The organism is Polaromonas sp. JS666 (assembly GCF_900103405.1).
Classification (GTDB): Bacteria; Pseudomonadota; Gammaproteobacteria; order Burkholderiales; family Burkholderiaceae_C; genus Polaromonas.
Genome location: NZ_FNHX01000008.1, coordinates 56,736 through 113,874, shown reverse-complemented (window position 1 = coordinate 113,874; position 57,139 = coordinate 56,736). Strand labels below are relative to the sequence as shown.

Below are 57,139 nucleotides of genomic sequence, written 5' to 3'. Positions count from 1 at the left end.
AGCGGCTGGTTCATGCGCGCTGCGAGCTGGCCGGCCTCCGGCCCGGTGCCGGCGAAATAGTCGGCCCGCACCGCGCCCACGATGGCGCTGCCGGTGTCCTGGGCCAGCACCAGTTTTTGCAGGCTGCCGGCCCCGCCGCGCGAGGCCAGCCACACCGGCGTGCCGTAGGGAATGCTGCCCGGGTCGACGGCGATGGAGCGTCCCGGCGTGAGCGCCACGCCCTGCGCGCCCTTGGGGCCGAAGGCGGCGTCGAGCTCGCTCAGGGGCTGCTCCTGGAAAAAGGTGTAGCGCGGATTGCTCCAGAGCATTTGCTGCACGCGTTGGGGAGAGCTTTTTGCGGCCCAGGCCTTGGTGGATTCGACCCAGGGCGCCGTCATGCGGCCTTCGCCCTGGTCCACCAGCCATTGGGTGACGCTGCGAAAGGGCTGCTCGTTCGAGCCGGCATAGGCCACGCGCACCATGCGCTGCGAGCCGTCGGCCTCGGTCAGGCTGAGCCGGCCCGAGCCCTGGATGTGCAACGACATCGCCTCGACCGGGTCGGCCAGCCAGGCGATCTCGCGGCCGCGCAGGGCGGCCCGGGCTTCAGGCAGGGTGTCGATTTCCTGGCGCGAGTACCAGGGCTTGCGGCTGGCCAGCGAGGCCGGCGGGCGGTACAGCGGCACCTCGTAGCCGGCGCCGGCCTGGCGGCTGGCTTTGAGCACGGGCTCGTAATAACTGGTCAGCAGCCCGTCGGCCGTGCCCTGCAGGCTCTCGACCCGGTAGGGCTGCAGCCGGCTCACCATCCAGTTGCGTTGCGCTTCGGCCGAGGCAATGCTCAGGCGCCGGACTTCGGCGCACAGGGGCGCAAAAACCGGGCCCGGCCGCTCGCAGCTCTTGAGCCAAGCGTTCCAGCCCTCGAACAGCGCGTCCTCCTCAAAGCCCGGCAGCTCAGCCCAGCGCACCGCGACCCACCGGCTTTTGCCTTGCAGCATGGGCGCGGGCAAGGGGCCGGAATCGCCGGGGCGGCTGCCGGCCGCGGCGGGCTCGCCCGGTGCCGACGGAGGCGACAGCGGCGGGCTGGCGCAGGAGGCCAGCAAAGCCGTGATGGCGATAATCGTCCCCATCCGCATGGAGCGCGTGGAACGCCTTTCATGCCTGGCGCGTATCGACGGAATCCAAGGAAATGTCATGGCCTTACTTTTGCTGGAAGCCCTGGGGGCATTGCTGCTGTTGGTGTTCATTGTGTGGTGGACGATGTTTTCAGGCCGCAAGAACGGCGAACTGAAGGACCCGGAACAGCCCGCGCCCGACGCGGAGTCCGACAAGAAATAAAGGCTACAGGTTGCGCAGCAGGTTGGCGAGTTCCACCGCCGATTTAACGCCCATTTTGTCAAACACCCGCGCGCGGTGGACTTCCACCGTGCGCACGCTGATGTCCAGCTGGTCCGCGACCAGCTTGTTGGGCAGGCCGCCCACGACCAGCCGCATCACGTCGCGCTCGCGGTCGGTGAGGCCGTCGATGCGGGACTGCAGGCCGGTGGACTCGCTGTGCTGCGCCAGCGCCGCGGCGGAATGCTTGAGCGCCTGCTCGATGCGGTCCACCAGCGCGTTGTCCGAAAACGGCTTTTCGCAAAAATCAAAGGCCCCGCGCTTGACGGCGTCCACGGCAGTGGGGACGTCGGCATGGCCCGTGAGAAAAATCACCGGCAGGGTCGGCAGCAGGCCGTAGCCGATCAGTTTTTCAAACATGGCCAGGCCGCTGAGGCCGGCCATGCGCACGTCCAGCAGCAGGCAGGAGGGCGAGCGCACCTCGAAGCCCTTTGACACCCGGGCGTCGAAGGCCTCGGCGCTGTCGAAGGTTTCGCTCAGCAGGCGGCGCGAACGCAGCAGCCAGGCCAGCGCGTCGCGCACGCTGGCGTCGTCGTCAACGATGTAGACCGTGGCATTGTGAATCGGTTCCATGGCTGTCCTTCAGGCTTGCGGTGGATCGCCCTGCCGGGCCGGCGCCGCGGGCAGGGTGAAACTGAAAATCGTACCCTGCGGTTCGGCAGCCTCAAATCCGAGGAAACCACCGTGCTGTTCTATCACGGTACGGCACAGGCTGAGCCCCAGGCCCATGCCTTCTTCCTTGGTGGTGAAAAAGGGCGTGAACAGCCGCTCCGCGACGTCCCCGGCAATGCCCTCGCCGCGATCGATCACCGCGAACTCGACCCAGCGGCTGTGCGCGTTGGAAGCGGCCGGGCGTATGCGCAGGGTCAGCACCTTTTCGGCCTGCGCCGCGCCGCCGGCCGGCTGCGCGCCTTCGGCCAGGGCCTGCATGGCCTGCATGCCGTTGCGCGAGAGGTTGAGCAGCACCTGCTCGACCATGGTGCGGTCGCACAGCACGGGCTCGCAGGCTTCATCGACCTCGATCACGACGCGCACGCCGAGCTTGCGGGCCTGCAGGCTCACCAGCGGCATGATGGCGTCGAGCAGCGCGCGCGGCTGGACCGCCTCGCGCACCTGGTCGCGCCGGCGCACGAAGTCGTGCACGCTTTTGATGACCTTGCCGGCGCGTTCGGCCTGCTCGGCGATGCGGCGCATGGCCAGCTGCAGGTCTTCGGACAGCGGGGCCGGCGTCGGGGCGGCCGCGTCGGTTTCCTCCTGCAGCAGGTTGAGCGATCCGGTGGCATAGCTCGAGATGGCCGCCAGCGGCTGGTTCAGTTCGTGGCTCAGTAGCGAGGCCATTTCACCGACCATGGCCAGCCTGGCCGTGGCCTGCAGCCGGTCCTGGCTGGCGCGCGAAAGCTCCTCAACGCGGCGCTGCTCGCTCACGTCCAGGATGGCGCTCATCCAGCCGGTGTGCTTGCCCACGGCGTTGATCAGCGGCGCCTCCATGATCAGCACCGGAAAGCGCGTGCCGTCGCGCCGCATGAACACCGACTCATGGCCTTCGCGCGGCAGGTTGCTGCCCGCCAGCCGGATTTCCTGGCGCTGCTGGTAGACGCCAGCGAGCTCCGGCGGCCAGTAGGGCGAGGGAAAGCTCTGGTTCAGCAAATCCTTGGCCTCCACGCCCACCATCTTGCAAAAAGCCGGGTTCACATAGGTGATGCGGCCCTGCAGGTCGCGCGCGCGCAGCCCGGTGAGCACCGAGTCCTCCATGGCCTTGCGAAAGGCCAGCGCCTCGCCCAGGTCGTGCTCGACCTTGAGCCTGCGCCGCATGTCCCTGGCCAGCAGGAAGAGCACCGCCATCAACGCCAGCGACATGGCGGTCACCAGCGCGGTCAGCACGTTGGGAAACAGGGCCGGTGTACCCAGCCGGCTTTCCATGCGCACGACCAGCGTATTGCCGGGCAGGTCCAGCAGCTGCTGCGCGATGTAGATGCGGTTGCCGCGCGAGGGCACGCCGTGCAGCGCCAGCCGCGTGCCGTCGGCCTCGGTAAAGGACAGGCCCACGCCGCGCGCCAGCTGCCGCCCCACCAGCTCGCCCAGGATGTCCTGCAGGGAATAGGTGGCCACGGTATAGCCCGCGAGGCGGCCGGCCACCACGATGGGCAGGCACATGTCCAGCACCTCCAGGCCCAGGCCGTCGGGCTGCGGCATGAAATAGCTGGTGGAATAGGCCGAGCCGCTCAGGCGCCGGGCCGTGGTGCAGGTCAGGGCCACGTCGGCCTGCATGCTCGTCCTGCCCAGCCGCTCGAACACCGAGGTGCGGTAGGGAGTTTCGACAAAGGCCAGCATGTCCAGCGACTCGCTACGCCATTCGAGCCGCATGATCTCGCGGTGCTCGCGCAGCACTTCGGCGGCCGGCGCATGCCATGCCCCGGGCGTGCGCTCGCCGGACTGCAGCGCCTGGAAAGTCTGGATGTTGCGCGTCAAGCCCGAGCGAATGTCGGTGACGGTTTCAGCGGCATCGTGCTCGAGCCGGCTCTGCACCATGCTGGACTCATAGCGCCCCGCCAGCCATACCAGGATGCCCAGCAAGGCCACGACCAGCGCCACCAGCAGGGCCCACAGCGCCCATCGCCGGCTGGCCCGGCTCACGTTGATGCGCGCAAACTTCACGCCCGGCGGCTCCTCACAGGACGCGGTGGCCCAAGGCCGGCAGGCGCTCGCGCACACCCCGCAGGTTGTTGCTGAGAACTTCGGCCATCACCACCCCCGCGCCCTCCTCGCGCTCGGCCAGGATCTGGCCCCAGGGATCGACGGCCATGGTGCGGCCCCAGGTATGGCGCCCGTTTTCATGGACGCCGCCCTGGGCCGCGGCCAGCACATAGGCCTGGTTTTCGATGGCCCGCGCGCGCAGCAGGACTTCCCAGTGCGCCTGGCCGGTGGTGTAGGTGAAGGCGCTGGGCACCAGCAGCACGTCGGCCGCCAGGGCGCGGTACAGCTCGGGAAAGCGCAGGTCGTAGCAGACGCTCATGCCTATGGTGTAGGCATGGCCGTCGCGCGACGCAAGCTCGAAACGCACGGGCTGCGCGCCGGGCTCCAGCACGCGCCTTTCGTCATAGTCTTCCTGGCCCTGGGCGAAGCGAAACAGGTGGATCTTGTCGTAGCGGGCTACGCTTTCCCCCGAAGGCGCGTAGGCCAGCGAGCAGTTGCGCGCGCGGCCGGGATCATCCGTGGCCATGGGCAAGGTGCCGCCCACGATCCACAGCCCCAGTTCGCGCGCCGAGCGGCTCAGGAAATCCTGGATGGGGCCTTGCCCCGGGGACTCCTGGAACTGCAGCTTGTCGGTGTCCTTGCGGCCCATGATGCAGAAATACTCGGGCAGCACCGCGAGTTCGGCGCCCTGCGCCGCGGCCTGCCCGAGCAACTGGCGAGCCACCTCGAGGTTGTCCTCGATGCGGGTGCCCGACACCATTTGAATAGCGGCTACTTTCATGGTCAGCGCGTCTCCGTGGAAGCCTGGCTGGGCTTGTTGTCGGCCTGGGCCTTGCGGTCCAGCTTGGTGACCCGGGGGTCGGACCAGGTGCCGTCGATGTGGAACTCCTGGGTGGCCGCCTGTATCAGGGGCCGGCGCAGAAACATCTGCGCCAGGAAGCTGCCCAGCCCTATGGCCGGGTTGATGGCGGTGGCGATCAGCGAAGCCGTGCCGGCGTTGATCTCCGGCACCACCACGACCTTGATGTCCTGCGTTTCCCTGGCGATGTCTGCCGAACCCTCCATGAGCACGGCGGCATTGACGCCGCGCATCTGCAGGTTGTTGGTATAGGCCACGCCCTGGTTGATGTTGACGTCGCCGCGCACGAAATCGAAGGCGAAGCCTTCCGAGAAGACGTCGCGGAAATCCAGCGCCAGCCGGCGCGGCAGGGACTGCAGGCTCAGCACGCCCAGCAGCTTGGCGATGCCGGGATCGGCCTTGACGAACTGCCCCGATTCGACATTGACGTTGAATTGCCCGCTCATGGACGGATAGTCGAAACTCAGCGGCGAGCCCACCCAAGCCACCTGGCCTTCGAGCTTGCCCTTGCCGCGGCGAATCACCTCACCCATGCCGAAACGCTTGAGCAAGGCGCCCGAGTCGGCGATTTCGAGCTTGAAATTCATCACCGTGCGGCGGCGTTCGGCGGCCGCGCGCGCGGCGCGGTTGCTGCCCGCGGCGGCAGCGGCCTGCGCGTTCAGGGCCACCCAGTTGCCGTTGGCCGTCAGTACGGCCTCGGGCAGGATCACGTTGAATTTGTTCAGCCGCCATTCGCGCACGCCGTCGCGCGCCGCAGCCGATGCACCGCGATTGATGGCGTCGATCTCGACCCGCCCCAGCTTCTTGCCGCGCAGCTCCAGGTCTTCCACGACGATGTCCAGCGCCGGGATGCTGGCCGGCTGCTCGTTCAGGATGGCTTCCACCTCGTTGGCCGTGCCGGGCTCCAGGCTCAGGCGCGAGAGCCGCGCGTAGACGCGCCCGGCGCCTATGCCGCCGGGCTGGCGGAATTCAACATAGCCGTTGAGCTCGGTGGCGTCGATGTTGGCGCGCCAGGTCAGGCCTTCGCGCGAACCGCCCACCACCACGTTGTTGAGCTTGCGCCCTTCCACCACCAGCTCGCGGGCGCGTATGGCCATGGTGGTCGGCAGGTAACTCATGGCGGCGTTCGAGGCGGCACGGTTGAGCGCCGCGGACGCCGCTGGCGGGGCCGCCTGCAGCGTGTTACCGACGACCGTGGAGTCGCCCAGCAGCTTCTGCCAGGCGTCCAGGTCCACATGGGCCAGGTTGATGTTGGCCGCGACGCCGGTTTCCTGCATGGGCGCGGCCTCGCCGGGCTCCAGGCCCACGGCGATGCCGCCGCGAATCACGCGCGGCTCGCTGCCGCTCAGGTCGCGCACATAGGCCACGGAGGCGGTGCGCCCTATCGAGACCGTCAGCTGGTCTTCAAGTTTTTGTCCCGGGCCCATGGAAGCCTGCAGCAAAGCATTTTCAAAGCGCAGCGGCAGCATCGCTTCGGCGGTTTTGTTCAAGGGCGCGGGCAGGTTCAGCGCCAGGCCCTGCAGGCTGCTGGAAATCGCCAGCTCCGGCATGCCGCGGCGAAACCCGAGGGTCGCGGTGTAGGCCGTGCTGCCGCTGGCGTTTTGCGCCATGCGCGCCAGCGGGCCCAGTTCCCTGGCCTGGCGCAAGCCTTCGGCGCTCACGTTGCCTTGCGCCTTGAAGGTCGCGACGGTTTCCGTCTCGGCGCTCCCCGTGGCACGCGGATGCGTGCTCAGGCCGCCGTCGAAGCGCACATCGCCGCCCAGCAGTTTGGCCTGGCCGCCGGCGACGGAGAAACCCTTTTCGCTGACGTTCACCACGCCCTTGAGTTTTGCCAGCATGGGCGCGGCCGCCGCGAACTGCACGTCGTTGCCGGGCAGGGTGACCGTGCCTTCGACGCGCGACTTGTCGATCGAATGGATGGGCAGCTCCAGGCGAAAGCGGTAGTCGCCCGTGCCGCCGGCCTTGGCCCCGGCCAGCGCGTGGCTGGTCATGGCGCCCACCGGCGACTGGTTGACGAAGCCCAGCGCGTCGGCCAGCGCACCCTTGAGCTCGACGTTCACGTGGACCGTGGAATCATGGGTCAGGTCCGGAATGCGCGCGTCCCCCTTGGCCAGCTGCAGCCCCGGCAGGCCGGCGACCTTGCCGCTGGCGCCGTTCACTTCCAGCGAGGCGCGGTCGAAGACCAGTTCGCCGCCCAGCTCGGTCAGGGCCGGCCAGGGCGCCGCAGCGGCCGGCTGTATGGTTTTAGGCACATAGGCGAAGTGGCCATTGCGGATCCTGGCGGAGACCCGGAAATCCCCTTGCGCCGGGTTGGTGAAGGGCAGGTGCTCGAGCGGGCCTTTGACCTTGAACTTCACGTCGCTGACCTGGCCCTGCACCACCGCGTCGCGCACATAGTGGCGAACCTGGTCGGGCAGCACCAGCGGCAGGTAGCGGTGCACCCGCGCGCCGTCGCCCCGGCTCAGGCTGCCCTGCAGGTCAAGCACGCCGGGAAAACGCAGGTCGGGCGCGCCCGCGGCGGGCGCCGGGCCGGCCACGTCCTCGGTGCGCCAGCTGGCCTGCGCCTGGCCCTGCGCGTCGGCATTGGCGAACTGCAGATTGCGCAGCTGCGCCTCGATTTTGCGGCCCGAGAATTTCCATTGGGCCTCGACGGCCAGCTGGTCGAAAGGCACCAGCGAATCCTCAAAAACGCCGGGCAGGTCGAGCGCGCCGTTGGCGATCTTGACCTTGGCCTGCCCGCCCTCGTGGGTGAAGTTGAAGTCAATCGCGGCGCCGCTGATGCCCGGCCTGCCGGGCCTGGGATGCGACGCGGCATGCGGCGCTGCCGGGGTGGCTGCCGCCGCCGCCGGCTGGGGCGCCGGCAGCGCCGCAATGCTCAGGCCGGCCACCCGGCCTTTCGCGGCATAGGTGCTGGGCGCGGCGATGGGCCCTTGCCAGCGCGCCTCGACGGTCTCCACCAGCCCCTTGGGCGCGAAGGAGGCGATGAAACCATGCGTGGCGGCATCGAGCGGCAGGCGGTTGGCGATCTGCGCGAGCGCAGCCAGGTCGAGCTTGTCGGCCTTGAGCTCGGTGTGCTGCGCCACGCCGGCCTCGTCGCCGGTGTGGGCCAGGGCCACATTGCCGCCCGGCCACTGCAGGCCGTCGCGGGTGCGAAAGCGCAGGCCCTCGGTGTTGAAGTCAAAGCCGTTGGCGCGCTGGCCGCCGCCTATGCGACCCGCGACGAATTCGAAGGCCAGCGGCTGGAGCTTGGCGCCGAAACGGGCGTCCACGTCCTGCAGCGCCACGTCGGCGGTGCCGCCGATGATGCGGCCCTCGCTCACGTCCGCCCAGGCGCGCAGCGCGCCGTTGCCGCGCGCCAGTTCCACGCCCAGCGTGTCCATGTTCAGGTATTGGCGGATGCGCGATGCGTCCACGCGGCCGAATTCGGCGAACAGCTGCCCGGTCCAGGCGTCGAAGTCGCCGGCGCCGCCGGACAGCAGGGATTGGCGAAACATGCCCCTGACGGTGAAGCGGTCGCCCCACTCGGGAGGTGGCGTGGCGTCCAGGCGCAAGAGGTGGCGGCGCCGCGCGTTGCGCATGACCCAGTCGACCTGCGTGAGCGCCAGCGGCGGCGCCCGCTGCAATTCGTCGGTCCAGCGCACGGTGCCGCCGCGTATGGCGAATTCGGTTTGCGAAAAAAACCAGTCGGCCGCGGCGCTCTGGCCGCCGGCCCGGTCCTGCGAGACGTCCAGGCCGCCCACATAGATTTTCCCGTCCGCGGCGCGGCGTATGTCCAGCTCGGGCTTGTCGATGTAGATCTGCTCAAAGCCCAGCCCCCAGATCGAGGAAGGCGACAGGGCGCCCAGCACGCGCGGCAGCCTCAGGGCTTCGCGGCCCTGCGCGTCCAGCAGGGTGACGTCGCTCAGCTCGAAAGAAGGGATCATGCCCTGGGAATGCGCGGTGATGCCGCCTATGCGCACAGGCACCCCCAAGGCCTTGCTGGCCTCTATTTCCAGGCGCGGACGGAATTCGCCGATTCGCGGCACAATCCAGCCATGCAGCACGAACCAGCTCAAGCCAAAGAGCAGCCAGGCCGCGGCGACGAGCCACAACAGGATGCGCAGGATCAAGGCAAGCCAGTGCAGGCGGCGCGGCGGCAGGGTGGACAGGCTGGGAATCGTTGGCTCCATTGACCAGAGAATTATGACCGCCGGGGCGCTTATCCGTCCGGCGGGGGACCATGAAGTTTTGTGAAGTAGTGTGATGACCGTTGCCCTGACCGCCAGCCCTGACTCTCCCTCCGCCGCCGGGCCGGCCGCGTCAGGTTATTCCCGCTTTGTCCAGCGCGTGCGCCGCCGCTATGCCGAATGGCTTGCGCTGCTGCCCCCCGGCGCACCCGTTCGGGCAAGCATGCAGACCGCCCTGGATGCCCTGCTGGCGCAGGGGCTGGAAACCGGCGCCGCGCTGCGGGTGTTGCGCCAGCTGGTGATGGAAAGGCTGGTGGTGCTCGATTGCGACGGCGCCAGCGAAGACCAGGCACCGCTGAAAGTCGTGACCTGCGCCATGACCGAACTGGCGGAACTGGCCCTCGACGTGGCCATGCGGGAGTCGGGCGCCATGCTCGACGCCCAGCACGGCGCGCCGCAAGCCCCCGGCGGGGAACGCGCCCGGATGTGGGTGGTCGGCATGGGCAAGCTGGGGGCGCGCGAACTGAATGTCTCCAGCGACATCGACCTGATCTATGTCTACGACCACCACGGTGAAACCGTCGGACGCAGCGACGGCCGCGGGCAGATCTCGAACCACGAATACTTCGCGCACCAGGTCAAGGCGGTCTACAGCCTGATCGGCGACGCCACCGAGCACGGCTTTGTTTTCCGGGTGGACCTGGCGCTCAGGCCCAACGGCAATTCCGGCCCCGCCGCCGTCTCGCTCAGCGCGCTGGAAGAATATTTCCAGGCGCAGGGCCGCGAGTGGGAACGTTTTGCCTGGCTCAAAAGCCGCGTGGTGGCACCGCTGGCCTGCGTGCAAAGCGGCGCCGCGCAGGCATTGCGCGGCCCGGTGCTGCCCTTTGTGTTCAGGCGCTACCTCGACTACAACGTGTTCGACGCGCTGCGCACGCTGCACCGGCAGATCCGCGAGCATGCGGCCAAACGCTGCGCCGGCCACCCCGAGCGCGCCAACGACGTCAAGATGTCGCGCGGCGGCATACGCGAAATCGAATTCACCGTGCAGCTGCTGCAGGTGGTGCGCGGCGGGCAGTTCCCGGAGTTGCGCACCCGCCCCACGGTGGACGCCCTGCAGCGCGTGGCCCGCGCCGGCCTGATGCCGCAGGAAACGGCCGACGCGCTGGCGCGGGCCTACGATTTCCTGCGCCGGGTGGAGCACCGCATCCAGTACCTGGACGACCAGCAGACCCATGTGCTGCCCACGCGCGACGACGACCTGGCCTGGATCGCGGAAACACTGGGCTACGGCAATTGCTGCCCCTTTCTCAGCGAACTCGACGCGCACCGCGAACTGGTGGCCGGCGAGTTCGACAAGCTGCTGGGCGGCAAAGCCGACTGCAAGGGCTGCGGCGGCAAGGCCAAGGCCGCGCCGCAGCAGCTTGACGACCTGCTGGAGCAGCTGTCGGAACAATGGCCCGAACAGTTCCGCGCCCGCCTGGCGCTGTGGCGCCAGCATCCCCGCGTGCTGGGCCTGCGCGAGGATTCGCGCGCACGCCTGACGCGGCTGGTGCAGCGCACCGCCGCCTGGCTGGCCGAGGGTACGGTGACGGAAGAAGCCGCCGTGCGTATCCTCGACTGGATAGAACCCCTGCTCAGGCGCGAAAGCTACCTGGCGCTGCTGCTGGAGCGGCCGGCCGTGCATGAACGCCTGCTGCGCCTGCTGGGCGCGGCCAAATGGCCCGCGCGCTACCTGCTGCAGCATCCCGGCGTGATCGACGAGCTGGCCAGCGATGAGCTGCTCAAGGAACGCTTTGACGGCGCGGCTTTCGCCCGCGACGTGGAGCAGCGGCTGGCGGCCCTGCGCAGCACCGGCGAGGACGATGAGGAAACCTGCCTGAACCTGCTGCGCCGCGCCCACCATGCCGAGGTCTTTCGCACGCTGGCGCGCGACCTCGAAGGCGTGCTCACGGTCGAGCAGGTGGCCGACGACCTGAGCGCGCTGGCCGAAGCGATCCTGGATATCACCGCGCGCTGGTGCTGGCAGCGCCTGAAAAATCGCCACCGCGACACGCCGCAGTTCGCCATCATTGCCTACGGCAAGCTGGGCGGCAAGGAGCTCGGCTACGGCAGCGACCTGGACATCGTGTTCGTTTACGAGGACGAGGACGAACGCGCGCCTGAGGTTTATGCAGCCTTTGTGCGCAAGCTGATCAACTGGCTGACCATCAAGACCGGCGAAGGCGACCTGTTCGAGATCGATACGGCCCTGCGCCCCAACGGCAATTCGGGCCTGCTGGTCACCAGCTTCGAGGCCTACACCCGCTACCAGCAGCAGCGCGGCAGCAACACCGCCTGGACCTGGGAGCACCAGGCCATGACGCGCGCGCGCTGCGTGCTCGGCGGCGATTCGCTGCGCCAGCGCTTTGACCAGGTGCGCGAAACCGTCATCACCGCCCCGCGCGATACCGCGGCGCTGCGCAGCGAGATCGTCGCCATGCGCGAGAAGGTGCGCAGCGCCCGTCCGGTGCGGGGCGACAAATTCGATGTGAAACACAGCCCCGGCGGCATGGTGGACGCCGAGTTCGCGGTGCAGTTCCTGGTGCTGTCCGAATCCGCGCGGCACCCGGAGCTGATCGCCAACGTGGGCAACATCTCCCTGCTGCAGCGCGCCGAAGCCGCCGGCCTGCTGCCGCCCGGCGTGGGCCAGCGCGCGGCCGCCGCCTACCGCGAACTGCGGCGCGTGCAGCACCGCGCCCGCCTCAACGAGGAGCCGACCCAGGTCAGCCCGCCGGCGCTGCAAGCCGAGTGCGACGCCATCCGGCAACTGTGGATTTCCACTTTCAAATCAAACGATTGATTTAATTCAATCATTTGTTTGACTCATGTGCTCTAATGCGGGCACATGAATGCCGATCCACGCCCCAAAACAGTTTCGCGCGCCGCCGGCACCGAAGGCGAAGCCCGCAAGCAGCGCTCCGACGGCGCCCACGCCAGGGCGCACCTGCTTCACGCGGCGTTGCGCCTGTTCTCCGAGAAGGGTTTTGCCAAGACCTCAATACGCGACATCGCCCAGGCCGCGGGTGCCAACGTGGCGGCCATCAGCTATTACTTCGGCGACAAGGCCGGGCTGTACCGCGCTGTTTTCACCGAACCGCTGGGCAGCGCGCGCGACGACATCGCGCTGTACGACCAGCCGAACTTCACGCTGCGCCAGTCGCTGGAAGGGTTTTTTTCGGGTTTCCTGGAGCCTCTACGCCAGGGCGAACTGGTGCAGCTGTCGACCCGGCTGCATTTTCGCGAGATGCTGGAGCCCACGGGCCTGTGGGCCGAAGAAATCGACAACGGCATCAAGCCCGCGCACGCGGCCCTGGTGAAGGTGCTGTGCCGCCACCTGGGGCTTTCCAAGGCCGACGACGAGGTGCACAGGCTGGCCTTTTCCATCACTGGCCTGGCCATCCACATGTTCATCAGCCGCGAGGTGGTGGATGCGATCCGGCCCCAGCTGTTCGGCACACCCGACGCCGTGGAGCAATGGGCCGCCAGCCTGGTGGCCTACGCCGAAGCCATGGTCGCCGTCGAAACGGCGCGACGCGAACACCTTCCCGACCATCTCGCGGCCGGCATGCCGCACCTGAAAACCGCAAGCCATGAAAAAACCTGATTCCCGGCGCAAGCCGTCCCGCCTGTCGGCATTGGGGTTTGTGGCCGCCTGTGCAGTGCTGCTGGCCGGCTGCGCCACGGACGTGGCCCACAACACGCCGGCAGCCCCTATCCCGACGCAGTGGCAGGCACCCCTGCCGGCTGCCGTGCCGGGCACCACCGCGGCCTTGCCCCACGACGGCAGCCTGGCCGGGCTGTCCCGCTGGTGGGAGCAACAAAACGACCCGCTGCTGGTGGAATTGATCATGGCGGCCGAAGCCGTCAGCCCCAGCGTCTCGACGGCGCGCTCCAACATCGAGCAGGCGCGGGCTTCGCGCGTGGCTTCCGGCGCGGCCATGCTGCCCACGCTGGACGCCATCGGCAGCGCCAGCCGCGGGCGCTCGGCCCCGGTGAACCGGGCGACGCCGCCGATCACCACGACATTGGAGGCGGGCCTGCAGGCGTCCTGGGAAATCGACCTGTTCGGCCAGTATGCGGCCAGCCGGGATGCCGACCAGCAGCGCTTTGACGGCTCGCAGGCCTTGTGGCATGCGGCGCGCGTCTCGGTTGCCGCCGAAGTCGCAACGCAGTATTACAGCCTGCGCGCCTGCGAAAAACTGCTGGAGGTCGCGCGCGCCGACGCCGCCTCGCGGGCCGAAACCGCGCGGCTCTCGGAGCTGAGCACCAAGGCCGGCTTCCAGGCACCCGCCACCGCGGCATTGGCCCGGGCCAGCGCCGCGGAAGGGCACGGCAACGCCATCCAGCAGCGCACGCTGTGCGACCTGGACATCAAGTCATTGGTGGCGCTCACGGCCCTCGAGGAACCCGCCCTGCGGCAAAAGCTGGCCGATGCGCCCGCCGACCTGACGCGGGAGTCGATGGCGCCCGTCATCAGCGTGCCCGCCGAAGTGTTGGCCCAGCGGCCCGACATCTTCAACGCGGCGCGCGAGGTGGACGCGGCCCACCTGGAAGTGGGCAGCGCGCGCGCGCAACGCTTTCCGAGGCTGAGCCTGAGCGGCTCGGTGTTCACCACCAAGTCGCGCACCAGCGCCTCCAAGCAGCGTTTTGACACCTGGACGGTCGGGCCGCTGCAGCTGACGGTTCCGCTGTTTGACGGCGGCGCCAGCGAGGCCAATGTGGAGGCCGCCAAGGCCCGCTATGAGGACGCCGCGGCCCAGTACCGCGCCAGCGTGCGCAAAGCCGTGCAGGAGGTGGAGGAAGCGCTGGTCAAGCTGCAAAGCACCGCCGAGCGCAACGAGGACGCGCTGGTCGCCGCGCAAGGCTACCGCGCCTCCTTCACCGGCACCGAGGCCCGCTACAAGAGCGGGCTGGCCAGCCTGGTCGAACTTGAGGACGCCCGCCGCACCTTGCTGGCGGCGCAAAGCAATGTGGTCGCGCTGCAGCGCGAGCGCCGCAGCGCCTGGGTGGCACTGTACCGCGCGCTGGGCGGCGGCTGGACCACGGCCGAGCCGCCGGTGCCGCCCCTGGTGTCGGACGTGCCCGCCCCCTTCACCCCCGCCGCCATCACCGCGCCCTGAGGCCGCCACGCCATCACTCCGCCACCTTTGACAGAGCCCTTGCACACCATGCCAAAACTCAAGCCCACCCCTTTTGCCATCGCCTTGATCGCCGCTGCCGTGCTGGTGGCGGGAGGCGCCGCCCTTTTCCTTTCCCGCTCGGAGGCCAAAGGCGATGCCCCGCCCACCGCCAAGCCGGCCCTGACCGTCGCCACGGCGCTGCCGCGGCAGATGAGCCTGCCGGTCAGGCTCAGCGCCAACGGCAACATCACGGCCTGGCAGGAGGCCGTGATCGGCTCCGAGTCCAACGGCCTGCGGCTGGTGCAGGTGCAGGCCAACGTCGGCGACCAGGTCAAGGCCGGGCAGGTGCTGGCGGTGTTCTCGGGCGATAGCGTGCAGGCCGACACCGCGCAGGCCCGCGCCAACCTGATCGAGGCACAGGCCAACGCGGCCGACGCGGCCGACAACGCGGCGCGGGCGCGCACCCTGGCCAGCTCGGGCGCGCTGAGCGACCAGCAGATCAACCAGTACAACACCGCCGAGCAGACCGCCAAGGCGCGCGTCGAGGCGGCCAAGGCCGTGCTTGACGCGCAGCAGCTGCGCGGCAAAAACACCCAGGTGCTGGCGCCCGACAGCGGCGTGATCTCCGCGCGCACCGCGACGGTGGGCTCGGTGGTGCCCCAGGGCACCGAGCTGTTCCGCCTGATACGGGGCGGGCGCCTCGAGTGGCGCGCGGAGGTGACTTCGGCCGAACTGGGCCGCATCAAGGCCGGCACCACGGCCAGGGTGGTGGCCGCCAGCGGCGCCGAACTCAAGGGGCGGGTGCGCATGATCGCCCCCAGCGTGGACCCGCAAACCCGCGCGGCGCTGGTCTATGTGGACCTGCCGGTTTCCGCCGGCATGGCGTCGCCGGCCAAGGCCGGCATGTTCGCGCGCGGGGAGTTCGAGCTGGGCGAGACGCCCGCGCTGACCGTGCCGCAGCCAGCGCTGGTGGTGCGCGACGGCTTTAACTACCTGTTTCGCCTCAATGCCGACAATCGCATCAGCCAGCTCAAGGTGCAGACCGGCCGGCTGGCCGGCGACCGGGTCGAGATCACGTCCGGCCTGGCCGCGGACGCGCGCATCATCGTCAGCGGCGCGGGCTTCCTGAACGACGGCGACCTGGTCAGGGTCAGCGACGCCGTCCCCGCCGCACCGGCCTCCGCCAGGCCGGCGACGGCCGCCAGCAAGTAAGGAGCAGGCCCATGAATGTCTCCTCCTGGTCGATCAAGAACCCGATTCCGGCGGTCATGCTGTTTGTGCTGCTGACCTTTGCCGGCATGCTGTCCTTCAAGGCGATGAAGGTGCAGAACTTTCCCGACATCGACCTGCCCACGGTGACGGTGTCGGCTTCGCTGCCGGGCGCGGCGCCCGCCCAGCTTGAAACCGAAGTGGCGCGCAAGCTGGAAAATTCCATCGCCACGGTGCAGGGCCTCAAACACATCTATACCAAGGTGCAGGACGGCGGCGCCACCATCACGGCCGAGTTCCGGCTCGAAAAACCCGTGCAGGAAGCCGTGGATGACGTGCGCGCCGCCGTATCCAAGGTGCGCAGCGAACTGCCCGCCGACGTGCGCGAACCGGTGGTCTCCAAGATGGACCTGGCCGGCCAGCCGGTGCTGGCCTTCACCATCCGTTCGCCGCGCATGGACGAGGAGGCGCTGTCCTGGTTCGTCGACAACGACGTCTCGCGCAAGCTGCTGGCGGTGCGCGGTGTGGGCGCGGTCAACCGCGTGGGCGGCGTCTCGCGCGAGGTGCGCGTGGCGCTGGACCCGTCGCGCCTGCAGGCCCTGGGCGCCACGGCGTCCGACATCTCGCGCCAGCTGCGCCAGGTGCAGACGGAAAGCGCGGGCGGGCGCGCCGACCTGGGCGGCAGCGAGCAGCCCATGCGCACCCTGGCGACAGTGAAGTCGGCCGCGGAGCTGGCCGGAATCGAGCTGGCCCTGAGCGACGGCCGGCGCATACGGCTGGACCAGGTCGCCACCGTGTCCGACACCACCGCCGAGCCGCGCGCGGCCGCGCTGCTGGACGGCAAACCCGTGGTCGGGTTCGAGGTCTCGCGCAGCCGCGGCGAAAGCGAGGTCGCGGTGGGTGCCGCCGTGCAGGCCGCGCTGGCCGAACTCAAGCGGCAATACCCCGACGTGGAACTCGTGGAGGCTTTCAATTTCGTCCAGCCGGTGCAGGAGGAGTACGACGGCTCCATGCACCTGCTCTACGAGGGCGGCATCCTGGCCGTGCTGGTGGTGTGGCTGTTCCTGCGCGACTGGCGCGCCACCTTCGTCTCCGCGGTGGCACTGCCTTTGTCGGTAATCCCGGCCTTCATCGGCATGCACCTGCTGGGCTTTTCCATCAATGTGATCACCCTGCTGGCGCTGTCGCTGGTGATAGGCATCCTGGTGGACGACGCCATCGTCGAGGTGGAAAACATCGTGCGCCACCTGCGCATGGGAAAAACGCCCTATGAGGCCGCAATGGAAGCGGCCGACGAAATCGGCCTGGCGGTGATTGCCACCACCTTCACCCTGATCGCTGTGTTCCTGCCCACCGCCTTCATGAGCGGCGTGGCCGGAAAATTCTTCAAGCAGTTCGGCTGGACGGCCTCGCTGGCCGTGTTCGCCTCGCTGGTGGTGGCGCGGGTGCTCACGCCCATGATGGCGGCCTACATCCTCAAGCCCGTGGTGGGCACACACACCGACCCAGGCTGGATGCGGTGGTACATGCGGGCCGCTACCTGGTGCCTGCATCACCGCGTGAAGACCATGGCCATGGCCACGCTGTTTTTCTTTGGCTCGGTGGCGCTGGTTCCGCTGCTGCCCACGGGTTTCATTCCGCCCGACGACAACTCGCAGACCCAGGTCTACCTGGAGTTGCCGCCCGGCGCGACGCTGGCGCAGACCAGGGCCTCGGCCGAGCACGCGCGCCAGCTCATCAGCAAGGTCGAGCACGTCAAGAACGTCTACACCACCATAGGCGGGGGCACGGCCGGCGGCGATCCCTTCGCCATGCAGGGCTCGGCGGAAACCCGCAAGGCCACGCTGACCGTGCTGCTCGATGAACGCAACGAACGCCCGCGCAAGCAGGGCATTGAAAACAAAATGCGCGCGGCCCTGGAATCCTTGCCCGGCGTGCGCAGCAAGGTCGGCCTGGGCGGATCCGGCGAAGCCTACATCCTGGTGCTGACGGCCGAGGACGCCAACGCCCTGCAGACCGCCGCGATGGCGGTGGAAAAAGATTTGCGGACCATTCCCGGCCTGGGCAATATTTCATCGAGCGCCAGCCTGGTACGGCCTGAAATCGCCATCAAGCCGGACTTCGCGCGAGCGGCCGACCTGGGCGTGACCAGCGCGGCCATGGGGGAAACGCTGCGTATCGCGACGGTCGGCGACTACGAGGAATCGCTGCCCAAGCTCAACCTCTCGCAGCGCCAGGTGCCCATCGTCGTCAAGCTCGATGACGCGGCCCGCAAAGACCTGAGCGTGCTGGAGCGCCTGGCCGTGCCCAGCGTCAAGCCCGGCGTCGGCCCGGTCATGCTGGGCCAGGTGGCCACGCTGGAAATCACCGGCGGGCCGGCGGTCATAGACCGCTACGACCGCTCGCGCAACGTCAAGTTCGAGATCGAACTGTCGGGCCGGGCCCTGGGCGACATCACCGAGGCGGTCAAGCTCCTGCCGGCGATCAAGAACCTGCCGGCGGGTGTCAAGGTGGTGGAAATCGGCGACGCAGAAGTCATGGGCGAGCTGTTCGCGAGCTTCGGCCTGGCCATGCTGACCGGTGTGCTGTGCATCTACATCGTGCTGGTGCTGCTGTTCAAGGACTTCCTGCATCCGGTGACCATCCTGGCGGCCTTGCCGCTGTCCCTGGGCGGCGCCTTCGTCGGCCTGCTGATCGCACAGAAGAGCTTTTCCATGCCCTCGCTGATCGGCCTGATCATGCTCATGGGCATCGCCACCAAGAACTCCATCCTGCTGGTGGAATACGCCATCGTGGCGCGGCGCGACCACAATATGTCGCGCTGGGACGCGCTGCTGGACGCCTGCCACAAGCGCGCGCGGCCCATCATCATGACCACGCTGGCCATGGGCGCCGGCATGATGCCCATCGCGCTGGGCCTGGGCGCGGCCGACCCGAGCTTTCGCTCGCCGATGTCGATCGCCGTGATCGGCGGCCTGATCACCTCGACCGTGCTCAGCCTGCTGGTGGTGCCCGCGGTATTCACCTATATCGACGACCTGGAGCACTTCGTCCGGCGCACCAGCAGGCGATTGCGCGGCCGGCACGGCGAAAGCCCCGCCCCGGCGCAGACCGGGGAATAAGCCGGGCGCAGCGAGGGGGTGCTTGCCTCCTCGCCAAAAAAAGCCCGGCCGGCGTGCGATTGTGCTGATATAGACGGTTTCGCCCAGTGGGGTTTTGCAGCTCTGTCACATGGGCTGGCTTATACTTGTGGGTTCTGCTTTACATTTCTTCACATGTCTAAACGCGTACTGCTTTCGGGCGCAACCGGCCTGATTGGCGGCGAGTTAATGCTTCTTCTGGCAGCGCGCGGCGTCTACAGCACCGCTGTGGTGCGCGCCGCCGATTCGAACCAAGCCCGCGACCGCCTCCTGGAGCGCCTGAAAAAGAGCGTTCTGTGGAAACCCGAGTTCGCCGAGATGGTGTCCGCCGAAGCCGGCGACGTCATTGAACCCAATTTCGGCCTGAGCACGGCCGTGCTGCAATCCGCCGACGTGATCCTGCACTCTGCGGCCAGCACCTCCTTCAAGCCCGGCGCAGGGGTTTACCCTATCAACATCAAGGCGGCCGAACAGTTTTCCGGCATCCTCAAAAACCTGGCCCCTTCGCAGCGCGGCTTTTTTGTCGGCACCGCGGCGGTCACCACGGAGCCGCGCGGCGTGATCACGGAAGACATGCCCTTTGCCGGCTATGCCAATGACTACATCCGGTCCAAGCGCGACGCCGAAACCCTGTTGCGCGCCGCGGGCAGCCCCTTTGTGAGCCTGCGCCCCGGCATTGTGCTGTCGCGCGGCATCGACGACGCCAAGCTTTCCCGCAACATGCTGTGGTCGATTCCCGTGATGGCTGAATTGGGGGACGTTCCCCTGGACCCCCTGGCCAGGCTGGATTTCGCGCCGGTGGACTTCATCGCTGGCGCTTTCGCCGAAATGCTGCTCAAGGGCGGACTGGCCCACGACTGCTACCACGTGTCAACCGGCGAAGACTCCATGACGTTCAAAGTGCTGGCCGATGAGTTGACGGCCACCATGCCGGGCATAGGCAAGCTGGTGATGCGGGGGCGCGACTTCGTGCCGACACCCAAATTCGCCCGCCAGCGCTGGATGTTCGAGGCACTGCAACCCTACCTGCCTTTTTTGACAGCCGATGCGGTGTTCAGCAACGCGCGTTTGCGCGCTGAAATCGGCGCGGCGGCCGTTGCCCCGGCGCCTGTCAGCTATTTAGGGGAGCTCCTGGGAACGTTCAGCCTGTCGGATGCCGTCCGGCAGATGTACACCCCCTGAAGCACAAAAACAACGCCACCGCTTTTGTAGAATGACCTCGAGGTTTGAACAAAGGTCAGCTGTCGCGGCGATGGTGGGACAATGACGCTTTGCACATACAAGTACTGGTTGGGTGATGAATTCTGATTTGATTAAACTTTTTGCCGAGACATTTGGCATCAGCGAGGAAAAACTGCTGCCTGATGCCACGCTGGAAAGCCTTGGATTGGACTCCCTGGCGGTCATCGAATTCCTCTTCCAGATCGAAGACCAGTTCGGCATCCAGATTCCCGACCAGGCCAATCCGCCCCGTACCCTGGCCGAAATGGTCCAGCTGATCGAGCCTTTGCTGCCATCGGGCAAGCCCGCCGCTTAAGCCCCTGGCGGGCGCCCCAGGACATCCATGCGTCGCGTTGCCATCACGGGTATGGGCGTCATCTCCGCCGTGGGAACCGGCACCCCGGCTTTTTTTGATGCCCTGCTGACCGCCCGCTCCGGCATTCGCGCCGTCGACATTCCCTTCCCCACCGGCACCGAAAGCGTGCTGGCCGGCGCGATCGATTTTGATCCCGACCCCCATTTCCCGCGCGCCCGGCTGCTGACCATGGACCGCGTCAGCCAGTTTGCGCTGGTGGCGGGCCGCGAAGCCATGTCGCAGGCCGGCCTGGGTGATCTCACCGCTGTCCACAACAACTTTGCCGCCGAGCGCTTTGGCGTATCCCTGGGCACGGGCAGCGGCGGCGCCAGTTCCACCGATGTGGCTTACACCGCCCTGCTCGAGCAAAAAGTTGCTCGCCTGCGCCCCATGACCGTGGTGCTGGCAATGAACAACGCCATTGCCGCCCATGTATCCATGGAGTTCGGCCTGAAGGGGCCGAGCAGCACCATCTCCAACGCCTGTGCCTCCTCGGCCGCCTCCATCGGTGAGGCTTTCCGGCAAATCCGCCACGGCTATGCCGATGCCATGCTGGCCGGCGGCTCGGAAGCGCTGCTCAACCGCGGCACCATCAAGGCCTGGCAGGCCATGCATACCCTGGCCAAGCCCCACGCCGACGGCCCCGAAACATCCTGCCGCCCGTTCTCTTCCGACCGCAGCGGCCTGGTGCTGGCCGAAGGCGCCGCCATGCTGGTGCTCGAGGAATGGGAAAGCGCCAAGCGCCGCGGCGCCACCATTCTGGCCGAACTCAGCGGCTACGCCTCCACCACCGACGCCCACCACCTGACGCAGCCCGATGCCCAGGGCCAGGCACGCGCCATGACACTGGCGCTGGCGGATGCGGGAATGCGGGCCTCCGACATCGGCTACCTCAATGCCCACGGCACCGCGACCGATGTGGGTGACGTGGTGGAAACCAGCGCCATCAAGTTGGCCTTCCAGGAGCTGGCCGAGCACCTGCCCATCAGCTCCAGCAAAGGCGTGCACGGCCATGCCATGGGCGCGGCCGGCGCCATGGAATTCATCGCAAGCGTGATGGCCCTGCGCGCCGGGCAACTGCCGCCCACAGCCTTTTTGCACCACCCCGACCCGCGCTGCGACCTGGACTACGTCCCGCTGACGCCGCGCAGCGCCAAGGGCCTGCGTGCGGTGATGTCCAATTCCTTTGCTTTCGGCGGCTCCAATGCCGTGCTGATCGCCAAGGCGACCTGACGACAACGCTGCGCCGGCCTCAAGCGCCGCCCGCGGCCCTGATTTTTTTCACCAGCGCGGTGGTCGAATAACCGTCCACAAACGGGATCGCCCGGGCATCGCCGCCATAAGCCCTGACCACCGCCGTTTCCGCGAGCTTGTCCATGTCGTAGTCGCCGCCCTTGACCAGCAAGTCGGGCCGCAGCTCGGAAATCAGCTCCAGCGGCGTATCCTCGTCAAACCAGGTGACCAGGCTCACGGACTCCAGCGCAGCCATCATGATGGCGCGGTCCTGCTCGTTGTTCAGCGGCCGGTCCGGGCCTTTGCCGAGCCGCCGGGCCGAGGCGTCGGTGTTCAGGGCCACCACCAGGCTGCCGCCCAGCGTGCGCGCCTGGGCCAGGTAGCTGGCATGCCCGCGGTGCAGCACGTCAAACACCCCGTTGGTGAAGACGATAGGGCGGGGCAGGGCGGCCAGGCGCCGCGGCGCTTCCTCGCGAGAGACGATTTTTTTCAGGAATTCGGGGGGCTGGGGATGGCTGGGCATCCCGAGACTTTAACGGAAGGCCTGGGCCACGATCTCGACCAGCAGCCCGCCGTCCAGTTCGGCGCCCACCACGGCACGCTGGGGCCAGGCGGCGCTGTCCTCGCCTATCCACGCGCGCCAGGCGGTGTCCACCTGCTTTTTGTGCCGGATGTCGGCCAGGAAGATCTGCACGCTCAGCAGCGATGCGCGCGAAGCACCCACATGCGCCAGGTGGACGTCCAGCATCTCCAGCGTCTGCGAAAGCTGGCCATCGAAATCCAGTTTAGGGTCGCTGGCGTTCGCCACCGCGAACACCTGCGCGCCGCGGGCGACCACCCGGCTCCTGCCGCCGGCGCTGCTCGGCCAGCGCAGGTCCTGCATCAGGCGCCGGCGGGCGAGGGCTTGGCGGCGATGGATTCGGCAAGCTCCTTGCTGATTTCCTTGCGGTAGCGGTTAAGCTCCTGCACGGTCTTGAAGCTCTGGTTCATCAGCAGGCTCAGGTTGTGCAGGATGCGCTCAACCACCTTGCCCTCCCACACCGCGTCGAACTTGATCTGCGTGTCCAGCCAGTGCTCCAGCCATTCCGGGTTGGGCAGGCGGCTTTGGATGGTGTCGCGCGGAAACAGGCTCTTGTTCACGTGCAGGTTGGTCGGGTGCAGGGCCTGCGCCGTGCGGCGGGCGCTGGCCATCAACACGCCTACCTTGGTGAAGGCGGATTTCGCCTCATTGCCGAAGTTGTTGATGGCGCGCTTCATGTAGCGCAGGTAAGCGCCGCCGTGGCGTGCTTCGTCCTGGCTCAGCTGCGTGTAAATCTGCTTGATGACCGGCTCGGTGTGCCATTCGCTGGCACGGCGGTACCAGTGGTTCAGGCGGATCTCGCCGCAAAAATGCAGCATCAGGGTTTCCAGCGCGGGCGCCGGTTCGAACTCGAAGCGAACCTCATGCAGTTCTTTTTCGGTGGGCGCCAGGTCGGGCCGGAAGCGCTTGAGGTACTCCATCAGCACCAGCGAGTGTTTTTGCTCTTCGAAGAACCAGATCGACATGAAGGCCGAGAAGTCGCTGTCATCCTTGTTGTCGCGCAGGAACATTTCAGTGGCGGGCAAGGCGGACCATTCGGTGATGGCATTCATCTTGATGGTCTGGGCCTGCTCATCGGTCAGCTTGGCCGGATCAAAACTTGCCCATGGAATGTCCTTGTCCATGTCCCAACGGACGGATTCAAGTTGTTTGAACAGTTCGGGGTAAAGCATTGAGAACTCCTTCGCGATCGAATTCGCGGATAAATCTGCCTTGGGCGCTGTCGGGCGCATCCTGGGTATTAAGGGCGATTTTAGGCGGCTAATGTGACAACTTGCGATTTGTCGGCAATTTACCGGCAAATCAGGAAAATTCGGGCTCATTCCGGCATGTTTGCCTACGCGAAGCTCGACTTCAGCCGCATTTGCCATTCAAAAAATGGCTTGAATCCCCACAAATGCCGTCGCGCCTGCTGTGGGGTCTCCCGTCCGGACGATTTGTGCCGCAAACCGAACAGCGCCAGAATGAACCGCAGTCCACCACCTAATTGCCCGTGAGTTTAACCATGCCCGCCTTCAAGCCCTGGCCCCTCCTGCTCGGCATGCTTTGCTGCGCCGCCCTGATTGCCGCCAGCCCGGCGGCAGCGGCCCCGGCCTGCCCCGTTCTTTTGCAACAAAACTTTTTGCGCCTGCAGGACGAAAAACCCCAATCCCTTTGCCAGTACAGCGGAAAAGTGGTGGTCGTGGTCAATACCGCCAGTTTCTGCGGCTTCACGCCCCAGTACCAGGGACTGGAGGCGCTCTACGCCAAATACAAGGACCAGGGGCTGGTAGTGCTGGGCTTTCCCTCCAACGATTTTTCGCAGGAAACCGGCAGCAACAAGGAGATCGCGGACTTCTGCGAAAACACCTTCGGGGTGAAATTTCCGATGTTCACCAAGACCAGCGTGACCGGCAAAGATGCCAATCCGCTTTTCAAGCAGCTGGCGGCCAAAACAGGCACCACGCCGCGCTGGAATTTTTACAAATACGTGATCGCACGGGACGGCAGCAGCGTCACCAGTTTCAACTCCACGGCCGATCCGGCCGGCCGCGCCTTCATCCAGGAGATTGAAAAACAGCTTGTGGCGGCGCCATGAAGCGTGATGCCGCCCGCGGCCGTTTCAGCGCGCCGCACCAGCCGCTGCGTCGTTAACAAAAATTTACCTGATGCCGCGTAGCCGGAGGGAACTCCGGGCGGCTTGTGCGCTCATACTTACGCAAGCGCATTTGCCGTCACAGGCAGCGCTGGCACAAAACAGTTTCATTGTTGCGAAGCCTTCTGAGCCGTCCAGGTTCAGCTGCAATCCCGGGGCGCTCCTCCTCCTCCCTCCCTCCCTCGTTCGCGCCGGGGCGCTTCGCAGCATTTTTATATTCCAGCCAGCAAGGCCCCGCCCATAGGCGGCGTGTCCTTGCGCGTTGCGGCCCTTTGGCTCCGGGCGCACACTCCACCGCGGCAAATGACCGGGTGAAAGCCACTCCCCGCGTTTGATCAGCCCGGCGGAATCGTTTCCGCGAAGCTGGGGCGCTGCATCAGCTTGTCCTGCAGCTTGGCAAGGTTGGGATAGAGTTCGCGCCAGTTGACCTGCGTGAAGCGCAGATCAAGATAACCCAGCGCGCAGCCGACCGCCACGTCCGAAAGGCTGAAGTGGATGCCGCTGCAAAAGGCCTTGTCGCCCAGGCCGGTGCTCATGGCCTTGAGGGTGGCCTCTATCTTGCCCATTTGGCGGTCAATCCAGGCGTCGCTGCGCTGCTTGGCGCTGCGGCCGCTCCAGGTGGCTTCCAGGCGCGCCAGGATGGCGGCGTCGATGAGGCCGTCGGCCAGGGCCTCCCAGGTTTTGACTTCGGCACGTTCACGGCCCTGGGTCGGAATCAGCTTGCCGACGGGCGACAGGGTGTCCAGGTATTCGACGATTACGCGGGAGTCGAACACGGCTTCGCCGCCTTCCATGACCAGGCAGGGCACCTTGCCCAGGGGGTTGGACGCGCTGATGGTGGTGTTCGCCGCCCAGACATCTTCCAGGATGAACTGGAAGTCGAGCTTTTTCTCGGCCATTACGATGCGCACTTTGCGCACATAGGGGCTGGTGGCGGATCCGATGAGTTTCATGGTGATGTGAGATCGTGGTCCGAGGGAAGTGCATTCTATCGAGTAAGCCCGGGGCCCGGCTGACAGGCTCCTCCAAACGTCGCAAATCTGGACAGTCCCGCAAGCCCCCCCGGGGCCGCCCCTACAATTGGAGGATGAGCTCTTCCACCCCGTTTTCCACCATCAACGCCCTGTCCCCGCTGGACGGGCGCTACGCCGGCAAGCTTGCCCAGTTACGCCCCCTGATGTCCGAGCAGGGCTATATGCACCGCCGCGTCCAGGTGGAAGTGGCCTGGTTCATCGCGCTGTCCGATGCCAAATTCGCCGAATTCAAGCCGCTGAGCCCGGGCGCCCGAACCTATCTGCTGGGCCTGGTCAAGAATTTCTCGGAAACAGACGCTGCGGCCATCAAAGAGATCGAAAAGACCACCAACCACGACGTGAAAGCCGTCGAATACTGGATCAAGTCCAAGTTTGAAGCCCGGCCCGAACTCAAGGGCGCCAGCGAATTTGTGCACTTTGCCTGCACCAGCGAGGACATCAACAACACCAGCCATGCGCTGCAGCTCAAAAGCGGCCGCGACCTGGTGGTGCTGCCGGCACTCGACAAGGTGATCGCGCAGCTGCGCGAGATGGCCCATCTGTTCGCCGCCGAGCCCATGCTCAGTCGCACGCACGGCCAGACTGCCAGCCCGACCACGGTCGGCAAGGAAATCGCCAACGTCGTGGTGCGCCTGGCCAATGCGCGCGAGAAGATCGCCGCGGTCAAGCTGATGGGCAAAATGAACGGCGCCGTGGGCAACTACAACGCCCACCTCTCGGCCTGGCCCGATTTCGACTGGGAGGCCTTCAGCCGCAGCGTCATCGAAACACCCGAGCCGCTGGGCCTGGGCCTGACCTTCCAGCCTTACAGCATCCAGATCGAGCCGCACGACTACATGGCCGAGCTGTTCGACGCCGTGGCGCGCGCCAACACCATCCTGATCGACCTGGCCCGCGACATCTGGGGCTATGTGAGCGTGGGTTACTTCAAACAGCGCTTGAAGGACGGCGAAATCGGCTCCTCCACCATGCCGCACAAGGTCAACCCGATCGACTTTGAAAACGCCGAAGGCAACCTGGGGCTGGCCAATGCGCTGCTGCGCCACCTGAGCGAGAAGCTGCCCATCTCCCGCTGGCAGCGCGACCTGACCGACTCCACCGTGCTACGCAACATGGGCGTGGCGCTGGGCTATGCCGTGCTGGCCTACAACTCCATGAGCGTAGGCCTGAACAAGCTCGAGCTGAACCGCGAAGCGCTCAGCGACGACCTCAACAATTCCTGGGAAGTGCTGGCCGAGCCGATACAGACCGTGATGCGCCGCTACGGCGTGCAGGGTGCCTATGAAAAGCTCAAGGAAGTCACGCGCGGCAAGACCGTGAAGGCCGAAGACCTGCATGCGCTGATCCGCTCGCTGGAAATTCCCGAAGCCGAGAAAATCCGTTTGCTGGCCATGACGCCGGGCAGCTACGTCGGCTTGGCGGCCGAGCTCGCCAAGCGCGTCTAGGCGGACGCCGCAGGCGGCGCCGGCATATCGGCGCCGCACTGCCAGCATTGTTCGAACCCGCCCTCCACCACCTCACCGCAGCTGCACAGCCAGCGTCGCTGCGGCATGTTCTGCAAGCTGTGCAGCAACTCCTTCGCGCGCGCCTCTTCGTGGTCGTGCGTGAGCCACACTTCGGGCAGGCATTGGTCGGGCGGCAGTTCGCCGGCCACGCTGCCCAGGAAGTAGCGCTGAACGCTGGCCGCAAAGCCGGCCTGTTGCAAGGCGTCCACCCACAGTGCGGCGATGGCGATATTGGGAGCGCGGGCCAGTCTGAGCATGGCGCCAGTGTAGCCCGCCCCGCCGCCAATCGCTACCAAATTGATAGCTGGGACACCCTCGAAATCAGGCCTTCTCGTCCTCGGGGGCCGGCGTCTTGCCCTCCAGGGCCCGATCGGCATAGCGGCCAAAGCGCCAGGCGCTGGCCTCCTGCGTGATGCGCCGCCAGGTGGCGCGCTTTTCGCCGGGCGTCATCTCGGGCCAATGCTGCACCTCGTCAAAAGTACGGCCGCAACCCTTGCACAGGGCATCGCCCTGGCTGGTCGAGCAGATGGCGATGCAGGGTGTGTCGGCTGTGGTGTCGTACCAGACGCGCCAGGCCGCGAGCGCCTTGGCAGGAAAGGTTTTTTCGTCGGCCTCGTCCTCATGGTAGAAAACCATGAGCGCATAAACCTCCGCCAGGGCGCGCAATTCGGGCGCCAGGGTCACGCCGTCGGGCGAGGGCTTCTTGTCACGCCAGTAATTGATGGCGGCTTCGATATCGGTGATGTGGATGCCGGGCATGGGAAGTAAGGTACCAAATTAGGGGGCTGGCCGCGCCAAGGAAGAAGGATGCGCGAAGCCGCAGAGCCGGGCCGTTCATTATCGATCAGACCGCAAAATCGCTTTCCCAGCGCGGGTTTAGCCACCATCAGGACGATCTAGGACGATCTGGCGGCCAGCCCCCAGAGGAATAGGGCCCCACAACCCAGCAGACCCACCCATTTGGCCAGCGCCGCCATGGTCATGGCCAGCCCCAGCAAGGGCTCCACCCCGGCCAGCAGGGGCCAGGGAAAGGCCGACACCAGGGCCAGCGTCAGCAGGTTTTCCGCGACGTCGCCCAACACGGCCACCATGGCAGCCAATCCCAGCGCATTGAGCAAGGCCGGTGGCCTGTGGCCGGCGCGCTGCACGCGCACGATGCGAGCAAATGCCCAGGTCAAGGCGCGGGCCAGAATGAAGGCATAAGCGGCCACCAGGCCGAAATCGGCCCACACGGCGCCGGCCACACGGCCAGCCGCTTGCGGCAGCGTGGCCAGCGGATAGGCCCAGGACGCCACCCAGTCTATCTGCCAGCGCGCCAGTGCCAGGTTGGCGGCCGCCGCCTGGCCGGCATCCCGGCCCAACGCCAGCAGGCATTCCCACAGCGTCATACGGGCCGGCACGATGCTGCCGTTCAACAGCCCGCCGGCCAGCAGCCAGGAAGCCACCGCCAAGGCCAGCGCCACCAGCAACCCCGCCACGGGCCGGCGGCGCGCCCAGACGGTATCGGCAGGAAAGGACAAGCCCAGCGCCGCCACCGAAGGATGCTCCATTGGCACCACCCGCTGCGGCTTCCCCGCATCGAGCACCACATGCGGGTTACGCTGCTGAAGACCTGCCAGCGCCCACAGGGCCGTGGAATATGTCTCGCTGTGGATGCGAGGCCGGGGAGGCGGTCCGCCGGGGGTGGGCGGTGCCAGCGCAGCCAGTACGGCCTGCGTATCGAGCTGGCCCGCGGCATCCAGCAGCCCGGCGCGCAGGCGCAGCTGGCAGGCCGCCGCTTCCTGCAGCATCCACAACAGCGGGTCGCGCGACAGGCGCGCCTCGACCTGGGCGTAACCCCCGCCCACGTCGCAATGCGCGCCCGAAAACCATAGCTGGGCGATGCTCTGCCCGCCGGCCGCATAGTCGTGCGCGGGATCCACGTAGTAGGGACGCGGCTCGAAGGAGCGGCGGTATTCGTCGAGGGCCAGCGCCTGGCGCACATGGTGAAAGCGCTTGCCGACAATGGTCGGCGAGGCGGTGATGGTGCGGCTCAGCAAGGGCGCGCCCACAGAAGACACGGTTTCCCAGACACCGACGAACCAGACCGGTGCCGTACGGGTCTGCTCGGAGGCAAAGAGCCGACTGATCTGGTCGCGGATCGCGGTGTATTTGCGCCCGCCGCGCTCGCGATCCGAAAAATAGACGTGCAGCAGGGTGGGCACCAGGCCTTCCATCTCGGGACGTAACAGGCCGAACTGCGTGACCAGCCCGCCTATGCTGCGCGCCGTGAAGGCGCCGCGCGAAAAGCCGAACAGGAAAATCTGGTCGCCGGGCCGGTAGTGCCGCATCAGGAACACATAGGCCTCGGCGATGTTTTCATACACGCCCTTGCCGAAGGCCAGGCCGTGCAGCCGCTCGAAGATGCGGCTGATGCTGTCGGTCAGGGACGCTCCGGGCAGCTCGCCGGGGTTGCCCACGCCGGGATCGTAGTACAGCAATTGGTCGTTGGTGTCCGGCGCCAGCAGGCCGCACAGCTTGGTGACATTGGTGTCCCTGGCGCCGCCGGTCAGGTTGTTGTTGGTGCCGTCGCAGCAGATGACCAATTGCCTGTTCATGGACGCGCTCCTTCGCCGTGGGTGGGGGAACGGGTGCAACCTTAAGCCCGGCGCGGGCGGCTGTCACCCTCCGGATGGAGGAGCAAGGCACATCCAAGCCCGGATGAACCGGGGGATTTGCAAAAAATCCATTTTTATTGTCAAATATCCAGACGAAGGGGAGTAACTCCCTCGTTTTGCTGCAATATTCGATAACAGACACCACAGCAAAATCGCTAACAGCAAGTCGTCATTACGAAGTTCACACTTCCGGCTTGCTGGGCATGCAGCGACACTGCATGTCGAGCCAGACCTTCGATTGAAACCTGAACAGGTTTGATCGAGGCGTTCGCGGCACCAGTCCCTGACCCGAACCATCCACAAACCTGTTCCGGTTTCACGAGCCCGGAAATCCGTCCGTTCGGATTTCCAAGTCGAAACTTGACATGGAGTGTGAGCTTTGGAACTATTTACCGCCCCCTGGTGGTCCGCCCTGCTGGCGATCATCCTCATTGACCTGGTGCTCGCCGGCGACAACGCCATCGTGATCGCCCTCGCCGCGCGCAACCTGCCGTCCCACCTGCAGAAAAAAGCCATCGTCTGGGGTACCGTGGGTGCCATCGTGGTCCGCTCCGCCATGACCGTCGGCGTGGTGTGGCTGTTGAAGATCCCCGGCCTGATGTTGGTAGGCGGCCTGGGGCTGCTGTGGATCGCCTACAAGCTATTGGCTGACCAGGGTGACAAGGAACACGACGGCCCCGTCGCCAGCACCTTCTGGGGCGCGATGAAAACCATTGTGGTGGCCGATGCCCTGATGGGCATCGACAACGTGCTAGGCGTCGCCGGCGCCGCGCATGGCTCTTTTGACCTGGTCGTCATCGGCCTGCTGGTGAGCATTCCCATCGTGGTGTTCGGCAGCACCATGGTGCTCAAGCTGGTGGAGCGCTTCCCCGTCATCATCAACATCGGCGCCGCCGTGCTGGCCTTCACCGCCGCCAAGATGATCGTGAGCGAACAGCTGCTCGACCCGATTTACGGCGGACCCGGCGCCTTGCCCTCCGCCGCCACCCTGCACACGACCGCCCAGTGGATCACCTACGCGGTGGCGGTGGCCGGCGTGCTCGGCGCGGGCTGGTGGGCCACCCGGCGCAACCGCCCTACCCGCGACGCGGACCTGATCCCGCACTGAAACCCGCAACCAGCAAGCTTTCTAAAACGACGACAACTCAAGGAGAACTTCATGGACAACATCATCGTGTACGTTGACGACGCCGCATATGCCCTGCAGATGCTGCAACCCATGCTGCCCACAGGCGGCTCCCGCAACCCCACCCGCTGGATCGTGGTCGGCTGCGCGCCCCGCGTAACGCACCGCGTCAGCAAATGGGTGACGCACAGCGCGCGTGAAAGCTGGCGCGGCAAGTGGGCGGAAAAAGTCTTCGCCCAGCTGATGCCCCTGTTGGAACAAAAGGGTGACACGGTGCTGACCCAGCTGGCGCAAACCACCCTGATCGCCCAGACCGAGTCCCTGATCAAGCAACACGGCGCGGCACGCGTGCTGGATGCCCGCCGGCCGAAGTTCGGCCAGGACATGCAGCCGGTAACCGCCTCTCAGGCCCAGGAAAGCCACGGGGTGCTGGGTTACGCCACCGCGCTGGCGGGCGCCGGCCTGCTGGTCGCCACCGACTGAGCGGCCCCCGCCACCCCTCGCCAATGCGCCCCAGGGGCGCATTTTTCTTTGGGTGGCCCAATGGTATTCTTTGGGCATGAAACTCATCCTCAAATGGCTTTTCAGCGCGGCCGCCCTGCTGGCAGTCGCCTACCTGTATTCGGGCGTGGTGGTGAGCAGCTTCACCGGCGCGCTGATCGCGGCGGCCGTGCTGGGCGCGCTCAATATGGTGGTGCGGCCCATCCTCGTGCTGCTGACGCTGCCCGTGACGCTGGTGACGCTGGGGTTGTTCCTCTTCGTCGTCAACGCGCTCATGTTCTGGGCGGCGGCCAGCCTGACCAGCAGCCTGAACGTGACGGGCTTCGTTGCCGCGCTGATAGGTTCGCTGATTTATTCAGCGCTGCAACTAGTGATCGACTTTGTCCTGGAGCGCCTGTTCCTTGATAAGTGATTCCGTCTGGCGCGTCCGCGTGTCGAGGATGGAGCCTTCCACGTAATCCGCGCTGCCGGGGTTGCTGCGCATCAGGGCCTGCGCCGCCTTGAACCGGTCCAGCGCCGCCGGATAGTCCAGCTGCGCCGCCCGGCTTTCCGCGTCGGCCCGGATCGCCCTCACATTCTGGTTCTGGTTGCCATACGCGACAGCGAGCAGTTGCCAGGCCGTCGCATCCTTGGGATGCGCGGCCACCCAGGTCTGCAGCCGGCTTGACACATCCTGGGCCCTCTGCGCCGCCAGCAGCGCGCGCGCCTGGATCAAAACCTCCGCGCGCGATGCCGCCTTTGAGATATCAAAGCTAGCAGCTGTGGCCGGGACCACGCCGGCCAGCAGGTCCATGTCGACGGCCAGCAAATCCGCCGCGCCGGCCGCCTGCGGCACCTCCGCGACCAGCGGCCTGAGTTTTGCCAGCAAGCTTCGGGCGCCTGCGAAATCGCGCAGCTGCGCCGCCGCATAGGCGCCTGCGTACAAAACGCCGGCATCGCGCACGTTGTCCGCCGAGGCCGGCGAGTGCAGGACCAGGGGGGCGGTACGGCGCTGGGCTTCCGCCACCATGGAGCGCAGCGCGTCAACCCCGGGCGCCGCCAGAATGCGCGCGCGCGAGGCCATCATGGCGTGCAGCACACGGGCCTTGCCGGCCTCGACCAGCTTTTCGCGCGAAGGTTTTTCGGCCTCGGCGGAGGCCAGCTGCACGCGTGCCTGCGCCGCGGCAATCCGTTCGGTGGTCAGCGGATGGGAGCGCAGATAGGGAAAGGAGCCGTTGTCGTTCAGGCGTGAAGCTTGTTGCAGCTTTTCGAACATGGTGGTCATGCCGCGGCTTTCAAAACCGGCATCGGTCATCACACCAAACCCGACGCGGTCCGCCTCCCTTTCCATATCCCTTGAGAAATTGAGCTGGTTTTGCGCTGCGACCGCTTGGCCGCCGACGATGGCGGCGCTGGCGGCATCGCCGTTTTTCCCGGCGGCCAGGGCACCCAGGATCATTGCGGCAATCATCCACGGCGTCTGGCGCGACTGCTGCGTCAGCATGCGCGAAATGTGCCGCTGCGTGACGTGGCTGAGTTCGTGGCCGAGCACGGCGGCCACTTCGTCCGCACTGCCGACCGCGGCGATCAGGCCCAGGTGCACGCCGAAATACCCGCCGGGCAAGGCAAACGCGTTGATGCTGCGGTCCCGGATCAGGAACACCTGCCAGGCAAAACGCTCTTCAAGCTCCGCATGCAGCTCCCCGCGCGTGCGCGCGGCGGCCACCAGCGGCAGCCAGACACTTTGCAGGTAATCGGTCAGCACCGGGTCGTCAATGTAATCAGGGTCCCGGTAAATGCTCGCGGCGATACGGTCACCGATCCGGCGCTCCGCGGCGGCCGCCAGTTCGGAAGTTTCGCCCAGTGAGGGCAAGGAACCCGCCGTGGTGCCGGGCACGCTGGCGGGGGCCTGGGCCAGCGAGAGGTTGGCTGAGGCCACCCATGCGAGCACAGCCAGCGCCAGCTGGCCCAAAACGGGGCCTCGCCTCGGCGGTCGGGTCTGTCTAGAACGAATCAATGGGTACAAAAGCGATGACCTCTGCGGTGTTGGCGTCCACCAGGACCGTCCAGAATGTTTTCCGCCCCACCATGGGGATATAGCCTATGGGCCTGGCCTTTTCACTCCCTCCGGTGGTTGATTTCAATGCGGCATCAATTTCGTCCACCTGGGCCGGAAAGCGCTTCTTGAGGTCGTCCAGCGGCTTGGCACGCGCCAAAACCTGGGATTTACCCTGATCGTAACGCTGCCAGAACCCGGGACGCGTGCTCAGGGGCTTGCCGGCCAGGGCCTCAAAAGTCATATCGGAGCGCTCCTTGTCGTCCTTGAAGTCACGCATCGAGAGCAGCGTCGGCCCGGTCAATGGCAGCGTGGCCAATCCGGCCGGCGCCAGTCCCAGCTCCTCTTTGGGCACCTCGATGGCATGGACCACCCTGAAACGGTCCATTTCGAACACCAGGTGCACCGGGCGCACCACGACCACCGTCCACAAACCGTAGGTCAGCGCGGCCAACTGGAACAGGCCTATCACCGTCAGGTCCAGCCGCAGCAGCCTGGCGGCTTTTTTGACATTAAACACCGCCAATGTGAGCAAAGGGCCCATGACCACATCGACGGCCACCACGATCATGAACAGCTCGCGGCCGCCTGAAATCTCCCGGTAAGGGTAGGGATACCAGATCCAGAAAACCAGCGCCGCCGCGAGAGCGGCAATGGTCACACTGATACAAAAGTGAACACCCGCCGCCAGCAAACGGCTCTTGAGGGGACTTTGACTCGCAAACATGGTCTTATGATGAGGGCCCGTTGTAAAGGTTTCGTAAAAGCATGGCCTCCCCTCCCGCACTCACCCACTTTGACGGCCAAGGCCAGGCCCATATGGTTGACGTGGCGGGCAAGGCGGCCACACACCGTGTCGCCATTGCGCAGGGCCGTATCGTAATGAATCCGGCGACCTTGTCCATCATTCTTCAGGGCAACGCCAAAAAGGGGGACGTCCTGGGCATAGCGCGCGTGGCCGGCATTATGGCCGCCAAAAAAACCAGTGAGCTGATCCCCCTGTGCCATCCGCTGGCCCTGACCCGCGTGGCCATCGACTTCCTGCCGCAGGAGAGCGATTCCAGCATCGCCTGCCGCGCCACTGTGGAAACCGTCGGCCCCACGGGAGTGGAAATGGAGGCCCTCACCGCGGTGCAGGTGGCGCTGCTGACGATTTACGACATGTGCAAGGCTGTGGATCGCGCCATGACCATCACCGACGTGAAACTTCTAGAAAAGCACGGCGGGAAATCCGGCAGCTTCACCAATTCCTGAGCTAAGGCAAGCGCCCAAAGCCTTCGGGCATACCGGCCTTGGCCGCGGCCCAGCGCGCGTGCTCCTTCGGGAAAGCCGCGCGGTAACGCGCCAAATGCATCAGAGCCTCGTCGTCAAGCCCCAGCATGACGGCGCTTTCAATCACTTTTTCAATCGTCGACGGCTCGGGCGAATAGTGCAGCAAGGCCGTCGCCGTATCGAAGGTCCACCGGGCGTTGTCGCGCGTCAAGGGCGTCAGGTTCAGTTCGGCGAAACTGACCTGGTTGCGAAACAGCCATGAGTCCTGGATCTTGGCCAGGGTGCCGTCACGGTAGGCCGCATCGCGGTCCTGCGGAGCCAGGTAAATCTGGCTGACCCGGTGGTAATCCCATGCGGCGTAGGCGCAACACACCATTGCCGCCAGGGCCAGCAGCCGCCTCCAAACAGGCGCGCTTGGCGCGCCGGGCTCCGGCGCATCGCCGCTGCGCCACAGCAACCCCACGCACAAGCCAAAAGCGATCTGAAACGGCCCGTACCACAGAGGGTATTCGAGCAGGCTGTGCAGCAGGATCACCGCCAGCACGCTCCAGGCCAGCTGGCGTGCGGCATCCGCCTCGCGCCATGGCCGCCGCCGCAGCACCCACCACCCACCAATGCCGCAAGCCAGCAATGCCATCGGAATACCCAGCTCCACCGCCAGGTGCAAAGGCAGGTTATGGGCGTTGTCCAGGATCTCGCAAAACCGCGGCCCGGCATACAAGGTGGCGTAGTGCGCGTAGTCCAGCTCGCCCCAGCCCCAACCCAGCCAGGGTTTTTGCAAGATCAGTTCCAGCACGTTGGACCATAGTATCTTGCGGCTCGCGCATGCCAGCTCGCCGCCGCGCAGCCGGGCCAGCATGCCGTGCGCCGCCGGGTCCAAGCCCAGCAGCCAGGGCAGCGCCAGCGTCGCCACGGCATAGGCCAGCACCGCCGTGAGCAGAAGGCGCAAAACGCGGGGCTGGCGCCACACACCCCACAGCCCGGCCAGGGCACAGAGCACGGCCAGCCCCAGCAAGCCCACACGCGAAGAAGAAGCGGCGTTACCAGCCGCTAGCAGGCCAGCCCCCAGATATGGCAGCCACCGGACAGGCCCTGCGGCATCGCGCCGGCCGGCGACCCAGACCAACGCGGCCAGGGCGATATTGGTAAGGCTGGCAAACTGGTTGCGCTGGCGAAGATTGGCAAATGCCTCCCCGGGCGCCGGCGTCTGGCTCACCCATGTTCCCAGCGCCGCCGCGGCGCCGAAGTATTGCAGCAGGCCAATCAGGCTGCTGACGAGGCCGGCAAGCAGCCAGGCCCACGCCGCCGGCGCCACCCAGCGCTGGGCAAAAGAGGCGTTACCGGTCGTATTGTCCGGAATGGCGCGCAGCGAGGCCAGGAACATCAGAGCCGCCGCCGCGGCAAGCGACACCAGCCAGGGCACAACGCCCGGTGAGGGGCCTGGCGCAAGCGGGTTGAGCCAGGGGAGTGCGAGGAAGATGAGGGGTGCAATGAGTGGCATGGGCATGAACTAATCGAAGACCTGATCATGCCCGGACCGCTGGAGCACGAGGAGGCCGGGGTAAGCGAAATTACCTGATTCGGACTATTGCCTGAATTTACCCCATAGGCCTTATGCTGCCCCCGGCACCAAGCGGTCGTCGCCTTCGTGCGTTAGCATCGTGGCGCTATATCGAGACCGGTTGAAAGTATGGTCATGGATGGAAACTACTCCGGAACAATTCTAAAAGGTGAGTATGCGTAGAACCCTGCAACAAGTGGAGGCCGTGGAATCGCGTCCCTGCAAAATATGCGGCAGCGCCGCTCATCTTTTTGACGTCGTGGATTTCAAGAAATTTTGCAGCCAGGGCGACTACTACGCTACTGGCTTGTCCGGCATCCCGATTTATTACCGTAAATGTGAAAGTTGCGGCCTCATTTTCACAACCGGCCTTGATGAGTTGGACAAGGAGGGATTTTCCGAATTCGTCTACAACGACGACTACGTTAAATACGACCCGGAGTACGTTGAGATAAGGCCAAGACAGAACGCTGATTTTCTGGATGAATTTCTGTCCCCCCTCAAATCGTCCGTTAAAGCACTGGACTATGGCAGCGGTAATGGCCTAACGGCCTCCATTCTCGCGAGCAAAGGATGGAACTTCCACGCCTGCGATCCGATTTCCAATCCGGTTGAGCCGTCGAAAGATTTTTCCGGCTTCAACGTCATTTCCGCAATAGAGGTGTTTGAGCACATTCCTCACCCCATATTGGGCATGGAAGACATGCTGAGATATGCTGCCGCCGACTGCCTGCTCATCATTTGCACTCACGCAACCGATGACCAGTTGACCAACCGCCGGCTGGACTGGTGGTATGCCGGCCCCCGAAACGGCCACATCACCCTCCACTCCAAAACAAGCCTCCGGCTACTTTTCAACAAGTATGGCTTCTCTTACGCTTCGCTGAACAGTTCCGTCCACATCGGCGTTCGAGGAAACCCACCGAATCCCAGGACCGGGCACGGATTGCCGACGATTCGTCGTATTACCTGGAAAAAAATCCGAAGATTGCTTGCCCGGCACCTTGTCGCGAAATGACAGCATTTCAGAGGATCATCGGTCGATGAATAACTTAGCTTTTGCCCCTTGACCGAATTCTGTGCTGCCCCTTAGGCTCCCAGGCACGGAACCCATCGTCTTTGCGGTCTTCATACGTTAGCATCGTGGCGTTCCATACCGAAATCGCCGAAAACCGGCTGCGTGCGCCCCCAACCAGCCGCCCCAAAAACCATGCAAATCACACGTGAGCGACCACTGCCAGGCCCCGACAGAGCCTCCTCCTGTTTACAGACTTGTGGTGTGCGCCCAAAGCCATGAGCGCAACGGCTCTAAATCCCTTGCGTATCGTTTCCGATGTCTGGCGCCATCGTTATCTGCTCGGGCAACTCATCAAGAGGGATGTGCTGCTCCGCTACAGGGGCGCGATGTTCGGCGTGTTATGGATTTTCCTCAGTCCGCTGCTGATGCTCGCGATCTTCGCCTTTATCTTCGGCCAGGTCTTCCAGACCCGCTGGCCCCAGCAAAACAACGGCCTGCCGTTCTGGTTGCTGCTTTACGGTGGCCTGATCACCTTTAATATCTTCGCCGAGACCGTCTCTCGCGCGCCAGCCTCCGTGCGCGGCTATCCCAGCTTTGTGAAGAAGATCATCTTCCCCGTGCACATCCTGCCTGTAGTTCCGCTTGGTGCGGCCTTGGTCCACGGCATCTTCAACTTCCTGATCCTGGTGGCTGCGTTGGCATGGGTCGGCGGCCTCCATGGCCAGATCGTGCTTTTCCCGCTTTTGCTGCTTCCCGTTCTGTTGCTCGCGCTCGGACTCTCCTGGTTTGTGGCGGCCTGGGGCGTATTCATCAAGGATATGACCCAGATCCTGCCGGTATTTGTGCAAATGCTGATGTTTCTGTCGCCGGTGTTCTACCCGATGAGCGCGGTGCCAGCCGCTCTGCGCCCTGTTTATCACTACAACCCCCTGGGAATAGTGATCGAAGCCTCCCGAGCCGTCGTCACCGGACAAGCCATTGACTGGAGTGCATGGGGCATGGCACTCGGCTTTTGCCTGCTTGTGTCGGTGCTGGGCTATGCTTTTTTCCAGCACAGCCGGGAGGAGTTTGCCGATGCGCTCTGATGCCGCCATCTCCGTCAAAAATCTGACCAAAACCTATCGAATCTTCGGCCACCCGGGCGATCGGATCAAGCAGGCATTTACGCTTGGAAGAGTACGCTTTCACCGCGAATTTACTGCGCTGAAAGACGTCTCTTTCGAGATAAAAAGAGGGGAAACCGTCGGCATCATCGGTCGCAACGGATCCGGCAAGAGCACCTTGCTCCAGTTGATTTGCGGCATTCTTAAACCAAGCTCGGGTTCGGTGAAAATCAATGGACGAGTTTCAGCATTGTTGGAGCTAGGCGCCGGCTTCAATCCGGAATTCACGGGAAGGGAAAATGTTTACTTCCAGGGCGCGGTGATGGGCCTGAAAAGATTCGAGATAGACGCGCGTTTCGGTCAGATCGCGGCCTTCGCCGATATCGGCGAGTTTATTGATCAGCCGGTACGAATCTATTCAAGCGGCATGTTTGTCCGGCTTGCGTTGGCGGTAGCCGTCAACGTCGATCCAGACGTTCTGATTGTGGACGAGGCTTTGGCAGTGGGGGATATGGAGTTCCAGGAGCGCTCCATCACACGGATGAGAAGCTTGCAAAGCACGGGAACAACCATTCTTCTCGTGACCCACTCCATGCCCGCAGTCAGAAATTTTTGCCAGCGGGCAATCTGGCTGGACGGTGGGGAAGTGATGCAAAGCGGCGACGCGCCCACAGTTTGTGCGGCCTACCAGGAACACACAAAACAAGACGTCCGCAGGGAAAGTCAATCAAGGAAAAATTCGCACGCGCACCTCGAGGGAAGCCAGAGTGGCGACCAGCAATCGGCGAAAAACAAGATCATCGCGATTGCAAATGCCGCCGTCGAGAACGAGCGCCTGGAAGTAGGCGGTAGGTTGGTGCTGCGGTTCTCTCTGCAGTTTTCCAGATCAACACCCGTTTCGACAGAATTCGGCTTGGGGGTATTGATCCACAACGATCAGGGGAAATTGATCGCGATTTTCAACACCATTCGCGACAATATCTTCCTCTCGGAAACCGTGCAGGATATTAACCTCTGCCTGCCTAGCATCGGATTTATGCCTGGTCACTATTGGGTTTCGGCGAATGTTTGCGACCGTGACGCCATGTTCGCTTACGATGAATTTGAGCGATGCGCTTCGTTCGAAGTGGTGGATGAGTTCAGTCTCAAGGGAATTCCTCGGTGGGAAGGCGAGGTCGCCTGTGCCCATACTTGGCGTTGGTAAGCGACATTTCAGAATCCAATAGCCGGGCAGCGACAACGCCGCCCGCACATGGGCCGGCCCCACCGTCGGCAGGAGGCGTCAACCGCAAGGTTGAAGCTATGTCCCTTTACGCCAAATACCACACAGAGCACAAGCAGCTTCACCGAGCCCTTGGGTAGGGAGACACGGGTTACCGGCCCTGACGGCAACACGGCAAGCCTCATGAATCATCGGCAACGCCAAAGCCGTCACGATAGACCTACCATCACGCCTAACGGCCAACCGGAGTGGATTCAAGCATGGCTTCGCGGGCGGGAACATTGCCAACGCCATGCGTCACGACACATGTCGGCCAGATCATGGTGGGCCCGCCATCCAAGCACTTGGTGGGCCAGCGACGGGTCAGCGAAACATTGGGCGACATCACCCGCCCGGGGGGCAACGACCTCGTAGGGCACAGCCACGCCATTCACCTGCATAAAAGTCTCCACCAGTTGCCTGACACTTGTGCCCAGGCCGGTTCCCAAGTTCAAGGTGAGACTGGCACCGTCACCGAGAAGATGTCTAAGTGCCGCCACATGCCCCGCCACGAGATCCTGAATGTGAATGTAGTCGCGCACGCAGGTCCCATCAGGTGTCGGGTACGTGTCACCAAAAATATTGAGCTTGGGGCGCAAGCCGGCTGCGACTTGTGCCACGCAGGGCATCAGGTTGTTCGGCACGCCCCGCGGCGCCTCGCCGATTTGGCCACTGGGGTGCGCCCCCACCGGATTGAAGTAACGCAAGACCACCACGCGCCACGGCCGCTCAAACTCTGGCGTAATCGCCGTCAGTTGCTGAAGAATCTTTTCCCCCATCAATTTGGTCGCGCCATAAACTGAGACCGCATTAAGAGAGGCCACCTCGGGAACGGGAACCCGCACCGGGTCACCATAGACTGTTGCGGAAGAGCTGAAGACAAACCCTTGCACGCCGTGCTTGCGTAGCACCCGCAACAAGGTCAACAGCCCGCCCACGTTGTTGTCCAAATAGCGCAGCGGCTGGGCCATTGATTCACTCACCGACTTCAGCGCGGCGAAGTGAATGCAGGCATCTACGCGATGTTGAGACAGCAATTTGTCTAGCGCCGCGTCGTCGCGCACATCCACTTCCGCACGCACGAAACTCGCGCCTGCCAGGCGTTCGATGCGTGCATAAACTTCGGACGAGCTGTTGCTGTAGTTGTCAACCGCCACAACTCGACAACCTTGCCGTAGCAGTTCGGTGACAGCATGAGAGCCGATATAACCAGCCGCACCGGTGACAAGAACTGTGCTGCGACTCAGAGCGGCTTGGTTCGAATCATCCATCAGACCATTCTATTGGAGTGTTTGGTGCCGGGATACTGTACAGCCGCGGCTAGAGGGATTGGGCAATGGCTCAGCCACAGCGCGCAAATCGGCTCTTCATCGTTTAATCGACCGGTGGAGGCTTTCGCGCCCCATCGCCGCCACGCAAGAGGATTCGATACACGATGATGAATCCGATGACATCGCAATTTGAATCCACCACTCATTGCATCACCTTACCGCGTCTTAAGCTAAGATTTGCTAGCCCGCCACCCGCGGGACGGGAGTGCATGGTATTGATGCCAATGCGCGACCTGATTGCGGCCGCCAATCATCGCTGGTTTCACGGTATATCTCCTGTAAAGTCAACTACAACTGAAAACATGCAGACCTCACCCGAACAGGTACCGCAAAGCGTCAGCCAAGCCGCCTTTTGGGTGCATCCATGGGAAGTGCCTCCCGCGCCAGAGCACGGCCGCTTTAAAACCCATGCGTATTGTCTTCGACAGTTGGCACCGCTTTTTTTCGGCCAGCCGGGTCGAATCCAGCAAGCGCGCGCTCGCGCGCACTTCCGGCGGGCAGAAGCAAACTCCGCCTGGAACAGGGACAAAATAGTCACAACGGCAAGGACCACAGTGGAGCGTGAGCGCCTGGGCAAAATTCAATCTCAAAGGAATCCCTCGGAGGAAAGGAGAGATAGCGCGTGAACATACTTGGTCTTGGTGATTGGTGGCTACGAAAAACCGGACGCGCTCGTTTGCGGGAGTCCGAACGCGTCCTCATCTGCAATGAGGCTCTGCTGAAGAAAAAACACCTTCTTGTTGGCATTACCCGGGTCCGAAACGAATCCTTGATTTTGCGCGATACGCTTGATCACCTTGGCACGCAAGTTGATGCGATTGTTGCGTATGACGACGCAAGCACTGATGAAACGCTGGAGATTCTTCAGAATCATCCAAAAGTGGCGATAGTCATTGCAAATTCCCGATGGGAAGGTGATGTTGCCGCGCGTCCTTCGACCGAGACGAGGGATAGAGAACTGGCGCTTCAGGTTGCGCGTTCACGGTTGAATTTCGAGTGGGCTCTTTGCTTCGACGCCGACGAGCGCTTGGTTGGAAATATCCGCGAATTTCTTGGCAGCCCTTCAGCTGCTCAATGCGATGGGATTCGCGTCCAGCTGTTTGACGCCTATATGACGCCCGATGACCATGCGCCGTTTATGCCGGGGCAAAGTTTGCTCGGCTCCCGGAAATTTTTCGGTCCTGAAAGAAGGGATATCCTGATGTTGTGGAGAAATTCCCCGCGCGTTCATTTCGAGGGGCAAATTGCGCGGGAACCAACGGGGATAGATCGAATAATCACCGACTTCCATTGCCAGCATTACGGCAAGGCAATCTCGCTTGCGCAGTGGGAGGAGACCTGTGACTATTACATCAAGTATTTCCCTTTTGAAACCTATGGGCAAAAATGGTTGGCCCGCAAGGGCCAAGCCATTCATACTCAATCGGATTTCTCCAGGCCGCTGTTTGAGTGGGGTGAGGTGCTTTTTAGCAATGCGGTCGTGATCCATTGAGGCCCTCCTGAATCAACCATCGATAGAAATACACGCCATTTCCCAAGTGGACTCCATGCAACTTCGACGCGCGCTAATTGCCACGCATCATTTGGCCAGATACGCGGGCTCGGAAGTATTCACTCTAGAGCTTGCTGTGGAGTTCCGGGAAATGGGATGGGAAGTTTGCGTTGCAACCCTGCTACCTGGTGCGCCCATGGTCTTCGAGTTTGAAAAGCAGGGCTTTCAAGTTATCGATATGCTGGCCGAGCCGTTGGCCATCGGCAACGCCAGGTTTGACCTAGTATGGGTACACCATGCGCCCGTTCTGTATGAGCTCTTGATCCGCGGAGTGGAAGCAGCCACAGTTGTCTTCTGTAGCCTCTCCCATTTTGAGCCTCTAGAAGCGATGCCCGACTACAGAGAACCTGTCGATCTGTTCCTGGTCCACTCCATTGAAAACAAGAACCACATCGTCAATGCCTCTGGATTGAGAGAGGATCAAGTGCTCGTCTTCGCTAACGCAGTACCCGGTAACTACTGGGCGGACAGCAAGAAATTTCACAGTCCGGTACTGAAGTGCATGGCTATCATCAGCAACCATCCTCCGCCGGAAGTTCTGCAGGCGGCAAAAATCTTCAAGCAGAACGGGGTCGAGGTTGTGCACGTTGGGACTGGCGGCACCGAGGCTTTGATCAGCGCCAAGCTCTTGCGAAACTATGACGCAGTGCTCACTATCGGAAAAACCGTCCCTTATTGCCTCGCCCTGAAGGTTCCCGTCTATTGTTACGATCACTTTGGCGGACCGGGCTGGCTCGACGAGGGCAACTTCGACCTCGCCGGCCAAAATAATTTCTCCGGCCGCGGCTTCTTGAAAAAGAAACCGGAGACCATTGCCCGCGAGATGACTGACGGGTATGCGGGCGCCCTCGGCCGGTTGGATGCGCACGCGAGCCGGGCGGCAAACTCGCTCCACCTGCGCCGGAACCTGGAGCATCTTCTGGCGCAGCGCAGCGATTTCCCCATCAGAAAGCTGCGTATTCCCGATGCCATACCAGCTTTAAAACAGCACGCCCAGTACGTCCGTTTGGTGAAAGTGTTACGCGGCCGCGAGTCGGAAATAGAAGGCCTTCGCAAGGAAGTTTTGCGCGTCAAATCGAGTTTCGGGTGGCGGCTGGCCTCGCCATTTCGCGTTGTCCACAATTTTTTTCGCCATATAAAGTCCAGCAGACAGAAGCCCGGCCCCACCAACGCTGACCCATGAAAAGCATCACGCTTTGCTGCGTCGATTGTGTGAACCAGCCCTTGGCAGTTCGTGCCTTGCGGCTGTCCATGTCCGCGCTTCCGTTCGCGGAAACGCTGCTCCTGACCAGCGGATTTCACGATTTGCCTGATTTGCGCGTGGAACGCATACCTCCACTTCAAAGTCACGCCGAATACTCCCACTTTGTGGCCAAGACGCTTGTTGACCACGTACACACTTCACATGTCCTCCTCGTGCAATGGGACGGCTACGTCATTAATCCATCCGCCTGGACGGACGAGTTCCTTCAGTACGATTACATAGGTGCAACCTGGGAATTCCAGAAGGACGCCTATCGGGTGGGCAATGGCGGCTTTTCGCTGCGATCGAAACGCTTGCTGGAAGCCCTCCGTGATCCGGAAATCGTAGAAACGCATCCCGAAGATGTGGTCATTTGCCGCCAATACCGCCCGTTGCTGGAACAACGCTACGGTATTCGATTTGCGCCTGAAGCGGTGGCGGAACGCTTTTCCTTCGAATCCACAACACCCAAAAGTGTCCCCTTCGGTTTTCATGCCCTGTACAACATGGGGACGTGCGTGAAGCACGAAGAGTTTCATGACTTTCTGGCGCTGTTGACGCCTGACATCCTGCGGTCGAGTCAATGCCTGCAGTTTGCGAAGAACCTTTTGGCAAAAGGCAGAAGAGAGGATGCAGTCGCAGTTTTTCGGCGCCGGCTACAGGCTTTTTCCGAAAATGCATCCACGCTTTCCCCTTTGAGACTGGCGAACGCCTTGCCAGCGAGAGTGATCGCCGCGATCCTCGGGGAATCAGGTTTTATTTTATTCCTGCGCTCCACTTTCCGGCGTCTGACTCGAATTCGGGGCTTCATACGCAGGAGTGAGCCGTGAGAATCCAGACTAAATGACAGCCGTCCCGCACAAGAAAATGAAACTCGGGATCATCAACGAATCCAGTCTCGTCCTGTCCGACCCGGGCAGCCAGAGCTGGGTAATTCACAGCTTCACAATCTCCAGAAGCGCTCTTTCCTTTTCGGAAATCTTTGATTCGGCCTTTGGAACTCCCGCCCGGTATGTGCAGGAGATGTTTGTGCGACTCTGTTCGCTGGAAGAGCCCGGCCAGGAAACCCCCAAGTTCATATTCAACCCCTTATTCAGGATAAATCAGCTAAATATTGCATTGGTTTTGGATGCATTGCGAAAGGTCGCATCAACCCACGAGATGGCCGTACTCAGCGATGACCGGGGCTTGCCTACTGGCTACTTGCTTCCCGCTTCTCTGACGAGCAAGGATTCCCGTTTCCTGGCGTTGCTTTCCACCGTGAACAGCACGACAGACGCTGAACTGCTGCAACGAGCGTATTTTGCAGCTACCCCGGACATCCCGCTCAACCGCGTCTCTCTACGGTGGTGCGACCACAACGGCTTCCAGTTTGAGGGAAATCGATCCATCTACCACTGGGTGGCCGACAGAGCCGTAAGGATACTGGCTTCTCGCGTCAAGGCGAGTGATCACCATGAAGCCGAACGCCAAAGGGACGACATTCCGTTTACCGCCGTCATGCCCTACCACGCCGGGGATTTGCTGTTTTTCAGCATCGCATTCAAGCACATCAGATCACCCGTATCTCGCATCGTCATTAACAGAGCCTATGAAGACATAGTCGCCGACAATGCGCCCGAACTGGCAGTGCTGCCGATAGATCTGCCCGTGCCTAATCGAGGCGAGGACTTCAAGCGCGGCAATGTAACTTCCGACCCTACTTATTTCGAACACTTCTGCAATCAGTTGCCCGAGGATAGCTTTTATGGCTATTACCGGTCCTCCAGAACTTACAACGTCACAAAATTCCATCTTATTGATCAATACATTTTTGGTCTGGGTGAAGGCCTTCGCTCACGCGCGGAGCTACTGGTTCCCCGGAAATCGGGGCCTGACCTTTTCGTGCCCAAGCCCTCCGGCGGCCCTCACAAAATCCTGCTTCACTTTGATGGCGGCTGGCCACTGAAAATCTACGCTGAAGACCAGCAAGAGCAGTTGATTGATTTGCTTTGCGCCAAAGGATATTCGGTCACGGTTCTTGCGTCGACGCAGTACGACCATCCCAAGTGCCGGATCACAACATTCAAGGACTACGGGCATTTCGTCGGATTGCTTCGCACTCATCACCTTCTGGTGGGAATGGATTCTTTTCCCGTGCACTATGCCGTTCACGTTCTGGGGCTTCCCACCATCTGTTTGTTCGCCAACACACGACCCGAAAACTCAAACGCGCGGCCAGCACAAAATTACCTGTCCCTGGAGAAAGGCCTGAGTTGCCGCCCCTGCGCCGCCATCTTGCGCTGCCCCTTGTATGGAGGCTCGCACTGCCGGAATTTTGTAGCCCCCGAAACCGTCATCACGGAGGTGGAACGCATGCTGGAAGCCGTGACGACCGGGCGAACCGCACCGCACGCGGATCCGGTAACTTCGCTCAGCGCCGTCAACACCTTTGATCCACAAGTAAAAAAGTCATCCTCCAAGCCAAAATTCATTTCGTTCAAATACCTGGGACTCAAGTCGGCTCTTATTTGGCCTGTTCTGCCCTATAGCAGCTATCTATTGCGGCTCTACGAAGAATTCTTCGCCGTCGTCAGGTCCGATGGCCTCCTGCTGGCGATGCTTCGCACCTTGCGCTTTTTACGCAGTTTCTTGCGCCGCTAGGCGCACCTTTTTCCGACGTGGCTCTTTACCACCCCCTGGGCCTTGTCTCCTCAAGAATGAGGGCTTGGGGCGGTGCGTTCAGCACTTTGTTTTGAGCCAGCAACAGAATGTGATGCGGCCGTATCTCTTCTGCAGCGTGAACCGTCATCCCAATGTGCTCCACGAGCTCACGCGCAAGGCGCACATCGAACACATGATGGTGCAAGCAACGGTTTTCCACATTGCGCAGGGAGCGCACCTTGAAGGCCTTCATATCACCCGCATCGGGATCGCGCTTCAGATCGTGCAGCGCCAGAATCTCCTCCAAATGCGTCAGGTCATCCTCTCCCCTTCCGGCCTTGAAGTCATCTATCAGGTGCGCCAGCGTGGTCACCGGCCGGCGATGGTCAAAGGTATAACGCCTGTCGGGCAGCAAAAGCACCAGGGTCCCGTGGTCGGTCAACAAGCGCTTCCACTCCAGCAGGGCTAGTATGGGGTTGGCGGTGTGTTCCAGCATGTGCGAAGACAGCACAAAATCATAAGCGGCAGATGGGAGCTGACCCAGCGCCGTTGTCTCGGCGAGGTACTGCTGGCCGGCGGGCTTTGCCGGATCAAACACAAAGGTTTTCCCCTGCTGGAGACTCCCCTCCCACACCGTGCTTGCGCCGAAATTGCAGTTGTCGAGATTTCCAACCATGGGGTAGACAGGAAAGACGCCTCTTCGTGAAAAGGCCTGGCTGGGTCCGCCAATCTCGATTCCGCATTTGCCTATAAACCTGTCCTGGTAAGTCGGCAGCAGCGCGGATGGTTTCGCCAGCAAGCCGCGCCCACGAACTATGGCCGCACGCACAAGGCCCCTGATTCCGCGCGATTGCAGTATGTGAATGGCTCTTCGAATCATCGCGTTACTACCGAGAGTTCAGGGCTGGAATCGGGATGGGTTGGCGACCAAAACAGGCGTTGAATGAATTCAGGATATGCCGGAGCGAGGTCGCAGCACTGGCTCCCTCGTGCAGGGGCCCATGCGCCCGCGCAAGCCGTCCGCGACGCCACCCGCGAATGCGCGGACTTTGGCAAAGCCTTGCTTCTCCAGAAGAGCCATGCCCCCAAGCCCCAGCAGCAGGCGCGCCAGCCGCCGCAGGCACCACTCGGGCTCTCGTCGCCAATAGGTCATCACGGTGACCACCGTATTGCGGGCGATGTAGTACTTGCGCACCGGCGGATGATTCGGAAGTATGCCCAACAAGGGAAGGCGCACCCCGCCGGACTCGCCGACGCTATGCGTCATGACGGGCTTGCGGCTGATGACCACTTGATGGCCATGCGCCTGGGCTCGCAAGCAGAACTCGTGATCCACCTGGTCGATGAAATAGTCTTCCCGGAATCCTCCCATTGCCAGCGCAAGACGCACATCAACCAGGCATCCGGAGGTAATGACTGTTTTTCGCACCAGGAAGGCCCCAGCCTCCCCGACCGCCACTTCGGGGCGCTTGCTCCTTGGGTCCAGGTAGTTCCCCCCGACGACTGCCGGCGTCGGCGTGCATGCTACGGACACGCCAAGAAGCGTGCTCACCATATCCGGAAAGCACTGGGTATCCTGGTCCAGCGTCAGCGCCCATGTGCATCCGGCATCCAAGGCGTGGTGAAGGCCCTGGTTGAGCGCGGCTGAAATGCCTAGATTGGCCCGGTTTGAAACCAGATGGATTTTTGCTGCGTCCCCCGGTAAGTCCAGCCGGCGCACGACGCCTTCCGCCGGCGTGTTGTCGACCACGACTACACGCGCCACCTGGGGCAACAGGCTACGAAGCCGTGTTTTGAATTCCTCGTCGGGGTAATAGGCGACGACAATCGCGCACACCAGGCCCAGGGACGCGCCGCAAGCGCCTTCCTGCAAAGAAACTGCCTCTGCCCCGGCGCGCGACACGGCGCTCCCGTCCGTGTGTGATTTCACGGCTGATCCAATAGCCATTGCCAGCTCCCGTGAACCCCTTCTTCAAGGGGAATGCAAGGCGCCCAGGACAGGCGGGTTTCCAGCCGCGAAATATCCAGCACGATATTGCGCACATCCACCGTGCGGGCCGGGCGATAGGTTCTCTTTACCTCGCGCCCGCCGACGCTCTCCACAATGCGCAGCACCTCATTGACGCTATGCCCTTTGCCGCTGCCAAGGTTGTAAGTTCCGCTGTCTTCCGGCAGAGACACCAGACGCGCGCACGCCTCGGCGACGTCGTCGACGTGAATGAAGTCGCGCACACTCTCACCGTCGCCCCAGATTTCCATTTCCGTGCCTAGCCTTGCATGCTCAAGCACGGTGCGCACCAAGCCAAAGCCGCTTTTCACCGTTTGTCCGGGGCCATAGGCATTCGAAGGGCGAAGGATAGTGACGGCATGGCCGCGAGCCCGTAACGCGCCGCAAAAAAGCTCTTGTGAGGCCTTGCTCGCCCCGTGGTTGGAAAGTGGCGCGATAGCACTGCCCTCCGTCACGGGCAGGCTCCGGGGGTTGCCGTACACCGTTCCTCCCGATGAAAAGAAGATCAGGTGTGTCTGCGGCTGGTTTTTCAGCGAGTCCAGCAGGCGCAGGGTCAAGGCGAGATTGCCCAGTTCCAGGCCGGGGCTGGCAGCGGACACGCCCGGCGTGGTGGAGCAGGCAAGGTGCACCACCGTGCCGCATTGGGGCAGCACCTGCTCAAGCTGCGCCTCCTGCTGGCGGCCGAGGATATGCACAGTCCTCTTCTCATCGTGCAGGCGCCTGGCCAGGGCACTACCGATAAAGCCCGCACCGCCCAGCAGCAATACGTCGTCGCGCCTCACGCGCTGCGCTCCAGAAGATTCTGGTAGGCAGCCACATAACGGCCGGCGCAGCCGTCCCAGGTGCCTATCGTGTCCTTGATCCATCCTCGAGCCGCTTGCCCTGTGGCCTGGTTATGCACAGGGTCCTCCAGCCATTCCAGGCCCTGGGACAGCTCGTCACGGCCGGCCGCAAGCCAACCCGTGACGCGGTGTTGCACCATGTCGCGGTGCGCCGGCAAGTCGGACGCAAGAACCGGCAGGCCCGACGCCATGGCTTCCAGCATCACTTGCGGCCGCCCCTCGTCGTGGCGGCTGAGGGTGATCAATCCGCAGGCCTGGGGAAACCAGTTTTCAAGCAAATCGGCCGGATGCGTCGGGCCGTGGTAGCGCACCCAGGAGGGAAGTTCGAGCGTCTCCTGCATGGGACCGAACAAGTGCAACTGCCGTTCATTACCAAAAACGCCCTCGCCCCAGGCGAACAGGTCGCCGATCTTGTCCCGGGTCAGCCGGGTCACCGCCAGCCATTGCCGCGCGCTGCCTGCCGCAGGCCGGCGCACCACCTCAAACCAGGGGTCATCCACCCCAAAGGCAATCGGACGGATTTCGGCAAGGTCGCCAAAGGCCTGCTCCAGCGCCGGCCGCATCCACTCCGCATTGGGCGCCAGGATCGCGCGGCGTTGCCGCAACACGGCGCGTAACAAGGCCTTCATGCCGGGCAAGCGCAGCAGGCCAAAATCGCTGCCAAGTACCGTGATCAACGCCGGCGTTGTCGTGCCCCACAAAGGCAGGGCATTCTGAAGCCAGTTGACGTGAACGACGTCGGCCGGTTGGCGGCGATAGGCACGGCCCAGGCGCGCCAGCAGGGCCAGAATGGTTCCGGCGGCCAGCGCCTTGCGGGTGCGCAGCAGATGGGCGATACCGCCTTGTTTCGACAGGCGTGCGAGCCAGAGCGCATCCGCCGGTGTCGTCGCGGCAGCCACATGGGCTGGCAGCTCTCCCGGTGGTGCCCACAGCGAAAGACGAACGTCACCGCGCCGTGCCAGCGCGCCGGCCTGGTTGGCAATGAAACGGCCGCGCCAGTCCTGCGGGCTTTCCGGGTAGGAGGTGCTGCTCATCAGAATGTTCAAACCATGACTTTCTAGATCGATGGGAGCCAGCCAATATTGTTTAACGGTGCGGGCATCAGGTGCCGGGGCATCCCACGGCCATGCTATTCACTTTCGCGGTCGCTGGTATCAATATTCTTGTAATGCAATGCGGAGATTTGCTCGGAGACGATACCTATCAGAAACGTGAAAACCGCCGAGATGAACAGCAGCGCACTCATGTTGGTGAACCGGCCGGCCGTCATATAGGTGTACAGATAGTAAGCAAGCCCCGTCAGGAAGAAGCCCGCGCTGATCGGGAGAAAAAGCTTTTGCGGTGAAAAAAGCGTACCGATCTTGATGATGATCAGCAGAAAACGCAAACCGTCGCGCAGCGGATGGATATGGCTGGCGCCGCTGCTCCTGCGCGGCGAATGGATGGGCACATAGGCCACGCCATAGCCGGCGCGGAAGAAGCTCATGGTGATCGTTGTCGGATACGAAAAGCCGTTGGGCAGCAAGTAGAGGAACTGGCGAAACTTGGCCGCACGAACCACCCTGAATCCCGAGGTAAGGTCGGCAATCGGCTGCATCACCATCCAGCTCGCGAAACGGCTGAAAATGTCGTTGGCGGCCGCGCGATGCAAGCCGGCCTGGGAGCCGGCCTGCCGCGCGCCCACCACCATGTCGTAGCCCTTGTTGAATTCCTCGAGCAGGCTGGGAATGTCTTCGGGCTTGTGCTGGCCGTCGGCATCCATGAAAACAATCACCTCCCCAAGCGCTGCCCGGGCGCCGGTCTTGATGGCCGCGCCATTACCTTTGGCGTAAGGGTGCCGCAGGTGTTTAACGCGGTGTCCGGCGCACACTGCGGGCGTGTCATCGGTGGAGCCGTCATCAACCACCAGCACCTCCGCCTCAGGGGCCGCGGCCAGGATGCGAGGCAGGAGATCCCGCAAGCCCGTCGCCTCGTTTCTGGCGGGAAGGACAATAGAGAGTGGGACGGTATGGGGCATTGTCAGGCGACCGGTTGGTGTCAACGTGCCGTCATGTTAAGCGCAGTGAGCATGTCATCGAGTGTCTTTCGCTCTTCGGCCGAAAAATACTCCGTCCGCAATGCCAGAAGCAGTTGCCGGGCCTGCGCCAGCTCCCCGGAGAGCATGAGGAGCTGTGCCCATTTGAGGCGATTGCTGGGGTTGAACGGATACAACGCCAGTGATTGCCCCAAGGCGCTTCGCGCTGCCGCAAGGTCGCGCTCACGCAGCCACAAATAGTCGGCGTGCCATGAGTACAACATTGCCTTGACTGCCGGCGACGCCCCGGGGTTGGCCAGCGCGGCGGCAAACACCGCGTCCATCTCCGGCCTGGCAAGGCAGACCGAGCCGGCAATCGACATCTCTTTCATGTTGTAAAGCACGCCTGTATCGCCCGGCGCAAAAGGCGTATCCCGCAGCCGTCGCGTCAGTTCCTCGATGTCCGCCTGTTTTGCCGGCATCCCCGCCTTGCAGTTCAGGTGGATCAGCCCCAGCCAGTTCATCTTGAGATTCGGGTCGAGCTTGCCGGCCAGCTCGTAACGCGTGCGGGCCAAAGCATAGGTGGGCGAATCTCGCAAGGCCGCATCCGGCAGTCCCGCCAGCGAGATTCCGGCCTCGTGCTGGGCGCGGGCCGATGCCGGATGGTTTCGGGCTTCGACCTGGGCACGCCGCAATTTGTCGCCGAACTGGTGCGCGCGCAGGGCCGTGACAAGGGAAAAGTAGCCCACCATCGCCGCCGCGAGCGCGACGCCTATCGTCCTGTGCGTCCCCTTGCGTTCCAGCGCAAGCATCAGAGGCCACCCTGCCGCCAGAAAGATCCCCAGGACAGGCAAGTAGTTGCGGTGCTCGTGTACGAGCTCCAGGGGCAACACCGTGGATTCCAGAGCATGCCCGGCCAGGAACCACAAGATACCGAAGGCCACAAGCGGTGCGCGCGTGCGCGTTCGCCATGCGAGCAAGGCCAGGCCCGCCAGCCCCAGCAAGGCCGGCAGCGTCGTCCACGGGGAAAACAGACTACGGGACACCACAAAATCGTCGTGGTACAGGGCAAACGCCTTGAGGTCCGGAATAACAGCCAGGTCAAGGTAAAACCAGAGCACCCGGCCCTCCGTCAGCAGGCGCTCCGTCAACGAAAACGGGCGCAACTGGTAGCCGGCCCACAGCCACTGCGCGCGCGTGGAGAACGCATAGGCCAAGCCGGCCACCAGGAAAAAGGCCGTCAACCCCATCAAACCGCGCGCAAAACCATCAAGGCGGCCAAATGAATTCTTGCGCACCACCAGTTCCCAGGCAAGCACGAACACAGGAAACAGCAAGCCACTTTCCTTGCTGAGGCAAGAAAGCGGCCATAGAACACCCCATGCCAGCAGCAGCCATGCGACGGCAGCCCGACCCTCACTTTCCCGCCCACGAATATGCAGCAGCAGCGCGGCGAGCAGAAAGAGGGCCGACAAGCTGGTCATGCGCTGCACAACGTGCAGAACCGGGAGCAGCTGGATGGGATGGAACAGCCACAGCGCGGTCACGGCGCCGGACGCGATCAAAAGCTTGTGCTGCCGGGCCGGCGGCCCCGCTGTGCCCAGCACGCGCCGTGTCAAGGCAAATACCAGCAAACCACAGGCAAAGTGAATGGCGAGATTGGTCGCCTTGAAAACAAAGGGATCGAATCCGCTGAAATAGTGGTTGAGCGCGAAGCTCAACTGGGCAACCGGCCTGCCCGACGGGCCGGCACCGCCACTGGCAAGGGCCTGGCGGATGGATTCCGGGGACAAGGTCTCGAGGCGCACACCCTGGGCGAGGGTGATGCTGGGTTCATCGTCAAAGAAGAAGTCGCCATACAAACCCGGCCAGTAGATGACAGCCAGCAACGCAGCGGCGAGAACAAGCGCGGCCGCAGCGAAGTATCGGGTTTGAATCATGCGCAAAAATGAAAAAAGCCCCTTGGCGATGCCAAGGGGCTTTGTATCCAATCAAACGATCAGAAGTCTTTGCACGAGCTTGGCAGGTACTTCTTGGGGATCGCATTGGCGGTGTTATCGGTACCGCAGGTCCAGGCGACGGTGCCTGTTTGGGTGTTACCTTCACCGCGCAGGATCATGGTCTTGCTGGCCGCAGCGGACAGTCCAGGATCGTTCGAAGACGTCACGATGATGTCGCCTTGGGTGGAGTTGTTGAACGAATAGACGACCGTCGCGACGTAGCGTGAAGTCTGGGATTGCACGCCCATCGATGCGTGATTCAGGTTCATCTTGGCTTTTTGCGAGAAGGTCTCGGAAACAGCCGTACGGCCCGACGATGCGGCCAGCACAACTTCAGAGACCTTGGCGCGGACCATGTAGTCCTGGTAAGCCGGCAGGGCCACCGCAGCCAAAATACCAATGATCGCAACCACGATCATCAATTCAATCAGGGTAAAACCCTGCTGGAGAGAACGCTTCATAAAAAGCTCCTTAAATGAAAAACAAACAAACACAGATAGCTGGCAGATTACAGCAGTTTCTGTGCCAGACCGGACTTAGCCCCTGAACTGGCGGCTCTGGCATGGGGAGCAAGCCAAAAGCCGGCTTACTTGTGGCGCTTCTTGTCAATTCAAGTCATGGGAAATGGCATTTTTGTCACCCCATCCTCCCCAAACCGAATTGGCGACGAGCCTCCGGGCTGTTTACCCAGTTCACCCAATATGCCGGATCAGCCATTTGGTCAGTTCATCCGTATAGTCCGGCGCAACACCGGCATCCTTGAGCTTCCATTTGAAGGCATTGCCAAGCTGAGCTTTTTTGTAGATATTTAGTTTGTGCTGCCTTTTGAAATGGTAGATCTGGTCCGCCATTTTTCCGAGCAACTTGGTGGACTTCTGCGCGAATGCCTTGTCCCCAATCTGATTGGCCGGGGGCATGCCCTCCAGGAAATACCGTGCGAGGGACTCGCCAAACGTCTTCGCTTCACGAGCGTCAAACCAACTCAATATCATGTGGCCTCCGGGTGCTTTTCACGATTGTGGCATTATAAAAATAGGGTCATGGCAATGTACCGGGTTCGAGGCGATTTTTGCCTTTCGTTCGAATTGCGATTCAAGGGCGATGACTTTCGGCGTCCAATGCCTTCGATCCGACGGGCGGCCATCCGCATTCGACAAGACAACCGCATAGGCGTCTTTTCAGCGCACCCATTAAACCACTCGGCCGAGGCCGCAATAAATTGAAGAGGCAAGGGATGGGGATATTTGATCGAATCATGAAGGGCGGGCGTACCACCGCCGGAGATGCCGGGGAGTTTTTGAAACCCAGCGGCCCAGGCGCCGAGCAACTGCTGGAGGACGGCATGAAACTTGAGCAGCAAGGGCGGCCCGAAGAGGCGCTGCTCTGCTACGACACTGCAGTGAAGCTCATGCCCGAGCTGGCGCGGGCGCATTTCAACCGGGGCACTATTTTGCTGGACCGCGGTGACGCGCAGCAAGCCCTGGAGGCCTTCACGCAGGCCGTCCGCTATAAACCGGAATCGGCCGGCGCCCACTTCAACCTCGGAGCCGCCTACACACGGCTGGATCAACATGAGGCAGCCGTCTCGGCATACCGCGAGGCGCTCGCGCTCAAACCGGGCTTCGCCGAGGCCGAAATGGCCTTAGGCGCCGCGTTTGAAGAACTCGGGCAGGATGAAGCGGCGGTGGCAAGCTATCGCCGCGCACTGGAGATCGATCCCGTTTATACCGAGGTCCACGACAAACTGGTCAAGGTACTGAGCCGGTCGGAACGATTCGATGAGGTCGCGGAGACCTATCGCCAGATGCTGGAAACCGACCCCCACAACGCGGGCTGGCTCAACAACCTGGGAGCAGTCCAGAGAAAGCTCGGCCGATTTAAAGATTCGGCCGCCAGTTTTCGCCAAGCAGTGGCGGTCGACCCGGAGGATGCGCTGGCGCACAATAACCTCGGCGCCACCTTGCGTACGCTGGGGCAGCTCACGCAGGCCGTGGACAGCTATCGCCAGGCGCTAGAGATCCGGCCGGACTTCATCGAAGCCCATCACAACCTGGGCAATCTCCTGGCCGACCTGGGGCAGGCCGATTCTGCCGTCGAAAGTTACCGCCAGGCGCTGGAGATCAATCCTGACTTCGCCGAATCGCTTACCGCCATGGGCGCGGTTTTTCAAACACAGGGGCAATTTGACGAGGCGGTTGAATGCCACCGGCGGGCCTTGGCCATCAAGCCTGATTACGCGCAGGCCCACAGCAATCTCGGAAATACCCTGCAGGATATTGGGCAGCTTGAAAGCTCGCTGGAGAGCACGCGTCGCGCGCTGGAGCTCCAGCCGGACTTCACCGATGCCCACAACAGCTTGCTCTTCGTACACAACTACCTGGCCGACCAGCCTGTAGCGAATTTACTGGCCGAGGCCAGGCGTTTTGGCGATGTGCTTGCGCGCCGTGCCCGGCCTGCGATGGCTTGGGCCAATCCACCCGACCCAGATCGCCGGCTGCGCATAGGCCTGGTTTCCGGGGATTTTTGTATCCACCCCGTAGGCTACTTTCTGGATGCTGTGATGGCAGCCTTGGCCTCCAGCGCCACCTCGCTGGAACTGTTCGGCTATCCCACGCGCAGCTGCGATGATGAACTCAGCCAGCGGCTCAAGGCCTGCTGCCACGCGTGGCATCCGGTGGTGGGGCTTTCCGATGAACACGTGGCCGAACTGATACGCGAAGACGGCATTGACATCCTGATTGATCTCTCGGGGCATACCGCGTACAACCGCCTGCCGGTATTCGCCTGGAAACCCGCACCAGTGCAGCTGTCCTGGCTGGGCTATTTCGCAACCACCGGGGTGCAGACGATGGACTACCTCCTCGCCGATCCCTGGACCATGCCGGACAGCGAGGAAGGCAGTTTCACCGAGAAGATCTGGCGCCTGCCCGAGACACGGCTGTGCTTCACGCCGCCACGCGCGGACGTGACCGTTTCACCGCTTCCGGCCCTGTCCAACGGCTATGTCACTTTCGGCTGCTTCAACAACCTGACCAAGATGAATGATGCCGTCGTGGCACTGTGGGCACAGGTACTGAATGCCGTACCGGCGAGCCGCCTGTTTCTCAAGGCCCGCCAGCTGCAGCAGGCGTCCGCACAACGCGAGGTCTTGGCCCGTTTCGCCGCCCACGGCATCGAACCCGGCCGGTTGATCCTGGAAGACTATGTACCCCGGGAGAACTACCTGGCCGCCTATCAGCGGGTGGACATCGCCCTGGATCCCTTTCCTTACCCGGGCGGGACGACGACGGTGGAAGCCTTGTGGATGGGCGTGCCGGTGCTGACGCTGGCCGGCGAACGGTTTTTGTCGCGCCAAGGCGTCGGCCTGATGATGAATGCGGGACTGCCCGAATGGGTCGCCTCGAACCCCGGCGACTACCTCTCCCGTGCCGTCGCGCATGCCGGCGACTTGCAGAAACTGTCAGCGTTGCGCGCAGGCTTGCGGTCGCAGGTGCTGGCCTCGCCGATCTTTGATGCGCCGCGCTTTGCCAGGCACTTTGAAACGGCACTGCGCGGCATGTGGCACGCGTGGTGCGCGGAAAACACCGCGCCCGCAGCCACACACGGGCGGGTAGCAGGCGATGAGCGCGCTTGAGCCGGCTGCCAAGGCCGGGGAGCCATTGAAGCCCGAACCATCGGCCGAACAACTGCTGGAGCAAGGCATGGCGCTGGAGCAGCAAGGACAGCCCGAAGAGGCCTTGCTGCACTACGACTCTGCCATAGCCCTGATGCCGGAACTCGCGCGGGCGCATTTCAACCGGGGCACCATCTTGCTGGACCGCGGCGATGCGCAGGAGGCCTTGGCGGCCTTTACCAAGGCCGTGCAGTACAAGCCGGACTCGGCCGGCGCTCACTTCAACCTGGGGGCGGCATATGCCCGGCTGGACCGCGATGAGGCGGCCGTGTCAGCCTACCGCCAGGCGCTCGCACTCAAGCCTGATTTTGCGGAGGCGGAGATGGCCCTGGGCGCGGCGCTGGAGGAGCAGGGACACGATCAGGAGGCCATCAAAAGCTATCGCCGTGTCCTGGAGATCGAACCCGGCTACGCCGAGGCGCAGGACAAGCTGGCTTACCTCCTGATGCGGCTCGATCAATTCGACGAGGCCGCAGCCTGCTTTCGCCAGATCCTTGTTCGGGACCCCCACAATGTCAATGCCCTTAACAGCCTGGGGCTCCTCCTGAACATCAAGGGCCAGTTTCACGAGGCGGTCAGCCAGTACCGGCTTGCGGTGAAGTTGAAGCCGGACTTTCTGGCCGCGCATGGCAACCTCGGCAA

At 63.5% G+C, this 57,139-nt stretch carries 48 protein-coding genes (2 of these 48 only partly in view); 24 read left to right on the top strand and 24 right to left on the bottom strand.

Annotated elements, in window-relative coordinates:
* Positions 1-1,220, bottom strand: partial view of a murein transglycosylase A gene (locus BLQ85_RS18500; RefSeq protein ID WP_175456147.1) — the 5' portion only. 28 nt of this gene lie to the left of the window's left edge; 1,220 of the gene's 1,248 nt are visible here — the first part of the coding sequence; the start codon lies at positions 1,218-1,220; its stop codon lies off the left edge, out of view.
* Between BLQ85_RS18500 and BLQ85_RS24630 the strand changes: the two genes are divergently transcribed.
* A complete protein-coding gene (locus tag BLQ85_RS24630; protein WP_175456146.1) occupies positions 1,168-1,311 on the top strand; it encodes a hypothetical protein in 144 nt (47 codons plus the stop codon). The genes BLQ85_RS18500 and BLQ85_RS24630 overlap by 53 nt on opposite strands.
* Positions 1,312-1,314: 3 nt before the next feature.
* Here the strand turns inward: BLQ85_RS24630 and BLQ85_RS18495 are convergent, their stop codons facing one another.
* From BLQ85_RS18495 to BLQ85_RS18480, 4 genes are read right to left on the bottom strand one after another with little or no spacing between them, the layout of a single operon-like run.
* Positions 1,315-1,941, bottom strand: a complete 627-nt coding sequence (locus BLQ85_RS18495) for a response regulator transcription factor (RefSeq protein WP_007870111.1) — start codon at positions 1,939-1,941, stop codon at positions 1,315-1,317.
* A gap of 9 nt (positions 1,942-1,950) precedes the next feature.
* Entirely contained in the window at positions 1,951-4,023 is a 2,073-nt protein-coding gene (locus BLQ85_RS18490; protein WP_074579085.1) for a two-component system sensor histidine kinase NtrB, read from the bottom strand.
* A gap of 13 nt (positions 4,024-4,036) precedes the next feature.
* Entirely contained in the window at positions 4,037-4,843 is an 807-nt protein-coding gene (locus BLQ85_RS18485; RefSeq protein WP_074579084.1) for a carbon-nitrogen hydrolase family protein, read from the bottom strand.
* Between the two features lie 2 nt (positions 4,844-4,845).
* Complete coding sequence (locus BLQ85_RS18480) at positions 4,846-9,090, bottom strand: YhdP family protein (protein WP_074579083.1); 4,245 nt, start codon at positions 9,088-9,090, stop codon at positions 4,846-4,848.
* 73 nt (positions 9,091-9,163) lie between these two features.
* Here BLQ85_RS18480 and glnE point away from each other — a divergent pair, with 73 nt between their 5' ends.
* From glnE to BLQ85_RS18440, 8 genes are all read left to right on the top strand, one after another.
* Entirely contained in the window at positions 9,164-11,926 is a 2,763-nt protein-coding gene (glnE, locus tag BLQ85_RS18475; RefSeq protein ID WP_074579081.1) for a bifunctional [glutamate--ammonia ligase]-adenylyl-L-tyrosine phosphorylase/[glutamate--ammonia-ligase] adenylyltransferase, read from the top strand.
* A 45-nt stretch (positions 11,927-11,971) separates the two neighbouring features.
* Entirely contained in the window at positions 11,972-12,730 is a 759-nt protein-coding gene (locus BLQ85_RS18470; protein ID WP_074579079.1) for a CerR family C-terminal domain-containing protein, read from the top strand.
* Positions 12,717-14,246 (top strand): efflux transporter outer membrane subunit, encoded by a 1,530-nt coding sequence (locus BLQ85_RS18465; protein ID WP_074579077.1) that lies wholly within the window; start codon positions 12,717-12,719, stop codon positions 14,244-14,246. Before BLQ85_RS18470 ends, BLQ85_RS18465 begins: the two co-directional genes overlap by 14 nt.
* Before the next feature lie 48 nt (positions 14,247-14,294).
* A complete protein-coding gene (locus tag BLQ85_RS18460) occupies positions 14,295-15,458 on the top strand; it encodes an efflux RND transporter periplasmic adaptor subunit (RefSeq protein WP_074579075.1) in 1,164 nt (387 codons plus the stop codon).
* 11 nt (positions 15,459-15,469) lie between these two features.
* Positions 15,470-18,577 carry an efflux RND transporter permease subunit gene (locus BLQ85_RS18455; protein WP_074579073.1) on the top strand — a complete coding sequence of 1,036 codons (3,108 nt, stop codon included), beginning with the start codon at positions 15,470-15,472 and terminating at the stop codon, positions 18,575-18,577.
* 153 nt (positions 18,578-18,730) lie between these two features.
* Positions 18,731-19,777, top strand: a complete 1,047-nt coding sequence (locus tag BLQ85_RS18450; RefSeq protein WP_074579072.1) for an SDR family oxidoreductase — start codon at positions 18,731-18,733, stop codon at positions 19,775-19,777.
* Positions 19,778-19,904: 127 nt separating this feature from the next.
* On the top strand, positions 19,905-20,132 hold the full coding sequence (locus BLQ85_RS18445) for an acyl carrier protein (protein ID WP_051001974.1): 228 nt from the start codon (positions 19,905-19,907) through the stop codon (positions 20,130-20,132).
* A gap of 27 nt (positions 20,133-20,159) precedes the next feature.
* Complete coding sequence (locus tag BLQ85_RS18440; RefSeq protein ID WP_074579070.1) at positions 20,160-21,404, top strand: beta-ketoacyl-[acyl-carrier-protein] synthase family protein; 1,245 nt, start codon at positions 20,160-20,162, stop codon at positions 21,402-21,404.
* A 19-nt stretch (positions 21,405-21,423) separates the two neighbouring features.
* Here BLQ85_RS18440 and rfaE2 read toward each other — a convergent pair whose 3' ends face one another.
* From rfaE2 to BLQ85_RS18425, 3 genes are read right to left on the bottom strand one after another with little or no spacing between them, the layout of a single operon-like run.
* Positions 21,424-21,927, bottom strand: coding sequence for a D-glycero-beta-D-manno-heptose 1-phosphate adenylyltransferase (rfaE2, locus tag BLQ85_RS18435; RefSeq protein ID WP_074579066.1), 504 nt, complete (start codon positions 21,925-21,927; stop codon positions 21,424-21,426).
* Positions 21,928-21,936: 9 nt separating this feature from the next.
* Positions 21,937-22,287: a Rid family hydrolase gene (locus tag BLQ85_RS18430; RefSeq protein ID WP_074579064.1), complete on the bottom strand. Its 351-nt coding sequence runs from the start codon at positions 22,285-22,287 to the stop codon at positions 21,937-21,939.
* Positions 22,287-23,156, bottom strand: coding sequence for a ferritin family protein (locus tag BLQ85_RS18425; protein WP_074579062.1), 870 nt, complete (start codon positions 23,154-23,156; stop codon positions 22,287-22,289). The genes BLQ85_RS18430 and BLQ85_RS18425 overlap by 1 nt, the downstream gene beginning before the upstream one ends.
* A gap of 332 nt (positions 23,157-23,488) precedes the next feature.
* On the opposite strand from BLQ85_RS18425, the gene BLQ85_RS18420 reads away from it, so the two are divergent.
* On the top strand, positions 23,489-24,061 hold the full coding sequence (locus tag BLQ85_RS18420; RefSeq protein ID WP_074579060.1) for a glutathione peroxidase: 573 nt from the start codon (positions 23,489-23,491) through the stop codon (positions 24,059-24,061).
* Positions 24,062-24,453: 392 nt separating this feature from the next.
* Here BLQ85_RS18420 and BLQ85_RS18415 read toward each other — a convergent pair whose 3' ends face one another.
* Complete coding sequence (locus BLQ85_RS18415; RefSeq protein WP_074579058.1) at positions 24,454-25,071, bottom strand: glutathione S-transferase family protein; 618 nt, start codon at positions 25,069-25,071, stop codon at positions 24,454-24,456.
* Between the two features lie 134 nt (positions 25,072-25,205).
* Here BLQ85_RS18415 and purB point away from each other — a divergent pair, with 134 nt between their 5' ends.
* Positions 25,206-26,597, top strand: a complete 1,392-nt coding sequence (gene purB / locus BLQ85_RS18410) for an adenylosuccinate lyase (RefSeq protein ID WP_074579056.1) — start codon at positions 25,206-25,208, stop codon at positions 26,595-26,597.
* Here the strand turns inward: purB and BLQ85_RS18405 are convergent.
* The 3 genes from BLQ85_RS18405 to BLQ85_RS18395 all read right to left on the bottom strand — a co-directional run bounded on the left by BLQ85_RS18405 (position 26,594) and on the right by BLQ85_RS18395 (position 29,254).
* Positions 26,594-26,914, bottom strand: coding sequence for a hypothetical protein (locus BLQ85_RS18405; protein ID WP_074579053.1), 321 nt, complete (start codon positions 26,912-26,914; stop codon positions 26,594-26,596). The genes purB and BLQ85_RS18405 overlap by 4 nt on opposite strands.
* 64 nt (positions 26,915-26,978) lie before the next feature.
* Positions 26,979-27,416, bottom strand: coding sequence for a DUF3717 domain-containing protein (locus BLQ85_RS18400; protein WP_074579051.1), 438 nt, complete (start codon positions 27,414-27,416; stop codon positions 26,979-26,981).
* A 137-nt stretch (positions 27,417-27,553) separates the two neighbouring features.
* Complete coding sequence (locus BLQ85_RS18395; RefSeq protein WP_074579049.1) at positions 27,554-29,254, bottom strand: T6SS phospholipase effector Tle1-like catalytic domain-containing protein; 1,701 nt, start codon at positions 29,252-29,254, stop codon at positions 27,554-27,556.
* Positions 29,255-29,693: 439 nt separating this feature from the next.
* Between BLQ85_RS18395 and BLQ85_RS18390 the strand changes: the two genes are divergently transcribed.
* From BLQ85_RS18390 to BLQ85_RS18380, 3 genes are all read left to right on the top strand, one after another.
* Positions 29,694-30,422 (top strand): TerC family protein, encoded by a 729-nt coding sequence (locus BLQ85_RS18390; protein ID WP_074579046.1) that lies wholly within the window; start codon positions 29,694-29,696, stop codon positions 30,420-30,422.
* Between the two features lie 51 nt (positions 30,423-30,473).
* Complete coding sequence (locus BLQ85_RS18385) at positions 30,474-30,923, top strand: hypothetical protein (protein WP_074579044.1); 450 nt, start codon at positions 30,474-30,476, stop codon at positions 30,921-30,923.
* Between the two features lie 76 nt (positions 30,924-30,999).
* Positions 31,000-31,353, top strand: a complete 354-nt coding sequence (locus BLQ85_RS18380; protein ID WP_074579042.1) for a phage holin family protein — start codon at positions 31,000-31,002, stop codon at positions 31,351-31,353.
* Here BLQ85_RS18380 and BLQ85_RS18375 read toward each other — a convergent pair.
* Together BLQ85_RS18375 and tfpZ are read right to left on the bottom strand one after the other, a co-directional pair.
* Entirely contained in the window at positions 31,309-32,892 is a 1,584-nt protein-coding gene (locus tag BLQ85_RS18375; RefSeq protein WP_074579039.1) for a M48 family metalloprotease, read from the bottom strand. The two genes, BLQ85_RS18380 and BLQ85_RS18375, sit on opposite strands and share 45 nt — an antisense overlap.
* A gap of 31 nt (positions 32,893-32,923) precedes the next feature.
* A complete protein-coding gene (gene tfpZ / locus BLQ85_RS18370) occupies positions 32,924-33,637 on the bottom strand; it encodes a TfpX/TfpZ family type IV pilin accessory protein (RefSeq protein WP_371327314.1) in 714 nt (237 codons plus the stop codon).
* Positions 33,638-33,744: 107 nt separating this feature from the next.
* Between tfpZ and moaC the strand changes: the two genes are divergently transcribed.
* A complete protein-coding gene (moaC, locus tag BLQ85_RS18365; protein WP_074579034.1) occupies positions 33,745-34,230 on the top strand; it encodes a cyclic pyranopterin monophosphate synthase MoaC in 486 nt (161 codons plus the stop codon).
* Between the two features lies 1 nt (position 34,231).
* Here the strand turns inward: moaC and BLQ85_RS18360 are convergent, their stop codons facing one another.
* Positions 34,232-35,749 carry a PglL family O-oligosaccharyltransferase gene (locus BLQ85_RS18360; protein ID WP_074579031.1) on the bottom strand — a complete coding sequence of 506 codons (1,518 nt, stop codon included), beginning with the start codon at positions 35,747-35,749 and terminating at the stop codon, positions 34,232-34,234.
* A 235-nt stretch (positions 35,750-35,984) separates the two neighbouring features.
* Between BLQ85_RS18360 and BLQ85_RS18355 the strand changes: the two genes are divergently transcribed.
* From BLQ85_RS18355 to BLQ85_RS18345, 3 genes are all read left to right on the top strand, one after another.
* Positions 35,985-36,827, top strand: a complete 843-nt coding sequence (locus tag BLQ85_RS18355; protein ID WP_074579029.1) for a class I SAM-dependent methyltransferase — start codon at positions 35,985-35,987, stop codon at positions 36,825-36,827.
* 299 nt (positions 36,828-37,126) lie between these two features.
* Positions 37,127-37,912, top strand: coding sequence for an ABC transporter permease (locus BLQ85_RS18350; protein WP_254806478.1), 786 nt, complete (start codon positions 37,127-37,129; stop codon positions 37,910-37,912).
* Entirely contained in the window at positions 37,902-39,134 is a 1,233-nt protein-coding gene (locus BLQ85_RS18345; protein WP_074579025.1) for an ABC transporter ATP-binding protein, read from the top strand. The genes BLQ85_RS18350 and BLQ85_RS18345 overlap by 11 nt, the downstream gene beginning before the upstream one ends.
* Positions 39,135-39,406: 272 nt before the next feature.
* Here the strand turns inward: BLQ85_RS18345 and galE are convergent, their stop codons facing one another.
* Complete coding sequence (galE, locus tag BLQ85_RS18340) at positions 39,407-40,462, bottom strand: UDP-glucose 4-epimerase GalE (protein ID WP_074579024.1); 1,056 nt, start codon at positions 40,460-40,462, stop codon at positions 39,407-39,409.
* A 682-nt stretch (positions 40,463-41,144) separates the two neighbouring features.
* On the opposite strand from galE, the gene BLQ85_RS18335 reads away from it, so the two are divergent.
* The 4 genes from BLQ85_RS18335 to BLQ85_RS18320 are packed head-to-tail and all read left to right on the top strand — an operon-like array spanning position 41,145 to position 45,960.
* Positions 41,145-42,014, top strand: coding sequence for a glycosyltransferase family 2 protein (locus tag BLQ85_RS18335; protein ID WP_254806477.1), 870 nt, complete (start codon positions 41,145-41,147; stop codon positions 42,012-42,014).
* 55 nt (positions 42,015-42,069) lie between these two features.
* Positions 42,070-43,257, top strand: coding sequence for a glycosyltransferase family protein (locus BLQ85_RS18330; RefSeq protein WP_139201053.1), 1,188 nt, complete (start codon positions 42,070-42,072; stop codon positions 43,255-43,257).
* Positions 43,254-44,147, top strand: coding sequence for a DUF5672 family protein (locus BLQ85_RS18325; protein WP_139201052.1), 894 nt, complete (start codon positions 43,254-43,256; stop codon positions 44,145-44,147). Before BLQ85_RS18330 ends, BLQ85_RS18325 begins: the two co-directional genes overlap by 4 nt.
* A 13-nt stretch (positions 44,148-44,160) precedes the next feature.
* Entirely contained in the window at positions 44,161-45,960 is a 1,800-nt protein-coding gene (locus BLQ85_RS18320; protein ID WP_074579016.1) for a glycosyltransferase family protein, read from the top strand.
* Between the two features lie 25 nt (positions 45,961-45,985).
* On the opposite strand, the gene BLQ85_RS18315 is transcribed toward BLQ85_RS18320, so the two are convergent.
* The 8 genes from BLQ85_RS18315 to BLQ85_RS18280 all read right to left on the bottom strand — a co-directional run bounded on the left by BLQ85_RS18315 (position 45,986) and on the right by BLQ85_RS18280 (position 53,816).
* Positions 45,986-46,636, bottom strand: a complete 651-nt coding sequence (locus tag BLQ85_RS18315) for a methyltransferase domain-containing protein (RefSeq protein ID WP_254806476.1) — start codon at positions 46,634-46,636, stop codon at positions 45,986-45,988.
* A 273-nt stretch (positions 46,637-46,909) separates the two neighbouring features.
* Positions 46,910-47,890 (bottom strand): glycosyltransferase family 2 protein, encoded by a 981-nt coding sequence (locus tag BLQ85_RS18310; RefSeq protein ID WP_074579190.1) that lies wholly within the window; start codon positions 47,888-47,890, stop codon positions 46,910-46,912.
* Complete coding sequence (locus tag BLQ85_RS18305; protein ID WP_074579012.1) at positions 47,887-48,750, bottom strand: NAD-dependent epimerase/dehydratase family protein; 864 nt, start codon at positions 48,748-48,750, stop codon at positions 47,887-47,889. Before BLQ85_RS18305 ends, BLQ85_RS18310 begins: the two co-directional genes overlap by 4 nt.
* Complete coding sequence (locus BLQ85_RS18300) at positions 48,747-49,844, bottom strand: glycosyltransferase family 4 protein (RefSeq protein ID WP_074579010.1); 1,098 nt, start codon at positions 49,842-49,844, stop codon at positions 48,747-48,749. Before BLQ85_RS18300 ends, BLQ85_RS18305 begins: the two co-directional genes overlap by 4 nt.
* A gap of 95 nt (positions 49,845-49,939) precedes the next feature.
* Positions 49,940-50,827, bottom strand: a complete 888-nt coding sequence (locus BLQ85_RS18295) for a glycosyltransferase family 2 protein (protein WP_074579008.1) — start codon at positions 50,825-50,827, stop codon at positions 49,940-49,942.
* Between the two features lie 20 nt (positions 50,828-50,847).
* The gene (locus tag BLQ85_RS18290; RefSeq protein WP_254806475.1) at positions 50,848-52,815 is read right to left on the bottom strand and encodes a tetratricopeptide repeat protein; all 1,968 of its coding nucleotides are present in this window, start codon (positions 52,813-52,815) and stop codon (positions 50,848-50,850) included.
* Positions 52,816-52,823: 8 nt separating this feature from the next.
* The gene (locus BLQ85_RS18285; protein WP_074579004.1) at positions 52,824-53,285 is read right to left on the bottom strand and encodes a pilin; all 462 of its coding nucleotides are present in this window, start codon (positions 53,283-53,285) and stop codon (positions 52,824-52,826) included.
* Positions 53,286-53,516: 231 nt separating this feature from the next.
* Positions 53,517-53,816, bottom strand: a complete 300-nt coding sequence (locus BLQ85_RS18280; protein ID WP_074579002.1) for a hypothetical protein — start codon at positions 53,814-53,816, stop codon at positions 53,517-53,519.
* A 242-nt stretch (positions 53,817-54,058) separates the two neighbouring features.
* Here BLQ85_RS18280 and BLQ85_RS18275 point away from each other — a divergent pair, with 242 nt between their 5' ends.
* Entirely contained in the window at positions 54,059-56,458 is a 2,400-nt protein-coding gene (locus BLQ85_RS18275; protein WP_254806474.1) for a tetratricopeptide repeat protein, read from the top strand.
* Positions 56,445-57,139: the 5' portion of a tetratricopeptide repeat protein gene (locus BLQ85_RS18270; RefSeq protein WP_074579000.1), read on the top strand. Its footprint extends 1,483 nt past the window's final position; the window shows 695 of its 2,178 coding nt (coding positions 1-695); its start codon is at positions 56,445-56,447; its stop codon lies off the right edge, out of view. The genes BLQ85_RS18275 and BLQ85_RS18270 overlap by 14 nt, the downstream gene beginning before the upstream one ends.

Excerpts from the sequence above, each read along its gene's own strand:
- BLQ85_RS24630 (WP_175456146.1), top strand. The coding sequence starts at position 1,168 with ATGGCCTTACTTTTGCTGGAAGCCCTGGGGGCATTGCTGCTGTTGGTG.
- BLQ85_RS18495 (WP_007870111.1), bottom strand. The coding sequence starts at position 1,941 with ATGGAACCGATTCACAATGCCACGGTCTACATCGTTGACGACGACGCC.
- BLQ85_RS18485 (WP_074579084.1), bottom strand. The coding sequence starts at position 4,843 with ATGAAAGTAGCCGCTATTCAAATGGTGTCGGGCACCCGCATCGAGGAC.
- BLQ85_RS18480 (WP_074579083.1), bottom strand. The coding sequence starts at position 9,090 with ATGGAGCCAACGATTCCCAGCCTGTCCACCCTGCCGCCGCGCCGCCTG.
- glnE (WP_074579081.1), top strand. The coding sequence starts at position 9,164 with ATGACCGTTGCCCTGACCGCCAGCCCTGACTCTCCCTCCGCCGCCGGG.
- BLQ85_RS18470 (WP_074579079.1), top strand. The coding sequence starts at position 11,972 with ATGAATGCCGATCCACGCCCCAAAACAGTTTCGCGCGCCGCCGGCACC.
- BLQ85_RS18465 (WP_074579077.1), top strand. The coding sequence starts at position 12,717 with ATGAAAAAACCTGATTCCCGGCGCAAGCCGTCCCGCCTGTCGGCATTG.
- BLQ85_RS18460 (WP_074579075.1), top strand. The coding sequence starts at position 14,295 with ATGCCAAAACTCAAGCCCACCCCTTTTGCCATCGCCTTGATCGCCGCT.
- BLQ85_RS18455 (WP_074579073.1), top strand. The coding sequence starts at position 15,470 with ATGAATGTCTCCTCCTGGTCGATCAAGAACCCGATTCCGGCGGTCATG.
- BLQ85_RS18450 (WP_074579072.1), top strand. The coding sequence starts at position 18,731 with ATGTCTAAACGCGTACTGCTTTCGGGCGCAACCGGCCTGATTGGCGGC.
- BLQ85_RS18440 (WP_074579070.1), top strand. The coding sequence starts at position 20,160 with ATGCGTCGCGTTGCCATCACGGGTATGGGCGTCATCTCCGCCGTGGGA.
- rfaE2 (WP_074579066.1), bottom strand. The coding sequence starts at position 21,927 with ATGCCCAGCCATCCCCAGCCCCCCGAATTCCTGAAAAAAATCGTCTCT.
- BLQ85_RS18430 (WP_074579064.1), bottom strand. The coding sequence starts at position 22,287 with ATGCAGGACCTGCGCTGGCCGAGCAGCGCCGGCGGCAGGAGCCGGGTG.
- BLQ85_RS18425 (WP_074579062.1), bottom strand. The coding sequence starts at position 23,156 with ATGCTTTACCCCGAACTGTTCAAACAACTTGAATCCGTCCGTTGGGAC.
- BLQ85_RS18420 (WP_074579060.1), top strand. The coding sequence starts at position 23,489 with ATGCCCGCCTTCAAGCCCTGGCCCCTCCTGCTCGGCATGCTTTGCTGC.
- BLQ85_RS18415 (WP_074579058.1), bottom strand. The coding sequence starts at position 25,071 with ATGAAACTCATCGGATCCGCCACCAGCCCCTATGTGCGCAAAGTGCGC.
- purB (WP_074579056.1), top strand. The coding sequence starts at position 25,206 with ATGAGCTCTTCCACCCCGTTTTCCACCATCAACGCCCTGTCCCCGCTG.
- BLQ85_RS18405 (WP_074579053.1), bottom strand. The coding sequence starts at position 26,914 with ATGCTCAGACTGGCCCGCGCTCCCAATATCGCCATCGCCGCACTGTGG.
- BLQ85_RS18400 (WP_074579051.1), bottom strand. The coding sequence starts at position 27,416 with ATGCCCGGCATCCACATCACCGATATCGAAGCCGCCATCAATTACTGG.
- BLQ85_RS18395 (WP_074579049.1), bottom strand. The coding sequence starts at position 29,254 with ATGAACAGGCAATTGGTCATCTGCTGCGACGGCACCAACAACAACCTG.
- BLQ85_RS18385 (WP_074579044.1), top strand. The coding sequence starts at position 30,474 with ATGGACAACATCATCGTGTACGTTGACGACGCCGCATATGCCCTGCAG.
- BLQ85_RS18380 (WP_074579042.1), top strand. The coding sequence starts at position 31,000 with ATGAAACTCATCCTCAAATGGCTTTTCAGCGCGGCCGCCCTGCTGGCA.
- moaC (WP_074579034.1), top strand. The coding sequence starts at position 33,745 with ATGGCCTCCCCTCCCGCACTCACCCACTTTGACGGCCAAGGCCAGGCC.
- BLQ85_RS18360 (WP_074579031.1), bottom strand. The coding sequence starts at position 35,749 with ATGCCACTCATTGCACCCCTCATCTTCCTCGCACTCCCCTGGCTCAAC.
- BLQ85_RS18355 (WP_074579029.1), top strand. The coding sequence starts at position 35,985 with ATGCGTAGAACCCTGCAACAAGTGGAGGCCGTGGAATCGCGTCCCTGC.
- BLQ85_RS18345 (WP_074579025.1), top strand. The coding sequence starts at position 37,902 with ATGCGCTCTGATGCCGCCATCTCCGTCAAAAATCTGACCAAAACCTAT.
- galE (WP_074579024.1), bottom strand. The coding sequence starts at position 40,462 with ATGGATGATTCGAACCAAGCCGCTCTGAGTCGCAGCACAGTTCTTGTC.
- BLQ85_RS18330 (WP_139201053.1), top strand. The coding sequence starts at position 42,070 with ATGCAACTTCGACGCGCGCTAATTGCCACGCATCATTTGGCCAGATAC.
- BLQ85_RS18325 (WP_139201052.1), top strand. The coding sequence starts at position 43,254 with ATGAAAAGCATCACGCTTTGCTGCGTCGATTGTGTGAACCAGCCCTTG.
- BLQ85_RS18320 (WP_074579016.1), top strand. The coding sequence starts at position 44,161 with ATGACAGCCGTCCCGCACAAGAAAATGAAACTCGGGATCATCAACGAA.
- BLQ85_RS18315 (WP_254806476.1), bottom strand. The coding sequence starts at position 46,636 with ATGGTTGGAAATCTCGACAACTGCAATTTCGGCGCAAGCACGGTGTGG.
- BLQ85_RS18300 (WP_074579010.1), bottom strand. The coding sequence starts at position 49,844 with ATGAGCAGCACCTCCTACCCGGAAAGCCCGCAGGACTGGCGCGGCCGT.
- BLQ85_RS18295 (WP_074579008.1), bottom strand. The coding sequence starts at position 50,827 with ATGCCCCATACCGTCCCACTCTCTATTGTCCTTCCCGCCAGAAACGAG.
- BLQ85_RS18285 (WP_074579004.1), bottom strand. The coding sequence starts at position 53,285 with ATGAAGCGTTCTCTCCAGCAGGGTTTTACCCTGATTGAATTGATGATC.
- BLQ85_RS18280 (WP_074579002.1), bottom strand. The coding sequence starts at position 53,816 with ATGATATTGAGTTGGTTTGACGCTCGTGAAGCGAAGACGTTTGGCGAG.
- BLQ85_RS18275 (WP_254806474.1), top strand. The coding sequence starts at position 54,059 with ATGGGGATATTTGATCGAATCATGAAGGGCGGGCGTACCACCGCCGGA.